The organism is Gilliamella sp. Pas-s27 (assembly GCF_009795865.1).
Classification (GTDB): domain Bacteria; phylum Pseudomonadota; class Gammaproteobacteria; order Enterobacterales; family Orbaceae; genus Gilliamella.
Genome location: NZ_WTEW01000015.1, coordinates 1 through 57,671, shown reverse-complemented (window position 1 = coordinate 57,671; position 57,671 = coordinate 1). Strand labels below are relative to the sequence as shown.

The window sequence follows — 57,671 nt, the reverse complement described above, 5'->3', positions numbered from 1 at the left end:
ATCTCATATAGGAGTTTATAGTGATGGGGTAACAACCTCACCGTTAGCTGGTAATACCTCAACAAAAAATCTACCTGACGAAATGAGTCAATTAATTCAAATGAATATTGATAAAGGTTATCAAACTTTTATTTCGCTAGTAGCAGAAGCAAGAAATATGACAACAGAACAAGTTGATAAAATTGGACAGGGTCAAGTCTGGCTAGGTTCAGAAGCAAGTAAAATTGGACTTGTTGACAAACTAGGGGATTTTGATGATGCTATTGAAACTGCAGCAACATTAGCTAATTTAACTGACTATGAAATTGACTGGCAAAAACCACAAGGAAATTGGTTTAATGCATTTTATTCAGATATGTTAGCGGCGTTACCTAAATCAACAGCAGAAATATTTTTTGAACAGCTTCCAGAAGCAAAACAGCTTCAACAACATGTTTCTTTATGGCATCAGTTTCACGATCCACAAAATCGCTATATTTACTGCCTAAATTGTGCAGATATCCATTAATAAACAATCATTATCTACCATTCCTGGTGGTAGATAATGATTTTTTCTTAAATTTATAACTAATTGTTTCTATCTGTTAAACTATTTTTTCCTGATTGGAAAAAATAACGCATATGATCTAACGCTTCTTGAATATATTGATAATTCGGGGTTTCATTAATCTCACGATTATGCAAATCCATATAATGACTAATTCCTAATCTATTCACAAGATAAATATTATCATTTGTTTTCACTGCATAAGAGCTATAATTAGACATCAAAAGCCAGTTACGATTAGTTATTGGTTCAAATAAATCATAACCTGTTGAATAATCACTTATATCATTTTTTACATATAAATAATGTTTCATTAGGGTCGGAACAACATCTTCATGACTAGTCATTTTATTACGATTATTTTCAAGATTCTCTAACTCTTTTCCACCAATAATAATAAAAGGTACCTTTGTTTGTGCATCAGTATAATTACCATTATGTCCCCAAAAACCGAGTTTATTGTCATTCATTTCTTGTGAATGATCACCGGTAATAATTATTAATGTATCATCTAATGTTCCTGTTTTTACAAGTTCATCGTAAATATTTTTCAATAGATAATCATCATAATAAACACTTTGCTTGTAACGATTAAAGATTGGTAACGGATCGGTATCATTATTTAAAGTCATATAATTAAGATCACCAATAGGTTTAAATTTCACTAAAAAATCGTCAGGAAAGTCATAAGCATGGGGAGCATCATAAAATAAAAAAGAGAATGTCGGTTTAGAAGCATCGCGTAACTTATACCATTTAAGCCAATCATCAGTAATTTGTTTATCTCTACTAGATGCAGAGCCGTTTTTACTACTAATTCTTAAATTTTTGATAGTAACAAATGCAGTCCTATCAAATTCTGGAGCAGTAACTTTTGCTGAGGTAAAAATGCCAATATTATAGCTTTCTTGCTGTAGTGTTGTGATAAATAGTGAAGGAATACTATTCCGTAAAAATGAATCCCAATATGTACCGGGAATGCCATAAAACAACCCAAAAATTCCTGTTCGCGTTGCATTACCAGTTGAATAATGATTATCAAAAATTACACCATTATTTTGTTTCACAAAACGAAATGTATTCGGTGAAATTTCTTCACTAAACGTATCATATCTCCAAGAATCCAAAACAATAAACATAATATTCTTAGTTTTTTTATTTTCTGGATTGATCTCTAGCTGTTTTTTGGGGTAATCTACATTAGCATTGCTATTATCCTTGTTATACACAACTTTCCGTTGCCCTTTTTCATCAAAAAAACCCATGATTTTTTTTGACGTAAATGGCCGGTAAAGAGGTATATATTCTTTTACAACCATAATTGGCGAATAAGCGTAATAAAAAGCAATCATATGCACAACATGGCTAATTAAAAATGATCCAAAAAGAAATATTGTAGAAAATAAAACAATTCTTGATTTTTTATGCAATGCAGTTAATTTATTGTTAAGGTAATAAAGAATAAAATACTCCACGCAAAATACAATAACAATAAGCATGAACATTAAAAAATAGGTAATTATCGAAAAATCGACAACCTGACCAGATAGGACCATCGATAAAACAGACTGATTTACATGAAACCGGTACTGTTGAAATACAATCGTATCGACATATAACCCAATTTGAATAAAGCTAAATATTATAGCGAGAATAATATTACAAACAGATTGTTTGAACAAAAGAAAAGGTATACAAACAATCAAAAGTAATAGATAAGCCGAGAAAAAATGCCCCAATACAGCAAAAACAGAAAATACAACACTAGGCCAATTAAATGATACCTCAGGAACAACAAAGAAGCGAATTGCTAGTATTGATGAAATAAATAGATTAATTAGGACAAAATAGTATAATTTTTTCATATTTTTCAGTATATTATTGATTCAATATAATAAGAATTATACTGCATTTTATATTAAAACATCTGCTCCGCTGAAATTTTTTAAAAAACTAGTACTTAAAAAATACAATTCCAATAAAGTTTTAACAAAAAGGGCTCAATTTAGAGCCCTTTTATCTGATTAAAATGAAATTAACGACGATCTGCAATAGCTCTCAATAACATTAAGAATAAATTAATAAAATCAAGATATAGTGTCAATGCACCTAAAATAACAAACCGTCTAAACATATCAGAATCATCGTGCGATAATTGGTCTCCAAATTGCTTCAACTTCTGTGTATCATATGCAGTCAAACCAGCAAAAACAAATATACCAATATAAGTAATTGCATTCATTAATGATTGACTTTGCATAAAGAAATTAACTAATGAAGCTATAACAATACCGACTAGCCCCATAAATAAAAAACGCCCAAAAGCTGATAAATCACGTTTAGTGCTATAGCCATAAAAAGCTAATGCTGCAAACATACCTGCACAAATGAAGAAAACACCAACAATAGATGAGCCCGTATACACTTTAAAAATAGGTGTTAAGGTTAATCCACTAAGAACAGAGTAAAGCATAAATAATGTTGTTGCTGTGCTACCTGACAATTTATTAATCATACCAGATAAAACAAATACTAAACCTAGTTCAGTAGCGACCAAAATCCACGAAAATACACTAAGTGTGTACATTCCCCTAGGGGTAACAGAAAACAATAACCCTTCCATAGCAGGATTAGATGATGCAAACCACGCAACAATTCCTGTTAAAACTAAACCAACAGTCATCCACCCATAAACATGACTCATATATGTTTGGATACGACTACCTGATTGTTCAATGACTGAACCATTAGGTGTATAATTTTTCATTAATTACCTCTCATTAAAAAGAATGATATAAATTTATATCATTATATCTTAAATAAATACTAATACCATTTTTTCAATGCTTCTTTATCTGTTTTTTTTGCTTCAACCCACCTTTCTCCTTGTATCGTTTGTTCTTTCTTCCAAAAAGGTGCCTCGCTCTTTAATATATCCATTATGAACTCTGCTGCTGCAAACGCATCTGAACGATGTGCACTGCTTACTCCTACAAAGACAATCTGTTCATTTGTATTAATTTCCCCTATTCGATGAATTATTGCAATTCGACTTAATTGCCATCTTTCTCTAGCTTGATCGGCAATCTTGGCTAAAACTTTTTCAGTCATTCCTGCATAGTGTTCTAAAAACAGGTTTATTGTTTGATTTTCAATACTACGAACTTTCCCCACAAAAGTAACAACGGCACCATCTTGTGGCAATTGTGAAAGCCAATCATTTAGCTTATTAATATCAATCGACTGCTCACTAACTTTAATAAGATCCATCATATTATCCACCAGTTACAGGAGGAAAAAATGCAATCTCATCACCTTCTTGCACAATATAATTAAAATCAACCAATGTTTGATTTATAGCACATAGAACTGAACTTTCTTTGAACGCTAATAACCATTGATCACCACGTTTACTTAACTGTTCAATAAGGCAAGAAACTGAAAGTTGATTAGCATCTAACATAACACACTCAGCCCCAACTAATTCTCTAATTTGAGCGAAAAAAATAATTTTATTCATCTTCTATCTATTAAACCTTTTGGGCAATAAAGTCACCTGACTTACCACCACTTTTCGTCAACAATCTTACTTGGGAGATCACTATATCTCTTTGAACAGCTTTACACATATCATAAATAGTCAAGGCTGCAACAGATGCAGCAACCATTGCCTCCATTTCAACACCAGTTTGTCCATTCAAGCGACAAAATGATTGGACTTGAACACAATTTTTTATTTTATCTACTTCAATGTTAATTTCAATTTTACTTAAAAAAAGAGGATGACAAAGCGGAATAAGCTCCCAAGTCTTTTTAGCTGCTTGAATCCCAGCAATCCTTGCCGTTGCAAAAACATCGCCTTTATGATGTTTACCCTCAATAATCATCTTCAGTGTTCCAGCATTCATTAAAACTAATGACTCAGCTCTTGCTTCTCGTGTTGTTATTAGTTTTTCTGAGACATCAACCATGTAGGCTTCACCTCGCTGATTAATATGCGAAAATGATTCACTCATCCTTTAATCCTTAACATTTTATTAATCATCAATTTTTACCAAGATAGCAAATTTTATTAATAGTTACTACTAATCCTTTTTAGGCTATTAATGTAATAAATATAGATGGATAAAAACTAGATTGTTTTTATAACTTTTGCGGGTTATGTAAAAACTGCGTACAATATAGTTTTATATAAATTATAATATCTGTGATTTTTTAATGCTTATCGCTCATATAGCCTTACCTGTACCACTTTACCAAATATTTGATTATCAATTAACTAAACCTGCTCAAGTTGGAATGCGGGTTAAAGTTCCTTTCGGTAAACGTGACGCAATAGGAATTATTGTTAATATTGACGAAAAAACCGAATTTGATATTAAAAGCTTAAAAACGATTACAAGTGTCATTGATACTGAACCTGTTTTTACACCTTCTATTTGGCGGTTATTAAACTGGGCTGCTAGTTATTACCATTATCCTATTGGCGAAGTTCTATTCCATTCTATACCTGTTTTATTACGACAAGGAAGAAAAGCAATCAAGGAAGAAATAAAACAATGGCAATTAACTCAATTGGGAAAAAATATTGATCTAGAATCGTTATCACGGACTCCGAAACAAAAATTATTATTATCGTCATTCAGAAATAGTACTCTTTCAGAAAATGACGTAAGTAACACTATTTATAAAGAATTACAGAAAAAAGATCTGATAGAACAAGTAAGCTGCCAATTAGATAATATTCAATGGCAAACCAATTTTTCAACAAATACTAGTTCAATTCAGCTAAATAAAGAACAGGCCTATGCTATAGAAACAATCAACAAAAAAAACTATCAATTTGAAGTATTTTTATTAGAAGGAGTGACTGGCTCGGGTAAAACAGAAGTATATCTAAATATACTATCTAATATATTAGCTACAGGTAAACAAGCATTAGTACTAGTTCCAGAAATTGGATTAACACCACAAACTATTAAACGTTTTAAACAACGGTTCAATGCGCCAATTGATATTTTACATTCAGGATTAACGGATAAACAAAGACTAGCAGTTTGGCTAAGAAGTAAAAATGGAGAAAATGCTATAGTTGTCGGTACTCGCTCATCACTTTTTACTCCATTTAAAGACTTAGGTATGATTATTATTGATGAAGAACACGATAGCTCCTATAAACAACAAGAAGGTTGGCACTATCACGCTCGAGATTTAGCAATTATTCAAGCTAAATTTAATAATATTCCAATTGTTTTAGGCTCTGCAACCCCATCGATTGAGACACTCAATAATGTACAAAAACACAAGTACCATTTATTACAATTAACTGAAAGAGCTGGTAATGCAACGCTTGCAAAACAGTCGATTTTAGATCTACGTGGGTTAGTACTTACTGCTGGTTTATCTCAACCGTTGATTGAGAAAATAAAAAAGCATTTATCTAATAATAATCAGGTCATGTTATTTTTAAATCGTAGAGGGTTTTCACCATTATTAATATGTCATGATTGTGGTTGGATTGCTGAATGCCCTCGTTGTGATAGACCCTATACATTACATCAAAAACAAAACAAACTTATATGCCATTATTGTGATACACCAAGAACAGTTCCCAATCAATGTCCAAAATGTGGTTCCACCCATTTAATACCAATTGGATTTGGAACAGAACAACTTGAACAACAGCTTGGGATCCTTTTTCCTAATATCAAGATTAGTCGCATTGATCGAGATACAGTGAGTAAAAAAGGCGCATTAGATAGCTATTTACAAAGTATCCAACAAGGTGGTGCACACATTTTAATTGGTACCCAAATTTTAGCTAAAGGGCACCACTTTCCTGATGTCACTTTAGTTGGAATTATCAATGTTGATGGTGCTTTATTTTCAAGTGACTTTCGAGCAACGGAGCGATTTGCTCAAATTTATACACAGGTATCAGGAAGGGCTGGCCGTGAAACTAAAACAGGACAAGTTATTTTACAAACATATCATCCTGAGCATCCTTTACTTAATGTTTTACTAACTGAAGGCTATCAAAAATTTGCCAAACTAACATTACAAGAAAGACAATATACCCAACTACCACCATTTAGTTACCAAACATTAATTCGTGCAGCAGATCGTAATAATCATTATGCTCCAGCTTTTTTACAACATATTTATGATTGGTTAAAACTACAATATGACCATACACTATGGCAACTTGGACCAATGCCAGCAAATCATCCCAAAAAAGCAGGATACTATCGTTGGCAATTACTGCTTCAACATACAAATAGACAACAATTACAGAAAATATTAAACCAACTATTAATGGAAATAAATAAATGGACTGAAACATCAAAGTTGAAATGGAGTATTGATGTAGATCCTATTGATAATTAGGATAGTATATTTCCACCAATATTAATTGGTGGAAATAATAAATTATAAAATTATTTTACCAGCATTTTTATCTAGTGTTGCTTGACCAATCCCTGAAACTTCTTTTAACTGCTCAACAGAAACAAAAGGTCCAAATTTTTCCCGATATTCGATAATTTTCTGGGCTTTATTTGCCCCAATTCCAGTCAATACTTTTGATAATTCTTCTGCTGTTGCAGTATTAATATTTACCTGAGCAATTTGCTTTTGTTCCTTTTTAACGGGTGAGGATGTTATAGCAGTCGAATCAGCAAAACTCATGTTTGAAAAAATGAAGCTTGATAATAAAATAAGTAATAGTGAAAATATTTTCATTTAATTAACCTCTAAAAATAGTTACGCAAGTAAATTTGCGTAATAACTATCTCACTTAACCAAATAAAAAAATTTTATAAATTATAAAGACGAGAAAAGTCACCCAAGTGACTTTTCTTTTTTCCAATTATTGCTATTATTTTGAGAAACAAATCACAAATTAGAATCAGGCATAATTTCAATTTTAGCCTTAGAACGAATATCTTCAGCAAAATAATAATGGGTATTATTAACAAATAAAGGTAACAACTCAGAAGAAATATTCTCATATTCTTTTGGTGTATCAACTTTAGTTAATACAACAATAGTAGCACTTTTATCATCTAAAAACTCCACACCATAAATACGCTTTCCACTTACTGAAGGATTTAAATTAAAAACCATATTAATAACTTTTTTATCTAACTCTTTTGAATTACGATTCAAAGTATATTTTTTAGTAAACTGTATATTTTTAGCATATCCAGTTTCCTTTAACTGAGTTAATATATCATCAACAGTTGACTTAAATTGGTTTTGAGCCATTTTATTAAAGATTTTTTTATGGATTTCATCTTTAACTTCATCAAATGGGGCTATACCTTCAGGTCGATAATCAACAGTTTGCACAACAAAATTATATTTTTCATTATTTCTGTCAGCATATATTAAATCAGATATTTTGTTCGTTGCTTTATCATCAACTATCATGTCTTCACTAAAAACTACATCTCTAACTTCTGGGTAATAAGCAAGTGAAAACTTATCATTATAAGTGATCCAATCCGAAACAATTACATCAAGACCAACTTTATTTGCAAGCTCCTCAATAGTCTTAGGCGAATCACTCAATGCAGTTTTAATTTTATTTTCTTCTACATCTAAAGCTTGTTGTATTCTTTGTTTAGTAAGTTTTGAATTAATTTGATATTTTGCATAATCATAATCCATAACTTTTCTAGGTTGTATATTATCCAATTTCACTATTACATAACCACCGTCAACAATTATTGGTGATGAAATTGCTCCTGCTTTTTTCAATTTAGCATCTTTAAAGACTTGCGGTAAAGAATCATCATCAGCAAACCAACCCAATGAACCATTTTGACCATATGGAGAAACAGCATTATTTTGGTTAAAAGCCTTAACAAAGCCTTCAAAATCAGCGCCAGAAGAAAGATCTTTATAAACCTTATTAGCTTGCTCTTTATTAGAGATAAAAATTACACTATAAGCTTTTTTAGCTGGATATGAATAAGCACTAATATTTTTATCATACTCATTTCTGATTTCGTCTTTAGTAATGTTAATATTTTTCGCCAATGCATTTTCTGAACTCAGAATGTATTTTACTTTTACTCGTTCCTTTTTAAAAAACTCTTTTAAATTTTCTTCATAATATTTTTTTTCGTCTTCGAGCGTTATATGTTCCCCATCAACATTACTTGCGGAGGTATCAACTGAAACAGCATATATACTTCTAGTTTGATTTTTAAGTGAAGATATTTCTGAATCAACTGGCAAAACAAAACTACTATTAGTTAGCGCATCAATAACCTGTTGTTGCTGTAATACAGTTTTTATAATTTCAGCATAACTATCTGGCGTAAAACCATTTTCAGCAAGAAGATTTAAATAGCTTTGGTTATCAAACTTACCATTCTTAAAAAATTCCTTTTGTTTTATAATAAATTTTTTAATTTGTTCACTACTAATGACAGCACCAGTCTCCTGTGAAAATTTATATGCTAAATAATTATCTATTTGATAAGATAGCACATTACGGCGTAATTGCTTAATAAAAGCACTATTACCACCAGCTTTATCAGTTACAGTTCTCGCTTGAGCTTCAAATTCAGCTCTACTAATGCCTTCACCATCAACTTTCGCAATATATCGTTGCTGATCACCTGCACTATTATTGCCATTACCAAAACCTAAAAATCCAACGCCAGTAAAAATAAAACATAAAATAATTATTGCAAAAATAATCTTAACAGCAATATTATTTGCTGCTGTTCGGATCGTTTCCATCATTTCTTACGATTCTCCGTATACCTAATGTTTAATTTTGGAAGTATAGCATATTTAACCAAATTGGCTATTGTCAGAATATTAAGTCTAAAAAAAGATCAACATTAAGTTGATCTCTTTTCCAATTAAAAAATGATTAATTTAAGCTTGCAGTGCTCCTAACGCTACTTTTTAATTTCTTAATAGACTTTTTAGCTGGTTGCTTTAATTTTGTTTTTTTAGCCATAGGTTCAATGCCAAATGGATTGTTTTGTAGAGCAATGGATAACACCTCATCAATCCATTTTACTGGATGTATATCGACTTCAGATTTCACATTATCGGGGATATCTTCTAAGTCTTTAACATTATCCATTGGAATTAATACAGTTTTAATTCCACCTCGATGCGCTGCCAATAACTTCTCTTTTAGTCCACCAATAGGTAAAACTTCACCCCGTAATGTTATTTCACCAGTCATAGCAACATCAGAACGAACAGGATTACCCGTTAATGTTGATATCAATGAAGTACACATTGCAATACCTGCACTTGGACCATCTTTGGGAGTTGCACCATCGGGAACATGCACATGAATATCACGTTTCTCATAAAAATCACTATCAATACCCAACTTTTCTGCACAAGATCGAACAACTGTCAATGCCGTTTGAATTGACTCTTGCATAACATCACCTAATGAACCTGTATAGGTTAGTTTTCCTTTACCTAATACACTTACAGATTCAATAGTAAGCAAGTCGCCACCCACCTCTGTCCACGCAAGACCGATTACCTGTCCGATACGGTTTTCATTATCCGTTTTACCATAATCAAAACGTTGTATCCCCAAGAAATCTTTTAGGTTATCTTGTGTCACTATTACTTTTTTCAATTTACTATCTAATGCTAGTTTTTTAACAACTTTACGACAAATTTTTGCAATTTCTCTTTCTAGGCCTCGAACACCTGCTTCACGAGTATAATAACGAATGATAGCAATAATAGCTGAATCATCAATACTAATTTCTTTTGATTTTAAGCCACTATTTTCTATTTGCTTAGTAATTAAATGTTGTTTAGCTATATTCAACTTTTCGTCTTCAGTGTAACCAGAAAGACGAATAACTTCCATTCTATCTAACAGAGGTGCAGGAATATTCATAGAATTGGCCGTTGCAACAAACATAACATCTGATAAATCATAGTCAACTTCTAAATAATGATCATTAAAAGCATTATTTTGCTCTGGATCAAGTACTTCTAATAATGCAGATGCAGGATCTCCACGCATATCCGACGACATTTTATCAATTTCATCTAATAAAAATAATGGATTTTTAACACCTACTTTTGCCATTCGTTGAATTAGTTTTCCTGGCATTGAACCAATGTAAGTACGCCTATGCCCTCGAATTTCAGCCTCATCACGCACTCCTCCTAAAGCCATACGAATATACTGGCGTCCTGTTGCTTTGGCTATAGATTGACCTAGCGATGTTTTCCCCACTCCCGGTGGTCCAACTAAACATAAAATAGGCCCTTTAACTTTATTGACTCGTCCCTGAACAGCCAAATACTCTAAAATTCTATCCTTTACACGTTCAAGTCCATAATGATCTTTATCTAAAACTTTTTGTGCATCTTCAATACCTTTTTTAGTTTTACTACATTTATACCAAGGAACTTGAATCATCCAATCAATATAGCTTCTAACAACTGTAGCTTCAGCAGACATTGCTGGCATCATTTTTAGTTTATTTAATTCTGTTAATGCTTTATCCGCAGCATCTTTTGGCATTTTAGCTTTAGTAATTTTATCTTTTAACTCTTCATATTCATCGGGTTTATTATCTATATCGCCTAATTCCTTATGAATAGCTTTAATTTGCTCATTAAGGTAATATTCTTTTTGAGCTTTTTCCATTTGCTGTTTAACTCTTTGTCTAATATTCTTTTCAACTTGTAATAAATCAATTTCTGATTCCATCAGTGAAATCAGTAATTCAAAGCGTTTGACAAGATTAGCCGTTACTAAAATTTCTTGTTTTTGTTCAACTCTTAGAAAGAGTGTAGCAGCAATAGAATCAGCCAAACGAGATGGTTCTTTTACTAAACGGATAGTATCGACAACCTCTTGAGTTACTTTTTTATTAAGTCTTGAGTATTCATCAAAGTTAGACAACGTTAAGCGAATCATAGCTTCACTTATATCTTCAGCCTTTTTGACTTCGCTTAATGGCTTAACTTTTGCAATAAAAAATTCCTTCTTTTCCTGCACAGCAACATCAACCATTTTTGCTCGCTGAACACCTTCAACAAGAACCTTTACAGTTCCATCAGGCAATTGAAGTAACTGTAAAACATTAGCTACAGTTCCGACTTCATATAAATCATCTATATCAGGATCATCTAAAGAAGGATCTCTTTGAGTTACAAGAAAAACTTGTTTATTCATATCCATTGCACTTTCTAGACAACTTATTGATTTACTTCGACCAACAAAGAGAGGAATTACCATATGAGGAAATACAATAACATCACGTAATGGTAAAATAGGCATAATCATATGTTTAGTTCGTTTTATATTCATTTTATTCTCTCTAGTAGTACAACCTATCAGGTAGATATTGGGTTCGTTTTTGGATATTCAAGCCTATTTTCTTTGATTTAAATATACATCATTTTTGTAGCATCTTGACAATATTAAGAAACTTTATTTCAGTATTAATTTGAGGTCAAAGTTCTTACCACCATATTTATGATGGCAAGTTTATATTTCAAGCAGATAATTCAGAACTCTCACGAAGCACTAATTTCGGTGCTTGAGAACATTCTACAGTCTCTTTATCTACAATAACTTTTTTAATAGATTTCATTGATGGCAAGTCATACATTGTATCTAATAATATATTTTCTACAATTGAACGTAACCCCCGAGCTCCTGTTTTACGTTGCATAGCTTTTATAGCAATAGCATCCAAAGCTTCTTTGGTAAACTCAAGTTCAACACCATCTAACTCAATCAAAATTTGGAACTGCTTAGTTAAAGCATTTTTAGGCTGAGTTAGAATATTAATTAAGGCATTTTTATCAAGTTCGGATAATGTGCCAATAACGGGCAATCTTCCGATAAACTCTGGAATTAATCCAAACTTGACCAAGTCTTCTGCTTCAATTTGCGCTAACAATTCGGATTCAGAAATTTTATTTTTAATACTTTTTACATCAGCACCAAAACCTATTCCAGTATTAGCCGACACTCGATTTTCAATGACTTTATCTAGGCCACTAAATGCTCCACCACAAATAAACAGAATTTTTGAAGTATCAACTTGTAAAAACTCTTGCTGAGGATGTTTCCGTCCCCCTTTCGGTGGAACCGAAGCAATAGTTCCTTCTACAATTTTCAATAAAGCCTGTTGAACTCCCTCGCCTGATACATCTCTAGTGATAGAGGGATTATCAGATTTTCGTGAAATTTTATCAATTTCATCGACGTAAATAATACCTCGTTGTGCTTTTTCAACATCATAATCACAATTCTGTAATAGTTTTTGAATAATATTTTCTACATCTTCACCAACATAACCTGCCTCAGTTAATGTTGTTGCATCTGCCATTGCAAAAGGAACATCTAAAAAACGAGCTAAAGTTTCGGCTAATAACGTTTTACCGCTACCTGTAGGACCTATAAGTAAAATATTACTTTTTCCTAATTCAACATCTCTGCGACTTGCAGAAGTGCGTAATCGTTTATAATGATTATAAACAGCAACAGATAAAACTTTCTTTGCACGATCTTGGCCAATTACATACTCATCAAGATGCTCTCTAATTTCATGTGGTGTGGGCAATGGTTTATTGATAAACTCTTCATGAGAAAGAAAACTTTTCGTTTCTTCTTTTAAGATATCATTACACAATCCTATACACTCATTACAAATATAAATAGATGATGGTCCAGCAATAAGTTTACGAACTTCATGCTCGCTTTTACCACAAAAAGTACAATAGAGTAATTTTTCTGAATTTTCTTTATTCACTTTTTTACCTACCTAATATTAAGATCTTTTGCTATATATGGCATCAACTAAACCATATTCAACAGCTTTATCCGCAGACATGAAATTGTCACGATCTGTATCTTTTTCAATCACACTGATATCTTGACCTGTGTGTATTGCTAAAATATTATTTAATCGCTGTTTTACCTGTAAAATTTCTTGTGCATGTATTTGAATATCAGACGCTTGTCCTTGAAAACCACCTAAAGGCTGATGAATCATTACTCGAGCATTGGGTAAACAATAACGTTTACCTTTAGTTCCCGCTGTTAAAAGCAGTGATCCCATTGAACACGCTTGCCCTAAACAAATTGTACTAACATCTGGTTTTATAAATTGCATTGTGTCATAAATAGCCATACCTGCTGTCACAACACCGCCAGGTGAATTAATATACAAATAGATATCTTTATCAGGATTTTCAGCTTCTAGAAATAGCATTTGAGCAATAATAAGATTTGCCATATTATCTTCGACCTGCCCAGTCAAAAATATAACTCGTTCTTTTAATAATCGTGAGTAAATATCATAAGCTCGTTCACCGCGAGAGCTTTGCTCAACAACCATTGGAATAACACCCATATATGATTCTAAAGGCATTTTTATCTCCTAATTAAATAAAATAGCCCAAACAGACAATCCTTATTTGGGCTTTAAAGCAATTTTTTAAAATTAAATAGCAAATGAATTAGGCTATTTGCTGATTCATTAATTCAGAAAATGAATAATTCTTTTCTGTTACTTTTGCGCTAGCTAATAATAGATCAACAACTTGATCCTCTAGTGCTACAGATCGAATATTATCCATTGCTTTTTTATCTTTACGATAATATTCTAAAACTTCTTTCGGATCTTCATATGCAGTTGCAATTTCGTCAATTAATGCCTGAACACGAGATTCATCTGCAGTTAATTTATTACTTTCAATTATTTCACTAAACAGTAAACCGGTAGCAACTCGTTTTTTAGCCTCAGCTTCAAATAATTCTTTCGGTAACTCTATATTTTGTTTTACATTACCGCCAAAACGAGATACTGCTTGTTGGCGTAATACGTCAACTTCGCGGTCAACTAATGCGCTAGGTATATCAATTTCATTATTTTTAACTAAACCATCAATAGCTTGTACTTTAATTTTATTACGGATTGTCGTATTTAGTTCTCTAGTCATATTCTTACGAACTTCTGCTCGTAGACTTTCAATACTACCATCAACAATACCAAAGCGTTTAATAACTTTTTCAGTAAGTTCTGGTAATTCAAGTTCTTCAACTTTTTTTAGTGTTGCCGCAAATATGGCTGGTTTACCTTTTAAATTTTCAGCATGATAGTCTGCAGGGAAAGTCACATTGATATCAAACTGATCACCTGTTTTATGACCAATAATGGCATCTTCAAATCCAGGAATCATTCGACCTTGTCCTAACACTAATGCAAAATCATCCGCTTTACCACCTTCAAATTCAACACCATCAACTTTACCTAAAAAATCTAACGTTACACGATTCTGCTCTTTCGCTACTTCATCAACTATTTTCCAAGTACCTTGTTGTTTACGTAAAGTATCGATCATTGTTTCAACATCAGCATCTGCAACTTCTGCAACCGGTTTTTCAACTTCAATTTTATCTAAATTTTCAACTTTGATTTCTGGATAGACTTCAAATTCAACAGTGAAAGTATAATCTTCACCATTTTTATATTCTTGTGGAGTATAAGTAGGGACGCCTGCCGGATTTAATTTTTCTTGAATAATTGCTTCAACAAAATTTCGTTGCATTAAATCACTTAATGCATCTTGCAAAATAGAAGCTCCATAACGTTGCTCAACAATTTTTAAAGGAACTTTCCCTTTACGAAAACCATCAATACGCACTTTTTTGGCGGTATTAATAAGTTCTTTATCAACCGCTTTTGTGATATCCTCTGCTTTAATTGTAATTGATAAACGTCGACCTAACCCTTGTGTTGTTTCTACCGAAACTTGCATCTTTATACCTCGAAATTATTGAATATCATCTGCCCATAATTATATAAAAACGATAACTGAGCTAGAAAATTAAAAAATAGGCATGCATTATACCGACCGTAATCGTCTACGTCGAGACATTTAATTGTTTCTTCTCAAGCGCTTTCAAACGCTTATTCATTTCATCAATATGTAAAACCAATGAAGCTGTTTTTCGCCATACCTTATTTTCTTGTAATGGAATACCTGATGAATAAACACCTGGTTGTGTAATTGGACGCATAACCATTCCCATACCTGTTACAGTAACTTTATCACATATCTCCATATGTCCATTAATAACACTAGCACCACCAATCAAACAATGACGACCAATAGTCAAACTCCCAGCCATAATAACACCACCAGCAACAGCTGTATGATCCCCAATAATATCGTTATGAGCAATCTGACATTGATTATCAATAATAACGCCATTTCCAATAATAGTATCATCAAGAGCACCGCGATCGATTGTTGTTGATGCACCAATTTCAACATTATCTCCAATAACAACACGACCTAACTGGGGAATTTTGACCCACTTACCTTTATCATTAGCATAACCGAACCCATCTGCCCCAATTACAGTTCCAGATTGGATTAAGCAATTTTCACCAATAATACAATTATGGTAAATAGAAACATTAGCCCATAATTTTGTACTAGCACCAATTTTTGTATTTTTACCAACAAAACAGCCAGCACCAATAATACAATTATCGCCTAATACTACACCACTTTCAATCACTGCGTTAGCACCAATAGATACATTACAGCCTAACAGTACAGTAGAATCAATCACTGCTGATGTACTAATGCCTTTGGCCGGTTCTGGAGTAGTATCAAGAAGTTTGGCTAATTTTGCGTATGCAAGATATGGATCTTTTACAATAAGCGCCGCACCATGCCAATCTTTAAGAGTATCTTCTGTCATCACTACAGCAGAAGCTTTGCATTCTAATAAATGATTTTGTAATTTTTTATCAGACAAAAAAGTAATCTGCCCAGATACAGCATTTTTCATTGATGCTATACCGGTGATAGTTAAATCACCGTCACCATGTAATTTTGCATCAAGATGCTTAGCTAGTTGCTCTAAACGACAAGCCAACATTATTTTTTAACCTTTTCCAATACTTTATCTGAAATATCAACTGCATTCGAAGCAGATAATGTAGCTTCAGCCTTTAAAATAATGTCGTATTTTTCTGTTTCGACAATATCTTTAACAGCTTCTTGGATTTTAGTTAGTAATTTTCCTGCTTCTTCACCTTCACGTTTGCGATAGTCTGCAGAAAACGCTTTAGCTTTATTTTCAAAATCAGAAATCATTTTATTTAATTTAGATTTTTCAGAAGAAGACAATGTTAAACCATCCTTCTTTAAGCGTGCAGCAGCTTCACCCGCTTTCTTTTCTTCTTCTTGTAATGATTTAGCTCTTGCTTCAAATTCGTTATCCAAAGCCTTACCAACTGATTCACGTTGAGGCATACGCTGCAATACTGCCATAACATCAACCACTCCAATTTTAACTTCAGCATTTGCAAAACCAGCGACAAGTAATGTAATACTAACTGCAAGAATAGATATAATTTTTTTCACTTTAACCACCTATGTGTTTTTTTATTTATAACATGGAATTACCACGTTGAACCTATATTAAACTGGAACTGCTGAGATGAATCTCCATCATATTTCTTTAATGGATGAGCATATGAAAAGACCAAAGGACCTAATGGCGACATCCACTGCACAGCAAGACCAGCCGACATCCTAACATCCGATGGAGAGCTATAGTCGGGAATATCACGTCCCTTTAAATTCCACTCGGTATCCCATACAGTACCAGCATCAAAAAAGAAAGATGTTCTTAGATTGTCAGCGTACTTTTCTCCAGCAAACGGAGTTGGAACAATTAGCTCTGTACTAACAAAAGCAATGGCATTACCACCTATGGCATCTTTTGATTTTGTGCATCCAAATGTATTATCTAAGTTATCACAAACACCTGTTTTATTGAAATATACAGCTTTAGGTCCAACAGTATTTGATTTAAAACCACGTAGTACCGATGCGCCACCAGCATAAAAATTTTCATAAAATGGTAATTCTTTACCACCAAAACCTCCCCCATAGCCGAATCGAGTGCGAGTTAAAAAGATCCAATTATGATCATTATCAATTGGGTAATAGTATGATGCATCTGAGACTAGTTTATAGAATCGATTATCAAATACTGGTGCAGTAACTTTGGCACTCGCGGTCATTTTTAATCCCTCAGTTGGAAAAAAACCACGATCTAAAGAATTATATGTCCAATAAGCATTTAATAATAAATCATTTGTATCATAAGTAAATGAATGCTTATTTTTCATGTTTTTACCCATAGAATCAAAATAGCGCCACATACTATACTGAGGTTTCATATCAGATAAATTATGGTTAGCAAATTCTGAACCAAAACGAACAAAATTATTTTCACTAATTGGGAAGCCGAAATCTACTGATGCCCCCCATGTTTTACTTGAGTATTCTGATTCATCATCTTTATCGTCATTTTTATAGGTATTATAGTAAACACTACCTCCTAAGCTTACCCCATCAACGGTAAAATAAGGATTAACAATAGAAATAGATGCAGTTTTATCGGTATCAGTTGTGTTAACATCAAATGAAACACTATTACCAGTACCTAACCAGTTGTCTTGAGAAATACCTGCATTAAAGCTAACACCACTATCAGAACCAATACCAACACCAAATTTAATACTACCTGTATTACGTTCAGCTACTTTATAAATAACATCAACTTGATCATCCACACCTGACACACGCTCAGTATCGGCTTCAACAGTATCAAAGAATCCAAGTCTACTTAAACGTTCTTTTCCTAACTCAACTAATCCATTACTTAACCAAGCACCTTCCATTTGCCGAAGTTCACGGCGGATTACACTTTCGCTTGTTACTGTATTACCTACTATTTTAATATTACGGACATAAAAACGTTCACCCACATCAACAAAGATAACTAATTTAACTGTATTTGCTGCATCATCCATTTCTGGTTGAATTGAAACTTTAGGATATGCATAACCAAAATTAGCCAATAAACGCTTAATGTTATCTTCAATTTCAGTAATTTTTTTACCATTATAAAGTTCGCCAATTGCTACTTTTTCATTAGCAATTTTGGCAATTGCATCTTTATGATTTGCAAAATTACCCACAAATTCAAGTTCAGATAACTTATACTGTTCACCCTCATGGATATTGATTGTAACGTAAATACCTTTTTTATCTGGTGTTAAACTGACTTGTGTTGACTCGATATTAAAACGAGCGTAACCCCGATTTAAATAAAAACTCTGCAATTCATCTAAATCTGAAGCTAACTTTTGCTTTTGGTATTTACGATCGCCAAGCATGTTCCACCAAGGTACTTCATCGCGTAAAGTAAACCGCGAAATAAGTTCTTCTGATGAAAAAGCTTTAGTTCCAACAATATTAATTTGATCAATTAACGCCGATTTCCCCTCTGCCACAACTAATTTTAAATCAACACGATTACGCGATAGAGGAGTTACAACCGCTTTAATTTGAGCATTATATTTACCAACACTATAATAAAAATCTTCTAAACCCTTTTCTATGCCTGAAAGCATAGTGCGATCTAATGCTTCACCTTCACGAATACCAGAACTATCTAAATTTTTCTTAAGTATGTCATCTTTAACTGACTTATTACCAGAAAAAGTGATGCTAGCGATAGTAGGACGTTCTTCAACATGAATAATTAACCGATCACCATCACGAGAAATGGTAATATTATCAAAGTTACCACTAGAATAAAGCGATTTGACAATACGACCTAAGTCAGATTCATTAACATAGTCACCGACTTGAACTGGCATTTCAAGTAATGCGGCCCCAACAGTCACACGCTGTAAACCTTCGAATTTAATATCCTTTACCACAAAATCATCAACACAAAATGCATTGGAACTATATAATGCTGTTGTAGTACTAAACAGCAAAGATGCTATAAGTAATTTATTTATTTTCATCGTAAATGTTTATAACCTCATTCCATCACAATCGTAAAATATCATTGAATAGTGCAATTCCCATTATTACCATTAATAAAATAAAGCCAATACGAAAAAAGCGTTCTTGTGCTTTATTTGATAACGTTTTTCCTCTTATTTTTTCAAATAATAAAAAGATAAGGTGTCCGCCATCTAATATAGGTAATGGAACAAGATTGATAACCCCCAAACTTATACTCATAAAGGCAAGAAAGTACAAATAAGAAGTAAAACCATAACTTGCTGTTTGCCCTGCGCTTTTAGCTATTGTTATTGGTCCTGATAAATGTTGTAGTCCAATAACACCTGTCATTAATTGATAAAGAGAACGAATTGTTAACTTTGTAGTTAACAATGTTTGCTTCGTACCTTTATAAAAGCCTTCTAAAAAACCATACTGAATAACTTTTGCATTAGATGTAGGATATATACCTGCAGCCCCCTCCCCGTTCTTTTGAAGGGTTGGTACAAGCCTAAGATCAATATCTTCACCTTGTCGATTAACCTTTAACGTTATAGCATGAGCTTTTTTAATTGTATTAGAAAAATCACTCCAATCAACATAAGGCTGTTTATTATAACTAATAATTTTATCACCAACACGTAAACCTGCTTGCTCAGCAGCAGAATCCGGTACGATTTTACTCACAATTGGAGAAATATCCAACTTTTTAGGTACAAAACCAAACGCTGTGATAGCAGAATCTTTTTCTACATCAAAATTCCAATTATTAATATCTACGGTAACTTCTTTTAGATTGTTATTATCATTACTATCAATATAAGAAAACTTTATATTTTCCTTACCCATTACTGTAATTAAGGCTAAATTGACATCATTCCACGTTTCAATTTTAATATTATCAATATTTTTTAATTCAGCCCCTGATGGAATTGCAACTGAAGCTGCTGGCGTATTAGGTATTACGTCTTTTATTTTAACGGGGTAAGTTGCCACACCCATTAAAAAAATAACCCAATAGATAAATAATGCTAATACAAAATTAGCAAAAGGACCCGCAAAAATAATTGCAGCTCGTTGCCAAATCTTTTTTTTATCAAAAGCAAACGTTTCGTTACTGCTCGATAATGTTGCAACTCTACCATCAAGCATTTTAACATAACCACCAAGCGGAATCATAGCAATTACCAATTCGGTTCCACCTAAAAATTTATGTGACCAAATTTTTTTACCGAAACCAATTGAAAAACATTCAACTTTAACCTTACATAAACGAGCCACACAAAAATGACCAAACTCATGAATAGTAACTAATATGCTAATAGTAATAATAAACAATAGTACTGATAACAGCAAAATCTACCACCTTTTATAATAAATAAAAAGATAATGTAGTAAAAACAGGGACTGCAGCTGTTAAGCTATCAATACGATCTAAAATACCACCATGCCCAGGAATTAAACAACCACTATCTTTAATACCGGCTTGGCGCTTAAACATGCTTTCAGTTAAGTCACCTAATACTGAAACTAAAATTGCTAACAAAGAACTAATAAAAAACACACCAAATGTCATATCAAACAAATTAAAAAAGTAAGCGATTATACAAATAATAGTTGCAACACTAACACCACCGATAAAACCTTCTATAGTTTTTCCTGGTGATACTTTTATCGCTAATTTTCTCTTACCAAATGCTCTTCCTGTAAAATAAGCTCCAGTATCTGTCGCCCAAACTAGCACAAAAATATAAAGTAACCAAATTGCACCTGTATATGAGTTAGAATAATAGCCAATTGAGCGTAATTTAATCATACCAATAAAAAATGGGACTAGAGTAAAAAAAGCAAATAACAATTTTACAACAACTGAATTACACCAATATTTAGTTGTATCAGGATAGTTAAGTATTAAGTACAAAGCAATCAGCCACCATACAATTGATAAAAATAAAATAATGGCAAATAGCTCTATTTTTAACTCACATGAATTGGGGATTAAATAAAGTGCACTTAATAAAATAACAATTGAAAGAGCGAAGATTAATTTTGAATATTTTTTGGTAATATTAAGAAACTGAGCCCACTCCCATGCAGCTAAGCCACAAATAAGAATAATAATTAAAGAAAACACCGATAACGGAACAAAAAAAAGAACCACTATCACAAGTGGAATCAGTACAATTGCGGCAAGTATACGATGGATTAACATAAATGTTCCTTATTATGAATGCCACCAAAACGTCGTTCTCTGGCATTAAATGCATTGATTGCTTCATCAAATAAAATCTGGTTAAAATCAGGCCATAACGTATCTGTAAAGTAAAACTCAGAATAAGCAATTTGCCATAATAAAAAATTGCTTATTCGATATTCCCCTCCTGTTCGAATCACTAAATCAACTTCGGGAAACTCACTCATACACATTTCTGAGTTAAAACGATCTTCTGTCACTTCATCTAAAGTAATTTCGCCCAATTTAACTTGCATAGCCATTTTCTTTGCAGATTGCAAAATATCCCAACGACCTCCATAGTTAGCAGCAATATTCAAAACTAGACCTGAATTATCTTTAGTTAAATTTTGCGCACCAATAATCATATTTTGCAAATGCTCATTAAATCGAGAAATATCACCAATAATATTCAAGCGAACATTATTTTTATGCAAGTTTTTGATTTCTCGATTTAACGCATAAATAAAAAGAGAAATTAAAGCCGAAACCTCGTCAGAGGGGCGTTTCCAGTTTTCACTACTAAATGCATATAAAGTAAGTACTTTCACCTTCAGACTCGCCGCATAGGTGACAATTTTTCGGACAGTTTTTAAGCCTGCACGATGACCAACAACACGCAATTGGTTACGTAACTGTGCCCAACGGCCATTTCCATCCATAATTATAGCCACATGACTTGGTATACATCTTTTTGTGGTCATGTAATATCTCGTATCGTCTCAATCATTATATTAAATTATTATTTTGACACAATTAACGTGTACCATAAACGACAATTGTCTTACCATGAGCAGAAATCAAATGCTGCTCTTCGAGCATTTTTAAAATTCGACCGACTGTTTCACGTGAACAGCCAACAATTTGACCTATTTCTTGTCTTGTAATTTTGATTTGCATGCCGTCAGGATGTGTCATTGCATCAGGTTGTTTAGCAAGATTCAAAAGTGTCTGAGCAATACGTCCAGCGACATCCAAAAATGCTAAATTACTGACTTTTTCAGATGTTACTTGCAATCGGCTTGCCATTTGACTAGCAAGACACATTAAAATATCAGGATTGACTTGGACAAGTTGCTTAAACTTTTTGTATGAAATTTCGGCTACTTCACAACTTGTTTTAGCTTTAACCCAAGCACTGCGCTCGGTACCTTCTTCAAAAAGACCTAATTCACCTAAAAACTGATTTTGATTTAAATAAGATAAAATCATTTCGTTACCTTCATCATCTTTAATCAAAACAGCGACAGAACCTTTTAAAATATAATAGAGAGTTTCTGCTCTTTCACCTTGGTGGATAAGCGTACTCTTAGCTGGATATTTATGAATATGGCAATGAGATAAAAACCATTCTAATGTTGTATCTGATTGTTGTTTACCAATCATTCGCCCACCTCTCTATTTAATCTACAATAACAACACTATAACAAAATTACACAATAAATTATATATTAACAAACAATCATTTTAACCATTATTTAATTAGTTTAATATCAATTGTTTCATGCAATTGTGACCAGCATATTACTGCAGAACCATTTGCTAATTGAATTTTAACATCATTAACTTTTTCTTGGAGTGATTTTTCTTGTAAACCGTAGTCAGTACCTTCTCGTAATACAAAGTGTTCTATAAGATTATTTAACGTTTCAGGATCAATATCTTGCCAAGGGATTTTCATTGTAAATTGTATTGAATTAAATGTAATGCCATTTTAAATTATTAAGTTAACAATAAGAAAGGTGAATTTAATTATTATTGCTGTTTACTCTTATATCAATATAAATAAGTATTTTAAGTTAAGCAATAGCCTTTAATAAATAAGTAATACTTCATCTAATATACTCATTATTAAATTAAAAAAATAATAAAAAACCACCCCGAAGAGTGGTTTTTTTACACTGAATGTAACTAAATTTAAAATTAGTTAGCAGTAACTTTAAGTTTGAAACCTTGAGCACCAGCTTTGTAAGCATCTCCACCATCAGTTCTGGTGTACATACTATTAGTCGTAGCTAAAGTAATAGTATCAGCAGTTCCTAAGTTATCTGCTACTGATGCTGTAACTCCCTCATACGTACCATCTAAAGTCCATACAAAAGTATAACCACTTAATTCAGTTTCGTTAGCATCTAAAACGCTATCGCTATTAGCATCATCCCATACGATGGCTTGGAATGTATCACCATATTTAAGTGGATCAACTGAAGTGTTTTGATCATAGTTGACTGCTTTGTCTACAGTACCATTGACAACTTTGAAAATACCAACCCTAGCTGTAGTAGACGTAATCGGACCAAAACCTGGAGCAGCATTTCCCCCAGGTCCATGAGGACTAGAATCACCGTTTGTCGGATCCGCATTTAAATTAGGATTGTTTGGATCAGGTGCACCACCAGGAGCGTCTCCAGGATTAGAACCATTTGCGTCAGTAGCAACTGGAGCAGCATTTGCCCAAATATCATTTACACCTATCCATTGGTTATAATATGGAAGACCAAATTCAGTTCTTTCTAAAATTCTAAAACCAATTTTATCTGCACCTACGAAGTTACTATCAATTAGAAAAGATATATAGCCTGCACCTGTAGCTGTAATAGTAGGAGTAACACTTTGCCATGTACCATTTTTTTGTATCGAAACAAGTAGCGTATCTCTCACTGTTCCATTATCTTGGTCACCATCTGCATCAAACAAGTCATATTTAATAACAACAAAGTCACCTGTTTGAGCTGCACGGTTACCGATACTAGTATTACCCGCCGGATCTGTAGATATGATAACATCCAAAGCATGATCGTTCCCAGTACTTGGCGCTCTTAAAACGGGTTTGGTACCATTAATAACTTGGTCAGTAGTTGCATCTAAAGCAAATGCCCCACTTGCTGCATAACCAGCTAAAAATAAGCCTAATGCAACTTTTTTAATTGTAAGATTTTTCATGTTTAACTTCCTATTTTCTCTATAAATTAACATGTTGTATTTATATAAATACACCATTTACTTGGTGTTCCCTTCTTGATTATCGACGCAAGTCGATAATCAAAACTTCTATCTGTTATAAAACAGTAACTTGCAATTTAAATCCTTGATCGCCAGCACACGCAGTAGGAGAAGCTGACTGTGGAGTTAAATCCAAATGTCTTGGTGCACCCGCTACAGCTGAAATACTCGTACCAGATGACGCATAACTGTAATTATTAGGTGTTTTACCTTTTATTTTATAAGGAGCATTCTCTCCCATAGCAACGTTAAACCACGGTCCATTAGGATGATTACTAGCATCATTTGGCAATGAAGTTGCTACATTAGGACAGGCACTTGAATTCGAACCAACCAATGACCAAATCACATATGGAGCACTAATTGGAGTGCGATCACTTGCAGAGGTAAATGCTTTAACCTGATATTCATTACCAACTAGCCATTCATTTGGGCCTGCAGGCTCAAATTGAAGTACAGAGCCTGAACTTGCAGCGAGTAATGTTCCAGAATTACTCCAAACTTCTATGTAACCAGATTTACCACCAGAAAAATCGACTGAAGCTTTATTGAAAGATGAACCAAAACCATACTGATCTAATGAAATTGAAAAATCAATCCGTCCCTGAATATTTGAAGCCACATCTAACACATAACTATCACCAACTACTTCTAAACCAGCTGCGGTCGAAGCGCTAGGTGACACCTTTTGACCCTTTGAAACTTTTTCAAATGATTTTACAATAACACAAGATTCTTGCCCTGGACATTCATTTATAGTACCTGATGTACCATTAATTAAAGCAATTTTTTTACCATTGCTCGTTGCAGTCCATAATTCAGCAAACTCGTTAAATGTTACTGGTATACGGTTCATTAGTTCATTATCACTAAAACCATCTACATCTTGAAATGAGCTAATTGCACCATTGTTACCCTTTGGTTTAACAAGAGTTGCTAATATAGTTAAACTACTTACACCGTCTGCAGGATGATTAGCTGAGGTCGTTTTGTTACCTGTGCTATCTACTGCCCACACACCGACTTTTCGTATTGCAGGATCGGGTAATACTTCAAAATTTACGGCATTAGATGTTGCCGATTTACCACGGCTGTCTGTAACTGACAGAGATAAAGAATATTTACCATTTGTGCTAATAGGCAGGTGCTGACCATTTTCATTAGTATAACTAGGGGCAACAATCTTCCAGTTATTGGTATCAACTGTTGGGTTAAGCCAAGAAGATGAAGTACATGTTCCTGCTGTGATACATAAAAATCCACCTCCAGCATCAATATCTAACATATTACCGGCCCATGCTAAACTTGTTAAACTTTTAGCATTATGAACCCCAACACTCAACGCATAAGTCTGTCCTTCAATTAGCTGAGTTTGCTCAAGCCCTAAGTCAACAGACATTTTCTTTTCTTTATATTCAAGAACAATGTAATTATTACGATCAACTAAATCATAACGGCTTCCTTTTAGTGAACGCGCAGATTGAACCATATCAGGATCTAATTGATCCTTTAATGGAGTGCCTATACGATAGTTCATTGTTAACTCAGCCTTAGTTGCTTTTTTATTATCTTGACCAAGCTTATGCTCTGCCTTAATAGTGAAAAGTGGAACTGGTGTATAATCAATACCTACAGTAACTGCCCTTGGATCTTTTTGTAAATTATCTTTACCAAATAACGCAACTTTATCACCATAGTATTGTTCATACATAAGTGATCCACCTAAATGTGGATATTGTGGCAAATAACCTTGGAAACGAACATCAAACCCTCTTGCTGCACGCTCTAAATAAAATTCAAAATCTTTAGAATTTTTCCAATCAGATAAGGGATGATAATAGTTAACAGCGAACTTCATGTAATCAGTCCATGCTTCTGCACCAACACCTAAACGATTATGAGAACGTTGAAAATCATGGTCAAAAAACACATTATAACCAAGCAACCATTTTTTATCAGCTACGTCCCAACGTTGACCAATACCAAAGTTACCAATACGGCGATTATGTTCATATTCCTGAAATGATATTTGACTAAATATTAATGTATCTTCAGTATCGTACCATGGGCTAAATAACTTTAGATTAACATTATTAAACTCACCTTTATCACTCAAATCAAATTGTAATTGAGCCGTACCAAAACGACCTAAAAAGTCTTGTACGGCATTACGAGCCGGTTCAACAACTTGATTTTTAACACTATTACGAACATAGTTTTCTGCATAATCTTTACCTCTGTTTTTTAAATGTCCAGATAGACCACCGTTATCTGACGAGGTTAATTCTTTCCAGTCCTGACTAGCGAGTGTTTGTAATACTGAAGCAGTTTGAGTTAAAACGGCATCTTTGTCTTTTTTTACATCATAATTATCATCTGAACCTAACTGAGGTAGGTTAGCATGCGGGTCTTTTTTATCATCATTTGATGTAATTGCTGGTAACAAAGGAGAATCTTCAGGAAGAATTATACTTTCGCCAATGTCAACAATATCCTTTTTATCAAAACGCCCCGCATTCATTGCGCGTAATTCTGAGACAGAAATACTACTTAAAAGTGCAATTTGATACAGACTACGTCGCTGATTGTTGATCATCTGACGAGCTTTTGTGCCATCTTTTAATTCAATTATTCTATTATTTACAGAATTTTGCGATAACTGAGGATCGACAGCAAAAGCTGATTGCCACCCTAATGTAGCAATGACAAATGCAGAGACAATTGTTAAATTAAGATTGTTTCTCATCTTAATATTCCTTATTTTTTCGACAAACCACATAACATAAAAATGTAGCTAAAATCAATTTATCTTTATAAAGTATTAGTGTAATTATTTATGTTCTTTACAATTCTTTACAAAAAGAAATTCAATCCTGCTAAGTCTATTACAAAAATGTCATTTATCAAAGCGATTTATTACTTTTTTTTGATTTTTTCTATAAATTGCATTTTATAACTATAAAATACAATTAGTTATATTAACATATATTACTATAAATTTTGACAAATTAAATGAAATATTAAATTAAATTAACTATAATTAAATAAAAAATTTATTAATTTGTAATTTTAATTGTTTATATAATATTTCTTTTTTACAATTATTATTGCTATTCATTGACCTTCATTATAGATTTCTAGGTTTTCTGACTCTTTAGAAGCTAAAAATTTTTTACTTTCGCCTCTTTTTTTTTCTAGTGATGATAAATAACTATTATCAATTCCTCCAGTAATATATATTCCATCAAAAACAGAACACTCTAAATGACGAATATTCGGGTTTTGTTCTGTGATTGAATCAATTAAAGCGGATAAGTCTTGAAAAATGAGTTTATCAGCACCAATAACCTTAGCAATTTCATCAACTGTTCGGTTATAAGCAATCAGCTCACTAGCAACAGGCATATCAATGCCATAAACATTTGGATGTCTAATTTCTGGTGCCGCAGACGCTAAATAAACTTTTTTTGCACCAACTGAACGCACCATTTCAACAATTTCTTTTGAAGTTGTACCTCGGACAATAGAATCATCAACTAAAAGTACATTTTTACCTTCAAATTCAATGCGATTAGCATTGAGCTTTCTTCTTACAGATAACCTACGAGCACTTTGTCCTGGCATAATAAATGTACGACCAACATAGCGATTTTTAACAAACCCTTGTCGATAAGGCTTATTTAAAATACGTGCAATTTCAAGAGCAGCATCACAAGAGGTCTCAGGAATAGGAATGACTACATCAATATCAATATCCTTCCACTCTCTAGCTATTTTCTCTCCCAGCTTTTTCCCCATTTCAATACGTGATTGATAAACTGATACGCCATTAATTAACGAATCTGGTCTTGCAAAATAAACATATTCAAAAATACATGGGTAATATTGAGGATTATCGGAACATTGCTTAGAATATAACTGTCCATTTTGACAAATATAGATAGCTTCTCCTGGCTCAACATCACGCATAAATTCAAAATCAAGTATATCTAGAGCAACGCTTTCTGACGCAACCATATATTCAATTTTTTTATTTTCAAGGACTCGTTTACCAATTACTAAAGGGCGGATTCCATAAGGATCACGAAAAGCAACAAGACCATGGCCAATAATCATTGCTACGCAAGCATATGCGCCTTTAATAATACTGTGAACATTATGTATTGCGTTAAAGATATTATCGGCAGTCAATGGAAAAGTAGGAAACTTATCTAATTCATTGGCAAAAATATTGAGTAAAACTTCAGAATCTGAATTTGTATTAACATGACGTTTTGCAAGTTCAAATACTTTATTTCTAAGCTCATCGGTATTGGTTAAATTTCCATTATGAGCAAGCGCAATACCATAAGGTGAATTGACATAAAAAGGTTGCGCCTCGGACGGGCTTGAACTACCTGCAGTAGGATAACGAACATGCCCTATTCCCAAATTACCTTGCAATCGCTGCATATGATGCTCTTGAAACACATCTTTAACTAAACCATTCGCTTTACGCAAACGAAAGCGATTTTGATTATCAATAGTCACAATACCAGCTGCATCTTGCCCTCGATGTTGCAAAACAGTCAATGCATCATAAATAGATTGATTAACAGTACTACACCCTACAATACCAACAATACCGCACATACTATGATTACCTCAAATTTATTGCACTAAAAACGAAGAAGACTGTTGTATAAAATCAAAAAACCAACGAATAATAAAATGAAAATGTGGAATTAATTGTGATTGAGCCCAATACGAAGATTGAGATAACGAAGTAAAGGTATCAACCAAAAAGAGAACTGCCGCAACAACCAAAATACCCCGTAATACGCCAAAACAGATACCTAATACACGATCAGTGCCAGATAATCCCGTTTTTTGGACTAATTGACCAATAAGATAAGATACAATTGAGCAAACTAATAGCGTAGCAATAAATAAGATAACAATGGCTGTTGCAATGCGTATAATATTACTATCAAAATAAGTTAAATAATCGGTAATATAGATATAAAATCGGCTAGAAACAAAGAAAGCTAAAACCCAGCTAATAAGAGATAAAGCTTCTCGAACAAATCCCCGCACAATGCTAATTAATGCAGAAACGGTAATTACACCAATAATCGAAAAGTCAACCCAGTTCATCATAATAACTCACAATTTTATATTAATAATATTTTATTTTAATTGTTATTTGCAATACAAAACAATGACTAATTAGCAATAATAATACCTTTTAATTTTGTTAAATTATTTAAGTTAATAATCACTTGTTCTGCTTGTTCTTTTTTAGCATAAGGACCAACCTGTAACTTAATTAACTGATTAGGTTCAGGGTTTTTGGGTATTGTTTTAACGCTATAATTATTTAGCCTTAACAATGCAACTAACTCTTCTATTTTTTGCCTATTTTTTAAAGCAGTAAGCTGGATCATATAAGGCTTAGGTTCTTGTTGTGACACAGAATCGTTGTTTATCGTTGTTGAAGTATCTGCATTATCAACAATATCTGACGAAACGATTGAACTAGGACTTTGTTCTGAATCAGGTATATAAGAAATATCTGGTATATTATCGGTAAAATCATCATCGTTGGTTGATGCTATAGCCTGATTTTGATGAGTAATAACGTCTGGTTGAAAAATAGGGGTTGTAGAAATTGGCAAGTTAGACTTATCGGTTATTATCCATGGTGTAATTGCTGCAGTAATAAGCAATAATGTAGCAAACCCTACAAGACGATTCCTTATTTTATTGTAATTTTTTGGATTAATTTGTTGATTATCCGTCATAATTAATTCCACTTAAATGAGGAGTTTCAGCTAAAACATCAGATACAGTATGAAATGAACCACATATCACGATAATATCACTCTGTTTAGCATCCTGCATTGCTTTTCGATAAGCTCTAGAAACCGTATCAAATGTTGATACATTAGGTTCACCTTTATTCAATAAGTGTTGTTTTAATACTTCTGCACTACAACCTCGCTCACCATAAAGTGAGGCACAATACCATGCATCGCCAGTTAAAATAGATAAGGTGCTTTTAATATCTTTGTCTTTAAGCATACCAATGACAAATCGTAGTTTTCCAAGCCCCAAATATTTCTCTTTTAATTTTTCTAATTGTTGTGTTAAATAAGTTGCAGCATGGGGATTATGAGCTACATCAAGGATCACCAACGGTGATGTTTTGATAATTTGAAAGCGTCCCGTTAAATTAGAATTTTTTAATCCATTAACTATTTCGTGTCGTGTTATTTTAAGCGATGAATAGCTTAAAGCAGCAACTGCAGTTGCTGCGTTAGCTAAAGGAACATTAGCAATAGGTAAATTTTCATATTGTTTTATAGATGACTGAAATGCCCATGAATTGTTATTAACTTGTCTAAAATACCAATCACAATTTACCGAATAGATCGGGCAGTTAACTAATTTTGCAACATTTAAAATAGATGTAGGCATATCTGGCTCACCAACAACAGCAATACTTTTAGATTTAAAAATACCTGCTTTTTCACGCCCGATACTTTCACGGGTATCACCTAAATAATCAATATGATCAATATCAATAGTTGTGATGACAGCCACGTCTGCATCAACAATATTGGTTGCGTCTAACCGCCCACCAAGGCCAACTTCTAATATAACCACATCTAATTTTGCATGTTTGAATTGATAGAGTGCAGCAAGTGTTGCATATTCAAAATAGGTAAGAGATATATCGGCTCTGGCTTTTTCTATTTCGACAAAAGCTTTTACGGTTTCTTGTTCACTTGACTCTTGGTTATTAATACGTACGCGCTCAGTAAATCGTAATAAATGAGGGGAGCTATACACACCAACGTGCAAACCAGCCTCAAGCAATATCATTTCAAGTGTTCGGCAAGTGGTTCCTTTGCCATTGGTGCCAGCAACAGTAAAAATGTAAGGTGCTGGTTGCACTAAATTAAGACGTTGAGCGACTGTCTTTACTCGTTCTAAACCCAAATCAATAGTTGTTGGATGTAATTGCTCTAAATAACAAAGCCATGTATTTAGATCTGACATGGCATTCGGTTGTTTAATTTGCATACTCAATCAAACTGTCTCGGTAAGAGTAATATTATTAAACGGATCAGGTAATCTCATTAATTTAGCTATTAAACTAGCAATTTTAGGACGCATATCTTTACGATGAATGATCATATCAATTGCGCCTTTTTCAAGTAAAAACTCACTGCGTTGAAACCCTTCTGGTAACGTTTCACGAACAGTTTGTTGAATTACTCGCGGTCCAGCAAAACCTATTAGCGCTTTAGGTTCTGCAATGTTAATATCACCTAGCATCGCCAAACTTGCAGATACACCTCCCATGGTAGGATCGGTCATTACAGAAATATAAGGTAAACCTTCATCTTGCATTTTAGCAAGAATCGCACTAGTTTTTGCCATTTGCATTAACGAAAACAAGGCTTCTTGCATTCGAGCACCACCACTTGTTGAAAAACAAATTAAAGGGCATTTATCCTCAATAGCTTGCTCTGCTGCTCGTGTGAATAATGCACCAACAACAGAAGACATTGATCCACCTATAAACGCAAACTCAAAACAAGCCACAACGACTGGAATACCTAGTAATGTACCTTTCATTACAACCATTGCTTCCTTTTCGTGGGTATCCTTTTGCGCTGCGGTTAAACGATCTTTATATTTTTTAGTATCTTTGAATTTCAAAATATCTTTAGGCATAAGCTCTGTACCGATCTCAGTATCCGAACCTTCATCTAAAAAACGGTATAAACGCACACGGGCAGGAATATGCATGTGGTGGTCACATTTTGGACAAACCTCTAAATTAAGATCAAGTTCAGCTTGATAGATAACTTGCTCACAATTACTACATTTAGTCCAAACCCCACCAGGGATATTTGCTTTTTTATGATCTGACGATATATTATTTTTACTAAGAATTTTTTCAATCCAGCTCATTATGATTCTCTCATTCTGGCACTCTTTACAAATTTGGAGCTATTGTACAATACTTTGTGCTAATTCTTAATAGTTGTTTTTATTTTTATCTTATTTGGTAAATGGAATTTCCCTCAGAATATGACATTTAAAACAAATTAAAACACTAAAAATTTAAATACCACTGAGAAAACATCATTTATATATAAAAATAGATTTAATATGACCTTAAAAAATTATTGGTATATAATTGGTAAAATTTTATTTTCCATTTTTTAAAATTAAGGGGTTATAGATGGACAAGGAAAAATCAACCGCACCATCGTTTCAAGGTGTACTTGAATATATTCGTTTATCTCGTCGTTTAAATAAATTAAAACGCGAAATTTCAGATAACGAAAAAAAGATTCGTGACAACCAAAAACGAGTATTATTACTTGAAAACTTAAGTGAATATATTAAACCAGATATGACTTACGAAGAACTTCAAGCAATCATTGCTAACATGAAAAGCGATTATGATGATCGCGTAGACGATTACATTATTAAAAATGCTGAAATTTCAAAAGAGCGTCGAGAAATCAGTAAAAAAATGCGCAGTTATCGTTCTAACTAAGCATACTATTTTATAAATAGCGTCCCTTGCATGTGGACGCTATTTTTTATATAACTAAATCAGCCTCCAGCCAATTTGACTTTAAATCCTTTATCTTCTAACAATGATTTTAATAAATCTCGTTTATCCCCTTGAATTTCAATAATGCCATCTTTAACCGAACCACCACAACCACAACGTTTTTTTAATTCTGCTGCTAACTGTAATAATTGTGCATCACTCATATCAAATCCCGTAATAACACAAACACCTTTACCTTTACGACCTGACGTTTGTCGTTGGATTCGAATAATGCCATCCCCCTTAGGCCGAGAGATCATTGTTTCAGTTGGTTTAATTCGACCTTTATCGGTCGAGTAAACAAGTAGATTTTCTGACGTCATTTTGTTTAGCTCTTAGTTGGTTCAAGTGTTGCTAAAATTGTTTTTAACGCTTGAGCAGGATCGTCTGCTTGAGTTATTGGACGACCAATCACTAAATAATCAGAACCAGCAGCTTGAGCTCGCTGAGGCGTCATAATCCGACGTTGATCATCGGGATCGCTACCTGCGGGTCTTATACCTGGTGTAACTAACTTAAAATCACTACCTAATCGTATTCTAAAACTTTGAACTTCTTTAGCTGAACAGACCACTCCATCAAGCCCGCAGTTTTTAGCAAGTGTTGCCAATCTAGTCGCTTGTTCTAGAGGTGATACATTGATACCAATTTCTTGAAGATCGGTTGACTCCATACTGGTTAGTACAGTTACTGCGATCAAAATTGGTGCATCTTTACCATATGAATAAAGCGCATCCTTTGCAGCAGTCATCATGCGCGAACCCCCGCTAGCATGTACATTGGTCATCCAAACCCCCAGATCAGCAGTGGCTGCAATTGCTTTTGCGACAGTATTAGGAATATCATGAAATTTAAGGTCTAAAAAGACATCAAAACCTTTTTGCATAATTTTCTTAATAAAATCAGGTCCAGCATGAGTAAAAAGCTCTTTACCGACTTTGAGTCGACAATCTTTAGGATCTACTCGATCAATAAAATTCCACGCTGATTTTAGATCCGCAAAATCAACTGCAACTATAATTGGTGATAACATAACTCACTTATTCCTTTTAATAAAAATTTAGCTGTTTTTTCTAACAAATTCGTTCAAATCGGTATAAAAAATGCGGGCACTTTCTTTATAGCCTTTCAGAGTCTGATGTACTAGATCTGGGCGAGCTAACTTTTGTTGACGCCATTGTTTAATAGAATACTTACCGCCCATTGCCACTTGCCAATCCCAAAATAATGTTTTTTCAGATTTAGCAACTTGTTTTTGAATTTCCATAACTTTAGCAAAAGACGGAGGCATATCTGTTTCATTTAACATTGTATCTGGCGGTGTCATTAGCAAAATTGCCGCATTAGGTAATGTTTTACGGATCAGTCTAATATTATTGATTAAGTTGTTTCGATACTGATCAGCATTTAATGATTTATCAAAACTTTCATTTGTTCCGTATTGCAGAATAACCAAATCACTTTTTGATACACTTAGTTCTTTATACCAATCTTGCCCCCACTTTTGCAAAATGGTTTGTTTTGCCCCATTCGTAGCAATCGATGAAACAATTACACCAGGTTGTTGGTAACGAGTTAACCAAACGCCACCAAGCTCAATACTTCTTTGCCCTTTTATAATTAAAGGCAATTTAGATACAACCGTTGTAGTTTGCCAAATATTTGATTTAGGCATATAACTAAAATCTAGTTTATTATTATTTGCATCATAAAGTGTTAGTATATTTGAACTGCTTTTAAGCATCTTAAAGGTTAACTTAACTTGCCAAGTTTTATCCTTTAATCCTATAGGTATAATCTGGATAGCCGCCGAATCTTTATTAGGTTTAGCAATAAAACCACCCATAGGGAAATCCAAATTACTTAACTTTCGGCTACTTAACACATCCCAATGATTAAATTTCCATGTCACTGCTGCATGGTTTTGCCCCTTTATCTCAATAGGCGTTATCCAACCAACACCTGCATTACCATACTTTTTTTGCATTAATGTTCTAAATTCACCTGTAAAAAAGTCAGCTGCCGAATGAGAATCGCCAAATTGAGTGATATTAATGACTTTATTAGTTTTTTTGTTATTAGCTAATAACTTTAAACTTCTGGTAAATTGTTTAGTATTAGGATCGCCAAAATCAATAATGGCAGATGCAGTAGAAGTTTTACTTTCTGCTACGCTACATCCAACGGTAATAGTTATTACAATTACCGCTGTAATATATTTTAAAAATTTAATCATTATGGAGGCCCTCTAATTCTTTATAAATTATTTTTTCCATAATTTCTTTTGCCAGAATTTTTTGGCCTGTTGGAGTAAAATGAACGCCATCGTCAACCCTTACTTTGATTTTTGCTTTATCTATTTCTACAAAATTGCTGAATTTTTCGTATGTACATCCTAATAATTCATTGGTTGTTAAAAAATGTTGTCGAGCTTTTTCTATTTCAGATTTATATAAGCTGTTTAAGTAAACCATACCATCATTTAATTTTGCCTTACGCATACAAGGCGCCGCAAGCCAAAGTACTTGAACATTATGCTCTATGGCACTATTTAAGATAGATTTAATACGTAAACGGTATTGATCTTCCCACAATTCAGATTTGAATTTAGCATATTTGATATACCCCTTAACAGGGAAATCCCAAGGATCATTAGCACCAAGAAAAACAACAAGTAATTTAATAGAAGGATCAGCAATTAAATGATCGTTAATTGTTTTTGACCAATCAAAAGCTCTTGGATAAGCAAGACCTGTACTTTGTTTGCTCAAATCAAGGCTTTCTATTTTATACTGTTTAAATAGCATTTTTTTAACATATGGTGCAACACCTTGCATTAAAGAATCCCCTGCAAAAAATACTTTATCATTACTTGTTAATACAATAGGTAGTGATTTATTAGTTAATTCAATCTCTACGTTTAGATTTTTAGGTTCATCTTGCAATACAGGCTCTAGTTTTGCTTTATTCAGTTCGATAGTATCTGAATGTGTATCCGAATTTGAACTTATTTTACTATCTTGAATATTGACTAATTGATCTCTTTTTAAATCCACTTTTGTTACAAGTTCGATTTTATTATGTTGTTTTTCATCTTCAGGATAAGGCGCATTTAACTCTGAACTCTCATTTTCAAAAATAGGCAAAAAAATATTAATAGATGGAGTAAGTAATGTTGATTTTCGTATTGGCAAATATTGTTGAATATTAGGTTCATTATTGTTATTTTCTTCCAATTCTTGAGTTGGTAGTGTGCCTTGAGCAATAAAATTATTACTGTTAAGTAAATCGGTATGATATGCCTGCTGCCAATAAATTAGTATTGATTTATAATAAAGTATAATTAATGCCACTGAGGTAACAAACAAAACAATCAATATATAACCAGCAGATAAATGGTTACTGACAAGAACTGAAGCAGGTTTGTTTTTTTTATTTTTCTGATGACTTTTTTTAAATGTATTTTTATTCAGCGATTTATGATGTTGCCGTTTCAAATTCGATGGTGATTTTTTATTACTTCTCGAAAACGATTTTTTATATATCATCATAACTAAGCACTATAATTAAAAATTAGCGTAAATAAAGTTAGGAATACCTGATGGCGCAATATAAATAGCCAACCATAAAATAAAAATAAATACCAATGGTAAAAAAAACAGTGATATTTTGGTTAATTGCATGATAAACCACTCAGTGAAATTTTTACACATTGGATAAATGAAGTAGATAAAACTAATAACTAAAAACCCCCCTGCATATTGTGGTTCTATCAAAAAATTATGCACTAATGCGGACAAATAATCCAACGCATCAAACACGTTTTCACAATAAAAAAAGAGCCATGTAAAACAAACATAATGCCATGTTAGTAATCTTGCTACCGTTGGCGAACGTAGTGCTATCCTATCTTTACCTAAATAACGATCACCAATATTAAGTGCCACAATGCCAATACCATGACATGCTCCCCAAATAATAAAATTAAGACCTGCACCATGCCATAGTCCAGACAGTAACATGGCAATCATGACATTAATTTGCGTTTGAATAAAACCTCGCCGATTTCCACCAAGTGGAATATAAATATAATCACGAATCCAGTGAGATAAGCTAATATGCCAACTACCCCAAAAGTCTTTTAAATTCAATGATAAATAAGGCAAATTAAAGTTAATTGGCAAACGAAAACCTAGTAATAAAGCCATACCTGTAACTAAATCTGTGTAACCCGAAAAATTTAAGTAAATTTGTATAGCATAAGCATAAAGTCCAACTAACAAATCAATTACACTAAATTCTAATGGATTGGCAAATATTGGTTTAACCCAATGCTCACTGATTAAACCACCTAAACAGTAAACCTTAATAACAGCCAAAATAAGCAATGTAAATGCACGAAACGGCTCTAAAATTTCGCGAGGTTGGGCAACATTGATTTGCGGTAAAAAATCTTTAGCACGGTTAATCGGACCTGCAATAATACTAGGAAAGAACGATAAAAATAGTGCAAAATCCCAAAATTTAGCAACAGCAAGCTCTTTCTTTTTTATTGAAACTAAGTAACTTACCGAATGAAAAGTATAAAATGAAATACCAATAGGAATTAATACTGTTATAGCTGGCAATAAAACAGATAAATTCAATAAATTAAAAAATTCTTGTAGCTCGTAACGGAAAAAATCAAAATATTTAAATAAGGCTAGATTAATAATTGATACACATAACCCTAAAACGAGCCATCGCTTTGCATGATGTTCCGATGCGGCAATCATCACCGAAAATAAATAAATCACACAGGTATAAATAAAAAGGATAAGCGAAAATTGCCAGCTATAACTACCAACAACAAGATAGCTTGCTACTAAAAGCAGGCTATTTTGTATTTTGGGCGATCGGTAGCATCCCCAATACAAGGCAAAAAAAACAATAAAGAGTAAACCAAATTCAATAGATAAATAACTCACTGTCATCCTTTTTATTTAACGGGATACTTTCCTAAAATTTTTTGACAAATTCCATTATAAATTTTTTAACTCTCCGTTTCGCTAATCAATTCGGATTGAGCAAGTACATTATAAACAATGAGTTCCTTATTCAATCCAGTAACAGTTAATAACTGGTTTCTTGCCTGTAACCATAAATTATAAAGTGCAGAAAGTTTTTCATTACTTTTAGTTGCAAACAATCGAACTAAAGGGACTTGATCACGATTAACAATAAAACGCCCTACTTTTTGCTTCGCTTTTAGCGCATCACTTAATAATGAACAGAACCAAATGATTTGTTCAATAAAATCTTCATTATCAAAGGTTTTAGCCAACTGCCAATAATTATTTTGTGGTACAACGTCTAATAAATGATTACAAAAAACTTTACGTCGTTGCCACTTTTCAGGTGTTAATAATATCGCTGCTTTTAGTGGCGCATTTTCGCTCAATAATAACGCCGAGGCAAGTTCATTATCGCTATATTGCTGATCATGTTGTTTTTTTAACCACCCAATAGATTGTTCCAATTTAGGAAGAGCCAAAAAATAAGAAAAACAACGGCTATGTATTGTTGGCAATAATTGGCTATTATGTTCATCGCTCAAAATAAAATATGTATTTTGGGGTGGTTCTTCTAATGTTTTAAGCAACGCATTAGCAGCGGCTTCAGTCATTAAAGCCGCATGTTTTATCCAAAGAACTTTATTGCCACCCTGCTGAGATTTTTCGTAAACTTTGCTAGCTATATTACGAATTTGATCAATGCCGATTGAACGTTTACCTTGCTCATTGGTTATTACATCATAATCAGGATGATGATGAGCCAAAAACAATTGACAGCTATGACAGGTTAAGCACGGTTCTAATTGCTGTGAACATTGGCATAATAAACGATTTGCAAGCTTTGAAATAAATTCGTTCTCACCACTACCTTGAACATAATTAATTAGCAAAGCATGATGAGCACGCTTGTTTATAATTCCTGATGCTAATTGCTGATAAGGTAGCGAAAGCCATGGGTAGTCATTTAAGATCATTGAATATTAAACCTATTTTGTTAACCATTTTGTTAAAGTTTGTTCAATTTGCTTGGTTACATTGTCAATTGATTGAGCTGCATCAATAATCATAATAGTATTGTCTTGCTTGGCAAGATCCAAATAACGTTGCCGGACTCGTTCAAAAAATGGCAACGATTGTTGCTCAATACGATCGAGTTTCCCTCTCGCTTTTGCGCGCATTAAACCAATTTCAGGAGCAATATCTAAATATAAAGTAAGATCAGGCTTAAAATCACCTAATACTTGTTCTTTTAATGTTGTTATAAAAGTTTGATCTAACTGACGCCCCCCACCTTGATAAGCCTGCGTTGACAAGTCATGACGATCACCTATCACCCACTTACCAGCTTTAAGTGCCGGTTTTATAACATTATCAATCAACTGAATACGCGCTGCATATAGCATTAACAATTCGGCTTTATCAGTTAAAGGGTCGTTATCTAAACCATTTTTAATCATATTGCGTAACGCTTCAGCAATCGGTGTGCCTCCTGGCTCTCTAGTAAATTGCAAATCGTCAATACTGTGTTGAATTAAAATGTGGGCAACGGCATTAATCGCCGTTGTCTTACCCGCCCCTTCAAGCCCTTCTATGACAATAAATTTGCCTGTCATACTAAATTCCTAATCTATTTATGATAAGCCTGTATTTAATATTGCGCTATTGTACGCTATTTTTATTCATTATTTTAGCTTGTATCATAAAAATAGCTTATTAAAATATAGTAGGTACATGGTTCAGAAACATCTAAATTATAAGGACACCTTTTAAATTAAAGTCAAATAAAACATAAATTAAACCATGACGCACATTATGCGAAGCATTACGTAAAAAAAAATATATTATAGCAATCTGTAAATTAATGACATTAAAGCCATTTAATCCTTATAATAATAAAGCAAACAATAACCCCGCCAAATAATAACGAGCACAAAACGTAATACAACCTAGAGAGATTTATGAATCAACAAAATAACAATAATTGCCTTGATGGTGTTCAAACCAATATAAAGCGTCCTTTTATAATCGCTATTATGTACAAATTAGTTCCTTTTTCGATGATTTGGATAAGTTTGGTTTTAATGTATGGTGTAGTTTGTATGTACACTAATTCTGTTGGGCAAGACGAGTTTTATCGCTTTATTTTCTTCTTGCGTAGCCCTTTTGTTGTCATGCTTAATTGTATCGCGTTATTTATTAGCGTCTTCCATACGATAACTTGGTTTAATTTAATGACTAAAACGATACCAAGCGCACTGTTAAATAAAAAGTCGAACAGATTATTACTGATTGTAGGACTGTGGGCAGTTATGCTAGCTGTATCGGTTTTCTTATTTTTATTTTTATTGAAATGAGTGGTATTGAATCAATGAAAAATCAACAAATTCAAACAACAAACAAAGATGGAAGCGTAATAAGAAGTTTGTTTATGCTTGGTGGAACATGGGCTGCTATGTTTGCCCCCATTGTGCTAATAATTATGGCGTTTATGCTCCCCTTTGGGGAGGTTGCGACGCGATCTTATATTCTTAAAATAGCCAATACAGACATAGGTAAAGTTCTTTTATTTTTGACAATTTCATTACCTGTCTGGTTTGGATTACAACAAATTTTAACTATTTTGCATGAGCATCAAATCCACCCAAAACGTGAAAAATTACTAACATTTGGCTTAGCATTAGCATGGACATTACATGCTATTTACCTATTGTTTATTCGAATGTGATAATGTTTTTCTAGTAAATAGATAGAATACAAAAAATGCCATCAACCAAATAACGTTTTTTGTATTCTTATATTCCTAAAAATTAATAATAAGTCAATTCTCGAGTCACCGTTGTTTGTTTACCACCTTGGTTATTTTTAACTTTACTTGCTGTTAGCCAATCATTTTTTTCATTAAAAGTTAAAAATTTAGTGACATAATGAGCCGCTTCTTTACCTGCGGATAAATAAGAAGAATCGATGGACATTAATCGATGATGTTCATTATCGTATTGATACGAAAAATCACTTTCATTTTTCATATTATTACTAAATTGATAGAGCACTTTAGCTAACTGTTGATTTTGATACTCAAACGTATAGGTTGACGCCCCTTTTTGTTCTGTACCTGTGTATTGCCCATTCTCATCAATTTCTTTTAGTTGCCATTGTACATTTTTATTGATCAGGCAATTATTCGTGTCGTACATATAATTATCGGTTTCAACAAAAACAAAATCAGCCGCTTTTTTGGTTTGTTGGGATAGTACAATTTTGCCTTGTTCATCAGTACTAAATTGAATAATGCTATTGGTTTTATCTTCTGCATCTTCAATAATATTTTCCCAACCTGATTTATTTTTTTGTAGGTGTTCAGAATAAATTCGGATATCTTTTTCTGAATAAAGATCGTAATGGCTTTGTGTGATAAGCCCATTGGAATCATACATTAGTGTATGCTTAGCTGTTGTACTATTTACATCACTATCACTACCTAATTTAGTCGTTGAATTTCTAACCTCTTGCTTAATACCTTTTATTGGTGAGTCAATATAATCAAGAATCTGAAAGATATAATTATTTGATTCAACAGTATTTTTAGTAAGATTATCACCACAAGTTAGCGCCATCACTTTTATCGACATGAACGACAAACAAGATGTTAATAAAAAAGTGAGTATTCGTTTTTGCATAATGAACCTGTTAAATAAATTAATGTATTGATTTATTAAAAATTAATTATAATTTAAATTATTGTTTTATATATTCATTTTTTACGCATCAACAGCGCATCATCCCAATTGACCTTTTTTTCTTGGTCTGGCTTTTTATTTTGTTGATTTTCTTGTTGAGTATTATCTTTATCAGTAAATTTTACTGTAGTTTCTATTTTTTCAATTTTATCTAGGTGAATCAAAGTCTTATTTTGTTTTCGCGGTAATTTATCCAAAAATGAAAGTAATGTTTTGGTATATTCATCTTCAGGTGAATAGAAAATCTTTTCACGTGAACCTTGTTCAATAATTTGACCTTCTTTCATTACAACCACTTGATGACACATAGAATAAACCAACGCTAAATCATGGCTAATAAATAAATAGCTAAGTTGATACTTTTCTTGCAACGACTTAAGTAAATAAATAATCTGTTTTTGAATAGTATGATCTAACGATGAGGTTGGCTCATCTAAAATCAATAGTTCTGGTTGTAAAATTAATGCGCGAGCAATGGCTATTCGTTGACGCTGTCCGCCAGAAAATTCGGTTGGATAACGATAACGCATTTCAGGGTCAAGACCAACTTCTTGCATAATATCAATTACCGCTTGTTCACGCTCCGCTCTACTTAGTTTTTTGTGAGTCACCAATCCTTCACTAATAATCTGCTCAACATTAAAACGTGGATTAAGTGATGAAAACGGATCTTGAAAGACCACTTGAATTCGGCTACGAAACGGTAACAATTTTTTAGCCTTTAAATGTTGTATCGGATGACTATCAAATAAAATATCACCTTGCGATTTAATCAATCGCAAAATCGCTAGTGCTGTAGTACTTTTACCCGATCCTGATTCCCCCACAATCCCAACTGTTTCGCCTTGGTGTACAGCAAATCCAATGTTGTTGACGATCTTCTTTTTTTGGTTAAGAAATAACTGTTTTTTCCCAATGACTTCAACATTAAGATGATTAACATTAAGCAGAATTCCAGGAGTATCAGGCAGCGGTACTGGTTCCCCGGTGGGTTCGGAATTTAATAATGTTTGAGTATATTCATGTTGTGGGCGTAAAAAAATACGCTGCTTATTATTGTATTCAACAATTTGCCCTTGTTGCATTACAGCCACTTTATCAGCTAGCTTTTTCACAATACTAAGATTATGTGAAATAAATAACATGCTCATATTCAGCTCTTTCTTCAGCTCTTTTAATAACTGAATAATTTGCGCCTGCACTGATACATCCAAAGCAGTAGTAGGTTCATCGGCAATCAATAATTTAGGATGCGTTAAAATCGCCATAGCAATCATTACTCGTTGCCTTTCACCACCTGATAGTTGGTGAGGATAAACCGATAACTTACTTTTTGGATCTTTAATTCCCACACGATCAAGGTATTGCAAAATCTCGCTACGTGCATTATGGCGACTCATACCTCGATGCAATGCAAGGACTTCGTAGAGCTGTTTCTCAACGGTATGCAAAGGGTTTAATGACACCATTGGCTCTTGGAAGATCATACTAATTTCATTACCACGGACTTTACGAAGTTCTTTGTCTGGCGCGTGTAATAATGATTTTTCTTCAAACAAAATCTCGCCAGTTGGATATACCACTTGTTCCTTACGTAATAATCGTAAAATAGATAGTGCGGTAATGCTTTTTCCTGAACCTGATTCCCCTACTAGCGCAAGTGTTTCTTGCTCATTAATATCAAAACTAATATTACTTACTACTTGCGATAGTAAATGTGCACCACGTTTAAATGCGATACTTAAATCCTGTACTGATAATAAAGGAGAACTCATTGATATGTTCCTTTGTTTGGATCAAAAGCATCTCTTACCGCCTCACCAATAAAAATAAGCAGTGACAGTAAAGTTGCAATAATTAAAAATGAACTAATACCCAGCCAAGGCGCTTGTAAATTATTTTTACCTTGTAATAATAAACGACCAAGGGATGGTGAATCAATCGGCAAACCAAAACCTAAAAAATCTAGTGATGTTAAAGTAGTAATTGATCCGCAAAGAATAAAAGGTAAAAAGGTTAATGTTGCTACCATAGCATTAGGTAAGATATGACTAAACATAATCTTACTATCACTTACCCCCATTGCTCTGGCTGCACGGATATAATCAAAATTACGAGTTCGTAAAAATTCGGTACGCACAATTCCAGCTAATCCCATCCAACCAAACAAAACAGTAATGCCGAGCAACCACCAAAAATCAAGTGGCAAAATGCTAGCCAATAAAATAATTACAAATAAACCTGGCAAACCGCACCAAATTTCAATAAATCGTTGCCCTATTAGATCAACTATTCCACCATAATAACCTTGAATTGCACCAATGATTACCCCGATAATTGAAGTAAACGCTGTTAAAAAAATAGCAAAAAACATTGAAATACGAAAGCCATACAAGATATTCGCTAATACATCAAACCCTGCATCAGTGGTTCCCAACCAATGTGACGACGAAGGTGGTGTTGGAAAAGTGCTTGATGTATCGTAAATTAATGTATTGTAACTATAACGAAACGGTGGCCATAAAATCCAACCATTAGCTTCTATTTTCTTTTGTACAGCAGGATCAAGATAATTAGTTTGCGTTTCTAATTGCCCACCAAATTCCGTTTCGGGATAAAAATGAAAAATTGGCGAATAGTAATTATCCTGATATTTAATAAAAATCGGTCTATCGTTAACAATAAAATCAGCAAATAAGCTAATCACAAAACAGATCATAAATAACCAAAGTGAATAATAGCCACGGCGATTATGTTTAAATCGTTGCCAACGTTGTTGATTAATAGAATAATGAGTGGTCATTAGTTGCGAGCCTCAAAGTCAATGCGTGGATCTATCATCATGTAAGACAAATCAGATAACAGCTTAGTAACAAGCCCAACCAACGTAAAAATGTAAAGTGACCCAAAAATCACGGGGTAATCACGTTGGATAATTGCCTCATAACCCAATAGACCAAGCCCATTAAGCGAAAAAATAATTTCGATAAGTAACGAACCAGTAAATAAAATCCCCACGAAAGCAGCAGGAAAGCCTGATATAATCAGCAATGTTGCATTACGAAAGACATGTTTATATAAAATTCTTCTTTCACTTAGCCCTTTAGCTCGTGCAGTTATTACATACTGTTTGCGGATTTCATCTAAAAATGAGTTTTTAGTCAGCATAGTAAGCGAAGCAAAACCGCCAATAACCATTGCAATAGTAGGCAAACAGATGTGCCATGCGTAATCTTTTACTTTGCCCCAAAAATCAAGTTGATCAAAATGATTCGAAACAAGCCCACGAAGTGGAAAAACATCCCAATAACTGCCACCCGCAAATAGCACAATCAATAACACCGCCAATAAAAAAGGCGGAATAGCATAACCAATAATAATTAACGTACTTGACCAAAAATCAAATGCAGAGCCATCTTTCACCGCTTTGCGAATACCTAAAGGGATTGAGATCAGATAAACAATTAAAGTACTCCATAACCCCAATGAAATTGAAACAGGTAAACTTTTGGCAATTAAACCTAAAACCGATTCACTTTTAAAAAAACTATTACCAAAATCAAATAGTATATATTTCTTTAGCGTCTCGATATAACGTTCAAATATTGGTTTATCAAAGCCGTATTGTTTTTCTATCATCGCAACAACTTGTGGATCAAGCCCACGTGAGCCTCGATAGTTCGACTCATGTTTATACTGTTGTACTGATGTTGAAGAACCACCACTCCCTGGCAATAATCCTTGCCCTGCTTGCGGGCCATTTTCAATCATAGCAAGCGCCTGATCGACTGGTCCACCTGGTGCAACTTGTACAATAAAAAAATTGATAGTCAAAATCACAAACAATGTTGGAATAATCAGCAACAGTCGACGAATAAGGTAATTTAGCATATTAATGTTCCTGATTTTTAGGCAGGCTAGCTGCTTTATTTGCATCATACCACCAACTATCAACCCCTATTGCATAAGTCGGTTGTATAGTTGGTTGCCCAAATTTGTTCCAATAGGCATAATACGTTTTACTGTTATACCACATTGGAATCATTGGATATTCTTGCGTTAAAATACGATCAAGTGCACGTCCTAATGGGACAAGTTCTTCTTGATTATCCACATTCTTAATAATTTCAGCGATAATGCCATCGATAGCTTTATTATGTAACCCCGAAGCATTCCACGATGAGTTAAGGTATTCGCTTCCCCAAAACATCAATAAATTAGAATTGGGATAATTTACGGCATAATAATCACGTGCAACCATATCATAATCACGCTCACGAACACGCCGTAAATGTTGTGCGGAATCTAACAAGGTAATTTTCATGGTGATCCCTAAACGGGCCAAATTTTGTTGAAAAGGAATAGCATATTTAATATCGCTACCAAGAGAACTGATCAGTTCAAATTCAAATGGCTGCTGCGTTTCGATATTAATTAACTTGCCGTCTTTAATTTCCCATCCAGCTTGTTTTAGTAATTCAGCCGCTTTTAATAAATTGTCACGATTAAAACCTTGCCCATCACTTTTAGGAATAGAATAAGCATTATCAAAAACAGCGTCAGGAATAATATGCTTATAAAGATTGAGCCACTTTAATTCTTGCCCTGTTGGCTTACCTTTTGCCGAATAAATAGTATTTTCAAAAAAGCTGTAAGGTCTTTTGTAACTGTCATAATAAAACGCATGATTTAGCCATTCAAAATCAAATGCCAGTGTGATAGCTTGACGAACTCTAATATCTTTAAATAGTTCTTTTTGTAAATTGAATGCTAGCCACTTAGTATCGGTTGCGGTTTTAACCGGTCTTTCTTGTTTAATAATATGGTTATTATCAAAATATCGACCTTGATATTGAGTAAACCAATTTTTGGGTTGATCTTCAGCTCGCAGATCATATTCACCAGCTTTAAAGGCTTCTAGTGAAACGTTATCATCCATATAATAATCAATACGTTTTTCGTCAAAATTATCTAGACCTTTATTAATCGGCAAATCACGCGCCCAATAATTCGGATTACGTCGATAAACAACATATTGCCCCATTTTATAATCACTAATATAGTAAGGACCACTACCCACTGGCGGGATGTTTAATGGCTCTGAAAAATCATGATGTTGCCAAAAATGTTGGGGAATAACTCGCATACTACCCACAAACGAAAGAAGCTTTTCACGATCCGACTCAGGGATATCAACTCGCACATGGTAATTATCTATCGCTTTAACGGCAACACCTTTATTATAAACACGGTATTGAGGCACGCCTTCGGTCATAAATTTATGAAAGGTAAATTCAACATCATAAGCAGTAATAGGCTTATCATCTTGAAAACGAGCACGAGGATTTATTGCCACTTCCGCCCAGCGATATTGATTAGAATAGGTAATTGACGTCGCAATAAGGGGATAAAAACTGGTAATATCATCCTCAGTATTAGTAAAAAGACTGTCATACAGCGCCCCAGAATTACGTTCAGGTGCGCCACGGCTAGCAAAGCGATTTAAATTATCAAAAGAACCAATTTCAGCCAGTTTAATTACGCCACCTTTAGGTGCATTAGGATTGACATAATCAAGGTGCTTAAAATCATCGGGATACTTGGGTTTACCTGACAGGGAATAGATCGTCTTATGATAAATCACCTCGTGTGGCTGGCGTGGCCCCACAAGCTCAACTTGCTGATTTTCAGGCAACGGCATTGGAGGATTAACATCGACTTCCTCCTCGATCTGGCGCTCAGTCTGTGGCGACACAGTTTGTTCTTCATCAGCAAAAACAGGATCAGCAAAAACAGGCGCAGAACAAACGACCATACCGCTTAAGCAACTCAAGATAAATAATACTGTTATAGGTTGTTTAATTCGACCAATCATCCCAATTCCATTCCTGCTCCATTTAACAATAACATATTGATAATAGCATATTTATGTCACTTCTTATTGATTATTAACAAATCAGTCATTCAAGGCAAACACAAGCCTCAATTAAGTTGCCTATTTTGCCAAACTTCAACTAAATGAGCAAAACCTAATTAATAAGATAAAAATAAAATGAGACTACTCACTAAAAAGACCCATTTGATAAAAAATGAGTCACATTGATTTTAAGCCAATGCGCTTAGCTTCTTCCACTTTCTAATCTTGGTTCTAAACGACTTAAAAGGCGCGACAGAATTGATATGGATAAAGCGCGCAACAGTCCATGCTTCAGGATACGGCGTTGTCCAATTGCGAGTATCTTTGATAAAGAGCGTATCTTCACTTAATGATTCGATCCACTTATTCCAAATTTCAATTTGTTGCTTAAATGAATGGATAAGCGCTTGCAATGATAAATCCTGATAAGTCTCATAAAAATGTTGGTATAAATCACCCAACCGATTCCATTTATAACCCGGCGCAGGTAATTCAGGCGTCTGGCCTGCAAGCTCATCATCATCCCAAGACTTAACCAAATTAAGCCAACCTAATTGATAAGCAATCATCTGAGCAGGCGTACGATCAACACCCTCCACCAAAGTGTCTTTTTGTGATTCAGACAACACCGCAAATTCATCAATAAATAACTTAGCTGTCTTGTTTATCTCGTCCAATAACTGCTGTTTACTTACATAAGCCATTTTGAATCCTCCTAGATTTTGTAACCTATTATCCCTTATCAATAAATAATCAAGATACTATAAACCATGTATAAAAAAAGGCAAACAACCTTTGCGATTTTAAAAATCAGCCTAATAAAAAACACCGACAAAAATCGGTCAGAAAAGGTATTGATTTTATTGAAGTTTTTTGAAATGGTATTTTAGGGGATTACCTTGATTTTATGTCCTATTTTTAGGACAAACAGTTCAGTCAATATACTCACTTATAACATACGACAAAAGTCGGTAAAGTTTATAAAATGCAGGATTAGCTTGTTGAAAAGCAAGAAAAACAGATAAAAGAACCAAGAAAAAACTTCAATAAAATCAATATCTTTCCTGACCGATTTTTGGGAGGGTTTTTGCGTTGTTTTTTATAAAAAAGTGACTTATAAAAACCACTTAAGACTATGTTATTTGTTTTATTTCAGCGTCAAAATGTACCAATAATTAAGGCTAGTTGCTTTATCAAGCAAAGAGCATGACTAGGTCATTATAAGCGTCAGACAACAATAACGTCAGGTTTAATGCGTTAGCAAATATTTGTATAGCCTCGGGGTCGAGGCTGTTATTCCATTAATTTATAACTATTTTAGAATAGTGTTAATTAACGATATAGGCAATAAGGTTTGTCCATTACAATAACGTCTTTTTATTATAAATAAACCACGTGCTTGCCCTTTTCTGGCTGGAAGGTTGCTTTGCCAAATTCATCTAAGAAATAAGCAATATGATCGGCTTTATCCCCCACTAGGCGCCCTTTGACTTTGTTCCATGTCATAAGAACTATCATGGCGTCGGGTTCGCAACAAATCAGCATGGGTTGTTCAAACTCCTCGTTCCAATAAAACTCGCCGCCGTATAATTTATGCGCAGTGAGTAATAAGTAACATCCATATTCTTGTGATATCATGTTGAGTTGTTCTTCTGATATGCTGAAGTTTTTTTCAGCTAGCTCACTGATGATCATTTCAACGACAGTGATGCTTTTTTCTGAATAATCGAGCTGGTTAATGCTCCATGTTGGGCTGTTTAAAATGGCATTTTGTGCCCATGCTTCGATTTCTTGATACAATTCGTTTTTTTGTTCAGTCATGTTGAGTTACTTCGCTATTAGGGTTAATTTGTTCTAGTTGTTTAACACTTTGCCACGCGGCTTCCATTTCTTCAAGTGTTGCTTGAGTTAAAGTAATATTTTTTTGTTGAAGGATCGATTCGACTTGTTTAAAACGTCGCGTAAATTTTTGGTTAGCCTGCTGCAAGCAGAGTTCCGATTTGATTTTTAAGTGCCTTGCTAAATTAACAGTTGCAAAAAATAGGTCACCAAGTTCTTCTTCAATTTTTTGTTGTTCACAATTGTTTTTGTTAAGCTCTTGTTCAACTTCGTTGAGTTCTTCTTTGACTTTGTCTAGAACTGGTTGTAATTCTGTCCAATCAAATCCAACCGATGCACAGCGTTTTTGTATTTTGTCGGCTTTTATTAAGGCGGGGAGCGCATTTGGTATGTCGTCTAATATTGAGTATTGTGAGCGGTTATTACGTTCGGTCTGTTTTAGTTGTTCCCAGTTTGGTTTTTCGGTATTGTTATTGCCAACAGTGTTGTTATTACCCAATAGATGGGGGTGGCGATGCACTAATTTATCCGCCACGGATTGACAAATATCGTCAAAATTAAATGCATTTTGTTCTTTTGCTAAATCGGCATAAAAAATAATGTGAAACAGTAGATCGCCAAGTTCATTTTTAAGTTCGTGCATATCTTGCCGTTCTATTGCGTCTAGTACTTCGTAGGTTTCTTCTAGTGTATAAGATTTTAAAGATTCAAAAGTTTGCACACGATCCCATTCGCACCCTTTTATCGGATCGCGCAGTTGTTGTGTGATGGATTGCAGGCGTTGTAATTCGTTCAAGGTATTTTCCGTCAGTTTTAGGTTAGTTGTGTTATTGTAAAGCTTTCACTACAAAAGCGTTATTGGTTTTAGCGCGAATGGAAATTTATTTTATTTTTATTGGTAAATTATTTGTTAAAAAAACGTTAACATCATGAAAAATAATGTTATTTATGGAACTTCTAGCTGATAAATGTAAATTAAGTATATAATACATAACTTTGAAATTAATTGTATAAAATAATATGAATAATCTACGAGAACTTACGTTAAGGGGTACCATTCTTGGTGCCCTTATTACTGTTATTTTTACGGCGTCAAATGTCTATCTAGGTTTGAAGGTAGGATTAACGTTTTCGTCAGCCATTCCTGCGGCAGTGATTTCGATGGCCGTATTAAGGCTGTTTTCGGGCGCCACTATTTTAGAAAATAATATGGTGCAAACCCAAGCTTCAGCAGCAGGAACGCTTTCATCCATCATTTTTGTTCTTCCTGGTTTGTTGATGATTGGTTATTGGCAAGGATTTCCGTTTTGGTTGACGTTTGCTGTGTGTGCCGGTGGCGGAATGCTTGGGGTTTTATTTTCTATCCCGTTGCGTCATGTGATGGTTGTTAAAAGTGATTTGCCTTATCCAGAGGGCGTGGCCGCCGCTGAAATTTTAAAGGCGGGCTCTAAAACCGATAATAACGAAGCAAATGATGGGCTTAAGGATATTTTATTTGGGGGCACAATCGCTTCTGTTGTTAGTTTGTTTACCAATGGCTTTCGCTTGTTATCTGATAGTGCGGCTTATTGGTTTAGTGCAGGTAAGTCTATCTTTCAATTACCTATGGGGTTTTCTTTAGCGTTACTTAGTGCTGGTTATTTAGTTGGCATTATGTCTGGTATTGCTATTTTGATTGGTACGATTATTGGTTGGGTCTTTGGTATTCCAATTTTAAGCGCGATTTATGATTATGATACTAGCGAACCATTAGCCAAAGTTGCAATGAACTTTTGGGCAAAAGATATCCGCTTTATTGGGGCTGGTACTATTGCGATTGCCGCTATTTGGACGCTATTGACTTTAGTTAAACCAATGATTGAAGGATTAAGGCTCTCTTTTAAAAGTATGCGTGCAGATGCGTTAGCTAATGATATTGCACCAACCGAGCGCGATTTATCACCTAAAGCTATTTTCTTAATCATGGCTGGTATGTTGGTTATTTTGTTAGTGACTTTTTATAGCTTTATTGCGGATAGTGGATTGTCGGCAGGCATTGCTTGGTCATTAGTGTTTTGTGCTACGTTGTTTGCTTTTATTATGGGCTTTTTAGTGGCTGCTGCGTGTGGTTATATGGCAGGGCTTGTGGGTTCATCAGCTAGCCCAATATCAGGCATTGCCATCGTTGCAGTGATTGTTATTTCATTGGTTTTATTGGGTTTGGGTGAAGTCAATGGTATGTTAGCTTCTATCGAGGGTTCTAATTTTGCCACAGCGCTTGCCCTGTTTACTACCAGTGCAGTGTTATCAATCGCTTGTATTTCAAACGATAATTTGCAAGATTTAAAAACAGGTTATTTAGTTCATGCTACGCCATGGAAACAACAAGTTGCGTTATTAATTGGCTGTGTGGTTGGTGCGATTGTTATCGCTCCTATTTTAGAAATTTTATATAACGCTTACGGCTTTACTGGTGCTTTACCTCGTGCTGATATGGATCCCAAACAAGTGTTAGCAGCACCACAAGCAACATTAATGACAACAATTGCTAAAGGTATTTTTTCGCATCAACTTGATTGGACAATGATTTTAATTGGGCTTGCTTTAGGTACAATTGTTATCATTATTGACTTAATTCTAGCTCAAAATAAATCTAAGTTTCGTATACCTGCTCTTGCTATTGGTTTGGGTATTTATTTACCGCCAAGTATTACAACACCAATTATTATTGGTACTTTTTTATCATGGATAATTAAACGTTATACTTATAAAAAAGCACAAGCACAAAATTTAGATCCAGAAGCGCAATTTAAGAAAGTGGATCGTAAAGCAGCATTGATTGCATCAGGGCTAATTGTTGGCGAGAGTTTGGTCGGCGTATTATTAGCTGTTGTGATTGTTATTAGTATTACAAGTGGCGGGAACGACGCACCGCTTGCTATTTCAGCCGATTTGGGTGTGCTGCCTGAGTTTTTAGGTCTTTTTGTTTTTGTGAGCGTTTGTCTGTTTTTTATTCGTCGTGCTTTGTCGGCAGTAAAAAAATAGTTTAGTTTAAACGCTATTAAATTTAAGCCCTTTATTCGTTGTAACAAAGGGCTTTTTTATTTACGTTGATTGTTTTTATGTCATGCTTTATTGTAAGGCATTAAAATAGTATTTTATTAACATATTTTATTTTGAATAATAGATAACAATATCATGATAGTATTTGACACCATCCAAGTTCGCCGCGGTATTAATTTACTTTTAGATAATGCCTCAGCTACGATTAATCCAAAACAAAAAGTCGGGTTAGTAGGTAAAAATGGTTGTGGAAAATCCACGTTATTTTCACTAATTAAAGGTGAAATTCAAGCTGATGCTGGCACGTTAAGTATTCCAGCCCAATGGCAACTTGCTTGGGTTAATCAAGAAACGCCAGCATTAGATATTCCTGCCATTGAATACGCTATTGATGGTGATCGTGAGTATCGACAATTAGAAAAGCAGTTAGATATTGCTAATCAGCAAAATAATGGCGAGCAAATTGCTCTTTTGCATGAAAAACTTGATACAATCGATGCGTGGACAATTCGCGCTCGAGCTGCAGCGCTTTTGCATGGTTTAGGGTTTTCTAACGAGCAATTGCAATCACCCGTTAAATCCTATTCTGGTGGCTGGCGAATGCGTTTAAATTTGGCTCAGGCATTAATGTGTCGCTCCGATTTATTACTACTTGATGAACCCACCAATCACCTTGATTTAGATGCTGTCATTTGGCTTGAAAAATGGTTAAGTAATTATTCAGGTACATTGATTTTAATTTCTCATGATCGTGATTTTTTAGATCCTTTAGTCAATAAAATTATTCATATTGAACAAAAAAGTTTATTTGAATACACCGGTAACTACTCGTCATTTGAGATCCAACGTTCAACTAAACTTGCTCAACAACAATCACTTTATGAAAGCCAGCAATTAAAAGTAGCGCATCTGCAAAGTTATATTGATCGTTTTAGAGCTAAAGCCACGAAAGCTAAGCAAGCACAAAGCCGAATAAAAATGTTAGAACGAATGGAGCTAATTGCACCTGCACATGTGGATAACCCATTTCATTTTAGCTTTAAACCATCAGAATTTTTGCCAAGTCCACTCTTAATGATGGACAAAGTTGTGGCTGGTTATGATAATAAAATTATATTAGAAAAGATTAAACTCAACTTAGTTCCTGGTTCACGTATTGGATTGTTAGGCCGCAATGGTGCTGGTAAATCAACACTCATTAAATTGCTAGCGGGCGAAATAGAGCCAAAAGAAGGAAAGATCAGTTTAGCAAAAGGTGTTCAATTAGGCTATTTTGCTCAACATCAATTGGAATATTTGCGTCCTGATGAATCCCCTCTTTGGCATTTAATGCAACTTTCCGAACCCCAAAATACGGAACAAGAGCTACGTAATTATTTAGGTGGATTTGATTTTCAGGGAGATAAAGTTACCGAGCCAGTTAAGACCTTTTCAGGCGGTGAAAAGGCCCGTCTTGTTTTAGCTTTAATTGTATGGCAAAAACCAAATCTACTTTTATTAGACGAACCAACTAACCATCTAGATCTAGATATGCGACAAGCGTTGACTGAGGCGTTAATTGATTTTGACGGTGCATTAGTGGTGGTGTCGCATGATCGCCATTTACTGCGTTCAACTACCGATGAATTCTATTTAGTCCATGATCATAAAGTGGAACCTTTTGATGGCGATCTTGATGATTATCAAAAGTGGTTAGCAGAAGTGCAAAAATCTGAACATCAATCCAATGATAAAAGTCAGTCAATAAAAAAAGAAAATACCAATAATGTTTCGGCTCAGGATCGTAAAGAACAAAAACGTAAACAAGCCGAATTGCGCGCACAAATGCAACCGATTAAGAAACAGTTACAAAAAGAAGAACAGTTACTTGATAAATTAACCAATCAATTAAAGCAAATTGAAGAACAATTGTCAGATCCTGCAATCTATGACGCGAGCAAAAAAAATGAACTTACAACTTTGTTACTAGAGCAAAGCCAACTTAAAAATCAATTAGAAGAAACAGAATTGCAATGGTTAGAATTACAACAACAGCTGGAGTCGTTTAACTTAGATTAAATTGATCATTTCTATTAAGAGGCTTGAGGTAATGGCTATCCATTATCTATAAGCCAGCTATTTAAATTATTCATAGGCTATCCTCTCCAATGTTATCGACGATATCATAGATGTACATTTTTGCCTGTTCAAAGTCATATCCCTCAATACCAAAAACGGATGTGCAAGATATCATACCTTCAAGTATTAACATAATTAGACAAGATGCCTGTTCACATGACTTTGTGCCTCCTAGACATTCAAAAATTCTATCTTGAAGCCATTTTTTATGTTCGCTCACAATAGCGCATATTTCTTCGCTTTTATTGTTATATTCAGACTTAGCTCGTACAAACATACAACCGCGGTAGTTATCATTCTTAAACCATTTTATATGCCATGAAATAATTGCATTGATTTTGTCTTTTTTCTCAGAAAAAACAGCGATAACATCTGTAAGTGATTTTTTAAAAAAAACATTCCGCCTAAGTAATACTTTACTTACCAGCCCATTTTTGTCACCAAAATATTTATATAACGTTCTTTTTGATACACCTGCATTTTCTGCAACAAGCTCTAAACTAACAGGATGATACCCATATTCATTAAATAGCGATTCAGCCGCAACAAGTATCGTATCAACAATTTCAGGTTTCAATTTCATTTTTTATTATTTGTAATTTCTAGAATATTTTCGATTTTATCACAATAGCTCTAATGAAGTTAATTATAAATAACATTTGACCTTTTAAGTCAATAAATATACATTAAGTAAACGATATCGTTTACTTAATATGGTTACTTGTTTTATTAAGATCCCACATTAACCAAACAGGAGAGATTTATGCTAGAAAAATTAAAAGGAGGAGAGGTGATGCAACCTAAGCCTCATGCAGTAGCTATATTGAGAGGATTTATTGGGGGTGCTTTAGGGATTTTGACTTTGCTCGTAATCACTCATTGGGGAGGTACATTAGCAATTATGGCTCCATTTGGTGCAACATGCGTGTTGTTATTTGCTGTCCCTAAATCGCCATTGGCACAACCAAGAAGTGTTATAGGAGGGCATTTTGTTTCGTCTTTTATAGGTGTGTTATTCATTAATTTATTTAGCAATGGAATTATACCGATAGCATTAGCTGTTGGGACATCTATCGCATTGATGCAGTTACTGCGTGTAATTCACGCCCCTGCTGGTGCAAATCCTATTCTAATCATGATGTCTGGAATGACTGACTATTCATTCTTGATAACACCAGTACTTGTAGGTTCGGTTTTATTAGTCATGGTTGCTTTAATAGTTAATAATATAGGAGCCGAAGCTCGTTGGCCTAACTATTGGTTGGGATATCACTTTGATATGGGTAAAAGAATAAAAAAATCTAAAAAAGAGTAGACTGCCTGTATTATATTAATAAGTTAAATTATGATCCTATAGTGGTTTTACCTAGCTTGGCTACTTACTTTAATAAAATACATTAGAAATAGAACTATTATTCTCAAAAGGCATTGTATTTGTTTCATAAAAACAAAAACCACAAGATAGACTCTTGTGGTTTTTAAAAAAATACTGTAATTCAGTGAAAAAACTATATCAAAAGATTAGCTCTTTTCAACTTGGCTAAAATCTAGCTCTACCGGTGTCGAACGTCCAAAAATAGAAACAGACACTTTTAAGCGACTTTTTTCGTAGTCAACCTCTTCGACAACACCGTTAAAGTCAGCAAATGGACCTTCGTTAACACGAACAAGCTCACCCGGTTCAAATAATGTTTTAGGACGTGGTTTATCACCAACTTGTTGTAGACGATTCATGATTGCATCAACTTCACGTTGGCTAATCGGTGCAGGTCGATCCGATGTTCCACCAATGAATCCCATTGTTCTTGGTACACTTTTTACTAAATGCCAAGTCGCATCATTCATCATCATTTCGACTAATACATAACCGGGGAAGAATTTACGTTCACTTTTGCGACGTTGACCACTTTTCATTTCAACAACTTCTTCGGTTGGTACCAATACTTCGCCAAATGCATCTTCCATATTATGTAATTTAATATATTCACGCAATGATTGTGCAACACGGGCTTCATAGCCTGAATAAGCTTGAATAACATACCATCGTTTTTGCTGTGTTTCACTCATTGTTAGCGCCCTATTGATGTTAAATAAAAAATTACTGAACGGAAGAAAGAGTCCATTCCCCAAAGCGCCAAACCAACAACAATTGTGATAGCCGCAATTAGTAAAGTTGTTTGTGTCGTTTCTTTACGAGTTGGCCATACAACTTTTCTTAACTCTTTTCTAGATTCTTGTAAAAATGATAAAAATAATTTACCTTTACGGGTTGTTATCGCAATGAATAAAGCCAACAGCGAAATGATAACAACCGCAATAATCCGAACGATTGAATTAGGTTGATATATATCATTAGGTTCAGAAAAATAAAAGTTTCCCCAAACAACAAATGCAATCAATACTAGAACTAAACCCCATCTGAATTTATCTAAAATAGTATTTGGATCTTGATTCTCGTTACTTACTAGCATATAAAACCTATATTATGTTATTTATAATAATATCCATTTTCCAAAATGCTCTTTTAATAAAAACATTTTGCTAAACAGACTAGATAAGAAAGGGCATCGACTGACACCCTTTCTATTGCCGCTAAGGCTTAACTAAATTATTTAATAACTTTAGCAACCACACCAGCACCAACAGTACGACCACCTTCACGAATCGCAAAACGTAAACCTTCTGCCATCGCGATTGGGT

Annotated in this window: 52 protein-coding genes and 1 pseudogene (1 of these 53 running past the window's edge); 8 read left to right on the top strand and 45 right to left on the bottom strand. The window is 33.9% G+C overall.

Annotation, left to right across the window (positions count from 1 at the left end; translation table 11 throughout):
* Positions 1-508, top strand: partial view of a signal peptide peptidase SppA gene (gene sppA, locus GQ589_RS07175; RefSeq protein ID WP_160425349.1) — the 3' end only. 1,325 nt of this gene lie to the left of the window's left edge; 508 of the gene's 1,833 nt are visible here — the last part of the coding sequence; the start codon falls outside the window, past its left edge; its stop codon occupies positions 506-508.
* Positions 509-567: 59 nt separating this feature from the next.
* On the opposite strand, the gene GQ589_RS07170 is transcribed toward sppA, so the two are convergent.
* From GQ589_RS07170 to moaC, 5 genes are all read right to left on the bottom strand, one after another.
* Entirely contained in the window at positions 568-2,412 is a 1,845-nt protein-coding gene (locus GQ589_RS07170) for a sulfatase-like hydrolase/transferase (RefSeq protein ID WP_160411035.1), read from the bottom strand.
* 170 nt (positions 2,413-2,582) lie between these two features.
* Complete coding sequence (locus tag GQ589_RS07165; protein WP_160425347.1) at positions 2,583-3,314, bottom strand: Bax inhibitor-1/YccA family protein; 732 nt, start codon at positions 3,312-3,314, stop codon at positions 2,583-2,585.
* Between the two features lie 59 nt (positions 3,315-3,373).
* Complete coding sequence (gene moaE / locus GQ589_RS07160) at positions 3,374-3,820, bottom strand: molybdopterin synthase catalytic subunit MoaE (protein ID WP_160425346.1); 447 nt, start codon at positions 3,818-3,820, stop codon at positions 3,374-3,376.
* Between the two features lies 1 nt (position 3,821).
* Positions 3,822-4,067, bottom strand: coding sequence for a molybdopterin synthase sulfur carrier subunit (moaD, locus tag GQ589_RS07155; RefSeq protein WP_160400553.1), 246 nt, complete (start codon positions 4,065-4,067; stop codon positions 3,822-3,824).
* Between the two features lie 10 nt (positions 4,068-4,077).
* Positions 4,078-4,563, bottom strand: a complete 486-nt coding sequence (gene moaC / locus GQ589_RS07150) for a cyclic pyranopterin monophosphate synthase MoaC (protein WP_160411032.1) — start codon at positions 4,561-4,563, stop codon at positions 4,078-4,080.
* 202 nt (positions 4,564-4,765) lie between these two features.
* Here moaC and priA point away from each other — a divergent pair, with 202 nt between their 5' ends.
* Positions 4,766-6,934, top strand: a complete 2,169-nt coding sequence (priA, locus tag GQ589_RS07145) for a primosomal protein N' (RefSeq protein WP_160425344.1) — start codon at positions 4,766-4,768, stop codon at positions 6,932-6,934.
* A 42-nt stretch (positions 6,935-6,976) separates the two neighbouring features.
* Here the strand turns inward: priA and GQ589_RS07140 are convergent, their stop codons facing one another.
* The 21 genes from GQ589_RS07140 to accD all read right to left on the bottom strand — a co-directional run bounded on the left by GQ589_RS07140 (position 6,977) and on the right by accD (position 32,609).
* Positions 6,977-7,288 (bottom strand): helix-hairpin-helix domain-containing protein, encoded by a 312-nt coding sequence (locus GQ589_RS07140; RefSeq protein ID WP_160425342.1) that lies wholly within the window; start codon positions 7,286-7,288, stop codon positions 6,977-6,979.
* Between the two features lie 153 nt (positions 7,289-7,441).
* Positions 7,442-9,304 carry a SurA N-terminal domain-containing protein gene (locus tag GQ589_RS07135; RefSeq protein ID WP_160425340.1) on the bottom strand — a complete coding sequence of 621 codons (1,863 nt, stop codon included), beginning with the start codon at positions 9,302-9,304 and terminating at the stop codon, positions 7,442-7,444.
* A 133-nt stretch (positions 9,305-9,437) separates the two neighbouring features.
* The gene (gene lon, locus GQ589_RS07130) at positions 9,438-11,873 is read right to left on the bottom strand and encodes an endopeptidase La (RefSeq protein WP_160411028.1); all 2,436 of its coding nucleotides are present in this window, start codon (positions 11,871-11,873) and stop codon (positions 9,438-9,440) included.
* A gap of 187 nt (positions 11,874-12,060) precedes the next feature.
* Positions 12,061-13,326: an ATP-dependent protease ATP-binding subunit ClpX gene (clpX, locus tag GQ589_RS07125; protein ID WP_160411027.1), complete on the bottom strand. Its 1,266-nt coding sequence runs from the start codon at positions 13,324-13,326 to the stop codon at positions 12,061-12,063.
* Positions 13,327-13,344: 18 nt separating this feature from the next.
* A complete protein-coding gene (clpP, locus tag GQ589_RS07120) occupies positions 13,345-13,947 on the bottom strand; it encodes an ATP-dependent Clp endopeptidase proteolytic subunit ClpP (RefSeq protein ID WP_160411026.1) in 603 nt (200 codons plus the stop codon).
* 88 nt (positions 13,948-14,035) lie between these two features.
* Entirely contained in the window at positions 14,036-15,337 is a 1,302-nt protein-coding gene (tig, locus tag GQ589_RS07115; protein ID WP_160411025.1) for a trigger factor, read from the bottom strand.
* A 106-nt stretch (positions 15,338-15,443) separates the two neighbouring features.
* Positions 15,444-16,472, bottom strand: a complete 1,029-nt coding sequence (gene lpxD / locus GQ589_RS07110; protein WP_160400544.1) for a UDP-3-O-(3-hydroxymyristoyl)glucosamine N-acyltransferase — start codon at positions 16,470-16,472, stop codon at positions 15,444-15,446.
* On the bottom strand, positions 16,472-16,960 hold the full coding sequence (locus GQ589_RS07105; RefSeq protein WP_160411024.1) for an OmpH family outer membrane protein: 489 nt from the start codon (positions 16,958-16,960) through the stop codon (positions 16,472-16,474). Before GQ589_RS07105 ends, lpxD begins: the two co-directional genes overlap by 1 nt.
* Before the next feature lie 38 nt (positions 16,961-16,998).
* Positions 16,999-19,425 carry an outer membrane protein assembly factor BamA gene (bamA, locus tag GQ589_RS07100; RefSeq protein ID WP_160411023.1) on the bottom strand — a complete coding sequence of 809 codons (2,427 nt, stop codon included), beginning with the start codon at positions 19,423-19,425 and terminating at the stop codon, positions 16,999-17,001.
* Between the two features lie 25 nt (positions 19,426-19,450).
* Positions 19,451-20,764, bottom strand: coding sequence for an RIP metalloprotease RseP (gene rseP, locus GQ589_RS07095; protein WP_160425338.1), 1,314 nt, complete (start codon positions 20,762-20,764; stop codon positions 19,451-19,453).
* 13 nt (positions 20,765-20,777) lie between these two features.
* Entirely contained in the window at positions 20,778-21,620 is an 843-nt protein-coding gene (locus GQ589_RS07090) for a phosphatidate cytidylyltransferase (RefSeq protein ID WP_160411021.1), read from the bottom strand.
* Positions 21,614-22,345, bottom strand: a complete 732-nt coding sequence (locus GQ589_RS07085; protein ID WP_160411020.1) for an isoprenyl transferase — start codon at positions 22,343-22,345, stop codon at positions 21,614-21,616. Before GQ589_RS07085 ends, GQ589_RS07090 begins: the two co-directional genes overlap by 7 nt.
* A gap of 52 nt (positions 22,346-22,397) precedes the next feature.
* A complete protein-coding gene (crp, locus tag GQ589_RS07080) occupies positions 22,398-23,027 on the bottom strand; it encodes a cAMP-activated global transcriptional regulator CRP (RefSeq protein ID WP_160411019.1) in 630 nt (209 codons plus the stop codon).
* Positions 23,028-23,115: 88 nt separating this feature from the next.
* On the bottom strand, positions 23,116-23,322 hold the full coding sequence (locus GQ589_RS07075; protein ID WP_160411018.1) for a YheU family protein: 207 nt from the start codon (positions 23,320-23,322) through the stop codon (positions 23,116-23,118).
* Positions 23,323-23,564: 242 nt separating this feature from the next.
* Positions 23,565-24,584: a hypothetical protein gene (locus GQ589_RS07070; RefSeq protein WP_160411017.1), complete on the bottom strand. Its 1,020-nt coding sequence runs from the start codon at positions 24,582-24,584 to the stop codon at positions 23,565-23,567.
* A 115-nt stretch (positions 24,585-24,699) separates the two neighbouring features.
* Positions 24,700-27,390 carry an inverse autotransporter beta domain-containing protein gene (locus GQ589_RS07065; RefSeq protein WP_160411016.1) on the bottom strand — a complete coding sequence of 897 codons (2,691 nt, stop codon included), beginning with the start codon at positions 27,388-27,390 and terminating at the stop codon, positions 24,700-24,702.
* A gap of 368 nt (positions 27,391-27,758) precedes the next feature.
* On the bottom strand, positions 27,759-29,276 hold the full coding sequence (gene purF / locus GQ589_RS07060) for an amidophosphoribosyltransferase (protein ID WP_160411015.1): 1,518 nt from the start codon (positions 29,274-29,276) through the stop codon (positions 27,759-27,761).
* Positions 29,277-29,294: 18 nt separating this feature from the next.
* A complete protein-coding gene (locus GQ589_RS07055; RefSeq protein WP_160411260.1) occupies positions 29,295-29,780 on the bottom strand; it encodes a CvpA family protein in 486 nt (161 codons plus the stop codon).
* 68 nt (positions 29,781-29,848) lie between these two features.
* Complete coding sequence (locus tag GQ589_RS07050; RefSeq protein WP_160411014.1) at positions 29,849-30,427, bottom strand: SPOR domain-containing protein; 579 nt, start codon at positions 30,425-30,427, stop codon at positions 29,849-29,851.
* On the bottom strand, positions 30,417-31,712 hold the full coding sequence (gene folC / locus GQ589_RS07045) for a bifunctional tetrahydrofolate synthase/dihydrofolate synthase (protein WP_160425336.1): 1,296 nt from the start codon (positions 31,710-31,712) through the stop codon (positions 30,417-30,419). Before folC ends, GQ589_RS07050 begins: the two co-directional genes overlap by 11 nt.
* Before the next feature lie 6 nt (positions 31,713-31,718).
* Positions 31,719-32,609, bottom strand: coding sequence for an acetyl-CoA carboxylase, carboxyltransferase subunit beta (accD, locus tag GQ589_RS07040; protein WP_160411012.1), 891 nt, complete (start codon positions 32,607-32,609; stop codon positions 31,719-31,721).
* 274 nt (positions 32,610-32,883) lie between these two features.
* On the opposite strand from accD, the gene tmaR reads away from it, so the two are divergent.
* Positions 32,884-33,204 carry a PTS system regulator TmaR gene (gene tmaR, locus GQ589_RS07035; RefSeq protein ID WP_160400530.1) on the top strand — a complete coding sequence of 107 codons (321 nt, stop codon included), beginning with the start codon at positions 32,884-32,886 and terminating at the stop codon, positions 33,202-33,204.
* Positions 33,205-33,263: 59 nt separating this feature from the next.
* Here the strand turns inward: tmaR and yciH are convergent, their stop codons facing one another.
* Genes yciH through tmk form a run of 7 tightly spaced genes read right to left on the bottom strand, consistent with a single transcriptional unit; the run spans position 33,264 to position 39,931 of the window.
* Entirely contained in the window at positions 33,264-33,587 is a 324-nt protein-coding gene (gene yciH / locus GQ589_RS07030) for a stress response translation initiation inhibitor YciH (RefSeq protein ID WP_160425334.1), read from the bottom strand.
* 5 nt (positions 33,588-33,592) lie between these two features.
* Positions 33,593-34,297 carry an orotidine-5'-phosphate decarboxylase gene (pyrF, locus tag GQ589_RS07025; RefSeq protein ID WP_160411010.1) on the bottom strand — a complete coding sequence of 235 codons (705 nt, stop codon included), beginning with the start codon at positions 34,295-34,297 and terminating at the stop codon, positions 33,593-33,595.
* A gap of 27 nt (positions 34,298-34,324) precedes the next feature.
* Positions 34,325-35,500 (bottom strand): GDSL-type esterase/lipase family protein, encoded by a 1,176-nt coding sequence (locus GQ589_RS07020; RefSeq protein ID WP_160411009.1) that lies wholly within the window; start codon positions 35,498-35,500, stop codon positions 34,325-34,327.
* Positions 35,493-36,815, bottom strand: a complete 1,323-nt coding sequence (locus GQ589_RS07015; RefSeq protein WP_160411008.1) for a DUF459 domain-containing protein — start codon at positions 36,813-36,815, stop codon at positions 35,493-35,495. The genes GQ589_RS07020 and GQ589_RS07015 overlap by 8 nt, the downstream gene beginning before the upstream one ends.
* Before the next feature lie 15 nt (positions 36,816-36,830).
* Positions 36,831-38,237 carry an MBOAT family protein gene (locus tag GQ589_RS07010; protein WP_370519424.1) on the bottom strand — a complete coding sequence of 469 codons (1,407 nt, stop codon included), beginning with the start codon at positions 38,235-38,237 and terminating at the stop codon, positions 36,831-36,833.
* Between the two features lie 59 nt (positions 38,238-38,296).
* Positions 38,297-39,292 (bottom strand): DNA polymerase III subunit delta' C-terminal domain-containing protein, encoded by a 996-nt coding sequence (locus tag GQ589_RS07005; protein ID WP_160411006.1) that lies wholly within the window; start codon positions 39,290-39,292, stop codon positions 38,297-38,299.
* 12 nt (positions 39,293-39,304) lie between these two features.
* On the bottom strand, positions 39,305-39,931 hold the full coding sequence (gene tmk / locus GQ589_RS07000) for a dTMP kinase (RefSeq protein ID WP_160425331.1): 627 nt from the start codon (positions 39,929-39,931) through the stop codon (positions 39,305-39,307).
* A gap of 345 nt (positions 39,932-40,276) precedes the next feature.
* Between tmk and GQ589_RS06995 the strand changes: the two genes are divergently transcribed.
* Together GQ589_RS06995 and frdD are read left to right on the top strand one after the other, a co-directional pair.
* Entirely contained in the window at positions 40,277-40,672 is a 396-nt protein-coding gene (locus GQ589_RS06995) for a hypothetical protein (RefSeq protein ID WP_160425330.1), read from the top strand.
* A 14-nt stretch (positions 40,673-40,686) separates the two neighbouring features.
* The gene (frdD, locus tag GQ589_RS06990) at positions 40,687-41,043 is read left to right on the top strand and encodes a fumarate reductase subunit FrdD (protein ID WP_160411003.1); all 357 of its coding nucleotides are present in this window, start codon (positions 40,687-40,689) and stop codon (positions 41,041-41,043) included.
* Positions 41,044-41,125: 82 nt separating this feature from the next.
* Here the strand turns inward: frdD and GQ589_RS06985 are convergent, their stop codons facing one another.
* From GQ589_RS06985 to mazG, 8 genes are all read right to left on the bottom strand, one after another.
* On the bottom strand, positions 41,126-41,995 hold the full coding sequence (locus GQ589_RS06985) for a hypothetical protein (protein WP_160400520.1): 870 nt from the start codon (positions 41,993-41,995) through the stop codon (positions 41,126-41,128).
* A 74-nt stretch (positions 41,996-42,069) separates the two neighbouring features.
* Entirely contained in the window at positions 42,070-43,830 is a 1,761-nt protein-coding gene (yejF, locus tag GQ589_RS06980) for a microcin C ABC transporter ATP-binding protein YejF (protein ID WP_160425328.1), read from the bottom strand.
* A complete protein-coding gene (locus tag GQ589_RS06975; protein ID WP_160400518.1) occupies positions 43,827-44,858 on the bottom strand; it encodes an ABC transporter permease in 1,032 nt (343 codons plus the stop codon). The genes yejF and GQ589_RS06975 overlap by 4 nt, the downstream gene beginning before the upstream one ends.
* The gene (locus GQ589_RS06970; RefSeq protein ID WP_160400517.1) at positions 44,858-45,946 is read right to left on the bottom strand and encodes a microcin C ABC transporter permease YejB; all 1,089 of its coding nucleotides are present in this window, start codon (positions 45,944-45,946) and stop codon (positions 44,858-44,860) included. The genes GQ589_RS06975 and GQ589_RS06970 overlap by 1 nt, the downstream gene beginning before the upstream one ends.
* 1 nt (position 45,947) lies before the next feature.
* Positions 45,948-47,756, bottom strand: coding sequence for an extracellular solute-binding protein (locus GQ589_RS06965; RefSeq protein WP_160425360.1), 1,809 nt, complete (start codon positions 47,754-47,756; stop codon positions 45,948-45,950).
* Positions 47,757-48,160: 404 nt separating this feature from the next.
* On the bottom strand, positions 48,161-48,676 hold the full coding sequence (locus tag GQ589_RS06960) for a ClbS/DfsB family four-helix bundle protein (RefSeq protein ID WP_160425327.1): 516 nt from the start codon (positions 48,674-48,676) through the stop codon (positions 48,161-48,163).
* A 676-nt stretch (positions 48,677-49,352) separates the two neighbouring features.
* Positions 49,353-49,793: a hypothetical protein gene (locus tag GQ589_RS06955; RefSeq protein WP_065638500.1), complete on the bottom strand. Its 441-nt coding sequence runs from the start codon at positions 49,791-49,793 to the stop codon at positions 49,353-49,355.
* Positions 49,786-50,622 (bottom strand): nucleoside triphosphate pyrophosphohydrolase, encoded by an 837-nt coding sequence (gene mazG / locus GQ589_RS06950; protein ID WP_160411258.1) that lies wholly within the window; start codon positions 50,620-50,622, stop codon positions 49,786-49,788. The genes GQ589_RS06955 and mazG overlap by 8 nt, the downstream gene beginning before the upstream one ends.
* A gap of 209 nt (positions 50,623-50,831) precedes the next feature.
* On the opposite strand from mazG, the gene GQ589_RS06945 reads away from it, so the two are divergent.
* Entirely contained in the window at positions 50,832-52,835 is a 2,004-nt protein-coding gene (locus GQ589_RS06945) for an OPT family oligopeptide transporter (RefSeq protein ID WP_160425325.1), read from the top strand.
* A 153-nt stretch (positions 52,836-52,988) separates the two neighbouring features.
* Positions 52,989-54,911, top strand: a complete 1,923-nt coding sequence (locus GQ589_RS06940) for an ABC transporter ATP-binding protein (protein ID WP_160425323.1) — start codon at positions 52,989-52,991, stop codon at positions 54,909-54,911.
* A 70-nt stretch (positions 54,912-54,981) separates the two neighbouring features.
* On the opposite strand, the gene GQ589_RS06935 is transcribed toward GQ589_RS06940, so the two are convergent.
* Positions 54,982-55,554, bottom strand: a complete 573-nt coding sequence (locus tag GQ589_RS06935) for a TetR/AcrR family transcriptional regulator (RefSeq protein WP_160401722.1) — start codon at positions 55,552-55,554, stop codon at positions 54,982-54,984.
* A 180-nt stretch (positions 55,555-55,734) separates the two neighbouring features.
* Between GQ589_RS06935 and GQ589_RS06930 the strand changes: the two genes are divergently transcribed.
* Positions 55,735-56,286 (top strand): HPP family protein, encoded by a 552-nt coding sequence (locus tag GQ589_RS06930; RefSeq protein ID WP_160401723.1) that lies wholly within the window; start codon positions 55,735-55,737, stop codon positions 56,284-56,286.
* A gap of 206 nt (positions 56,287-56,492) precedes the next feature.
* On the opposite strand, the gene nusG is transcribed toward GQ589_RS06930, so the two are convergent.
* The 3 genes and pseudogenes from nusG to GQ589_RS06915 form a co-directional block, all read right to left on the bottom strand.
* Positions 56,493-57,038, bottom strand: coding sequence for a transcription termination/antitermination protein NusG (gene nusG, locus GQ589_RS06925; RefSeq protein ID WP_160401724.1), 546 nt, complete (start codon positions 57,036-57,038; stop codon positions 56,493-56,495).
* Positions 57,039-57,040: 2 nt separating this feature from the next.
* Positions 57,041-57,442 (bottom strand): preprotein translocase subunit SecE, encoded by a 402-nt coding sequence (gene secE, locus GQ589_RS06920; protein WP_160401725.1) that lies wholly within the window; start codon positions 57,440-57,442, stop codon positions 57,041-57,043.
* A gap of 137 nt (positions 57,443-57,579) precedes the next feature.
* Positions 57,580-57,671, bottom strand: a pseudogene (locus GQ589_RS06915) (elongation factor Tu); the annotation flags it as partial.

Bases quoted from the DNA above. Each gene is read 5' to 3' on its own strand.
- GQ589_RS06970 (WP_160400517.1), bottom strand. From the start codon at position 45,946: ATGCTAAATTACCTTATTCGTCGACTGTTGCTGATTATTCCAACATTG.
- crp (WP_160411019.1), bottom strand. From the start codon at position 23,027: ATGATTGGTAAACAACAATCAGATACAACATTAGAATGGTTTTTATCT.
- pyrF (WP_160411010.1), bottom strand. From the start codon at position 34,297: ATGTTATCACCAATTATAGTTGCAGTTGATTTTGCGGATCTAAAATCA.
- GQ589_RS06975 (WP_160400518.1), bottom strand. From the start codon at position 44,858: ATGACCACTCATTATTCTATTAATCAACAACGTTGGCAACGATTTAAA.
- GQ589_RS07140 (WP_160425342.1), bottom strand. From the start codon at position 7,288: ATGAAAATATTTTCACTATTACTTATTTTATTATCAAGCTTCATTTTT.
- moaE (WP_160425346.1), bottom strand. From the start codon at position 3,820: ATGATGGATCTTATTAAAGTTAGTGAGCAGTCGATTGATATTAATAAG.
- GQ589_RS06940 (WP_160425323.1), top strand. From the start codon at position 52,989: ATGATAGTATTTGACACCATCCAAGTTCGCCGCGGTATTAATTTACTT.
- GQ589_RS07005 (WP_160411006.1), bottom strand. From the start codon at position 39,292: ATGATCTTAAATGACTACCCATGGCTTTCGCTACCTTATCAGCAATTA.
- moaD (WP_160400553.1), bottom strand. From the start codon at position 4,067: ATGAATAAAATTATTTTTTTCGCTCAAATTAGAGAATTAGTTGGGGCT.
- tig (WP_160411025.1), bottom strand. From the start codon at position 15,337: ATGCAAGTTTCGGTAGAAACAACACAAGGGTTAGGTCGACGTTTATCA.
- tmaR (WP_160400530.1), top strand. From the start codon at position 32,884: ATGGACAAGGAAAAATCAACCGCACCATCGTTTCAAGGTGTACTTGAA.
- GQ589_RS07085 (WP_160411020.1), bottom strand. From the start codon at position 22,345: ATGACCACAAAAAGATGTATACCAAGTCATGTGGCTATAATTATGGAT.
- GQ589_RS07020 (WP_160411009.1), bottom strand. From the start codon at position 35,500: ATGATTAAATTTTTAAAATATATTACAGCGGTAATTGTAATAACTATT.
- GQ589_RS06965 (WP_160425360.1), bottom strand. From the start codon at position 47,756: ATGCCGTTGCCTGAAAATCAGCAAGTTGAGCTTGTGGGGCCACGCCAG.
- GQ589_RS06945 (WP_160425325.1), top strand. From the start codon at position 50,832: ATGAATAATCTACGAGAACTTACGTTAAGGGGTACCATTCTTGGTGCC.
- GQ589_RS06955 (WP_065638500.1), bottom strand. From the start codon at position 49,793: ATGACTGAACAAAAAAACGAATTGTATCAAGAAATCGAAGCATGGGCA.
- GQ589_RS06935 (WP_160401722.1), bottom strand. From the start codon at position 55,554: ATGAAATTGAAACCTGAAATTGTTGATACGATACTTGTTGCGGCTGAA.
- lpxD (WP_160400544.1), bottom strand. From the start codon at position 16,472: ATGTTGGCTTGTCGTTTAGAGCAACTAGCTAAGCATCTTGATGCAAAA.
- folC (WP_160425336.1), bottom strand. From the start codon at position 31,712: ATGCAAATTAAACAACCGAATGCCATGTCAGATCTAAATACATGGCTT.
- GQ589_RS07050 (WP_160411014.1), bottom strand. From the start codon at position 30,427: ATGACGGATAATCAACAAATTAATCCAAAAAATTACAATAAAATAAGG.
- tmk (WP_160425331.1), bottom strand. From the start codon at position 39,931: ATGACAGGCAAATTTATTGTCATAGAAGGGCTTGAAGGGGCGGGTAAG.
- purF (WP_160411015.1), bottom strand. From the start codon at position 29,276: ATGTGCGGTATTGTTGGTATTGTAGGGTGTAGTACTGTTAATCAATCT.
- priA (WP_160425344.1), top strand. From the start codon at position 4,766: ATGCTTATCGCTCATATAGCCTTACCTGTACCACTTTACCAAATATTT.
- GQ589_RS07070 (WP_160411017.1), bottom strand. From the start codon at position 24,584: ATGAAAAATCTTACAATTAAAAAAGTTGCATTAGGCTTATTTTTAGCT.
- secE (WP_160401725.1), bottom strand. From the start codon at position 57,442: ATGCTAGTAAGTAACGAGAATCAAGATCCAAATACTATTTTAGATAAA.
- GQ589_RS07090 (WP_160411021.1), bottom strand. From the start codon at position 21,620: ATGTTAATCCATCGTATACTTGCCGCAATTGTACTGATTCCACTTGTG.
- GQ589_RS07135 (WP_160425340.1), bottom strand. From the start codon at position 9,304: ATGATGGAAACGATCCGAACAGCAGCAAATAATATTGCTGTTAAGATT.
- GQ589_RS06960 (WP_160425327.1), bottom strand. From the start codon at position 48,676: ATGGCTTATGTAAGTAAACAGCAGTTATTGGACGAGATAAACAAGACA.
- moaC (WP_160411032.1), bottom strand. From the start codon at position 4,563: ATGAGTGAATCATTTTCGCATATTAATCAGCGAGGTGAAGCCTACATG.
- GQ589_RS07075 (WP_160411018.1), bottom strand. From the start codon at position 23,322: ATGAAAATCCCTTGGCAAGATATTGATCCTGAAACGTTAAATAATCTT.
- yejF (WP_160425328.1), bottom strand. From the start codon at position 43,830: ATGAGTTCTCCTTTATTATCAGTACAGGATTTAAGTATCGCATTTAAA.
- GQ589_RS06995 (WP_160425330.1), top strand. From the start codon at position 40,277: ATGAATCAACAAAATAACAATAATTGCCTTGATGGTGTTCAAACCAAT.
- lon (WP_160411028.1), bottom strand. From the start codon at position 11,873: ATGAATATAAAACGAACTAAACATATGATTATGCCTATTTTACCATTA.
- GQ589_RS07010 (WP_370519424.1), bottom strand. From the start codon at position 38,237: ATGACAGTGAGTTATTTATCTATTGAATTTGGTTTACTCTTTATTGTT.
- bamA (WP_160411023.1), bottom strand. From the start codon at position 19,425: ATGAAAATAAATAAATTACTTATAGCATCTTTGCTGTTTAGTACTACA.
- nusG (WP_160401724.1), bottom strand. From the start codon at position 57,038: ATGAGTGAAACACAGCAAAAACGATGGTATGTTATTCAAGCTTATTCA.
- GQ589_RS07165 (WP_160425347.1), bottom strand. From the start codon at position 3,314: ATGAAAAATTATACACCTAATGGTTCAGTCATTGAACAATCAGGTAGT.
- GQ589_RS07065 (WP_160411016.1), bottom strand. From the start codon at position 27,390: ATGAGAAACAATCTTAATTTAACAATTGTCTCTGCATTTGTCATTGCT.
- frdD (WP_160411003.1), top strand. From the start codon at position 40,687: ATGAAAAATCAACAAATTCAAACAACAAACAAAGATGGAAGCGTAATA.
- GQ589_RS07055 (WP_160411260.1), bottom strand. From the start codon at position 29,780: ATGAACTGGGTTGACTTTTCGATTATTGGTGTAATTACCGTTTCTGCA.
- clpP (WP_160411026.1), bottom strand. From the start codon at position 13,947: ATGCCTTTAGAATCATATATGGGTGTTATTCCAATGGTTGTTGAGCAA.
- GQ589_RS07170 (WP_160411035.1), bottom strand. From the start codon at position 2,412: ATGAAAAAATTATACTATTTTGTCCTAATTAATCTATTTATTTCATCA.
- accD (WP_160411012.1), bottom strand. From the start codon at position 32,609: ATGAGCTGGATTGAAAAAATTCTTAGTAAAAATAATATATCGTCAGAT.
- GQ589_RS07015 (WP_160411008.1), bottom strand. From the start codon at position 36,815: ATGATGATATATAAAAAATCGTTTTCGAGAAGTAATAAAAAATCACCA.
- GQ589_RS06985 (WP_160400520.1), bottom strand. From the start codon at position 41,995: ATGCAAAAACGAATACTCACTTTTTTATTAACATCTTGTTTGTCGTTC.
- yciH (WP_160425334.1), bottom strand. From the start codon at position 33,587: ATGACGTCAGAAAATCTACTTGTTTACTCGACCGATAAAGGTCGAATT.
- GQ589_RS06930 (WP_160401723.1), top strand. From the start codon at position 55,735: ATGCTAGAAAAATTAAAAGGAGGAGAGGTGATGCAACCTAAGCCTCAT.